57 protein-coding genes and 1 pseudogene (1 of these 58 cut by a window edge) are annotated in these 56008 nt (G+C 62.6%); 27 read left to right on the plus strand and 31 right to left on the minus strand.

Going from position 1 to position 56008, the window contains the following annotated elements:
- Positions 1-492 precede the first annotated feature (492 nt).
- Positions 493-627 carry a hypothetical protein gene (locus tag NKH16_RS14210; RefSeq protein WP_352899906.1) on the minus strand — a complete coding sequence of 45 codons (135 nt, stop codon included), beginning with the start codon at positions 625-627 and terminating at the stop codon, positions 493-495.
- On the opposite strand from NKH16_RS14210, the pseudogene NKH16_RS14215 reads away from it, so the two are divergent.
- From NKH16_RS14215 to NKH16_RS14235, 5 genes and pseudogenes are all read left to right on the plus strand, one after another.
- Positions 585-3686 (plus strand): annotated as a pseudogene (locus NKH16_RS14215) (strawberry notch family protein); the annotation flags it as partial. The gene NKH16_RS14210 and the pseudogene NKH16_RS14215 sit on opposite strands and share 43 nt — an antisense overlap.
- Positions 3686-4732 (plus strand): DUF7146 domain-containing protein, encoded by a 1047-nt coding sequence (locus NKH16_RS14220; RefSeq protein WP_352899908.1) that lies wholly within the window; start codon positions 3686-3688, stop codon positions 4730-4732. The pseudogene NKH16_RS14215 and the gene NKH16_RS14220, both read left to right, overlap by 1 nt.
- Positions 4733-5046: 314 nt before the next feature.
- Positions 5047-5982 carry an SLOG family protein gene (locus tag NKH16_RS14225; RefSeq protein ID WP_352452161.1) on the plus strand — a complete coding sequence of 312 codons (936 nt, stop codon included), beginning with the start codon at positions 5047-5049 and terminating at the stop codon, positions 5980-5982.
- 418 nt (positions 5983-6400) lie between these two features.
- Positions 6401-6640 (plus strand): hypothetical protein, encoded by a 240-nt coding sequence (locus tag NKH16_RS14230; RefSeq protein WP_352745687.1) that lies wholly within the window; start codon positions 6401-6403, stop codon positions 6638-6640.
- Positions 6641-6835: 195 nt separating this feature from the next.
- Complete coding sequence (locus NKH16_RS14235) at positions 6836-7165, plus strand: DUF736 domain-containing protein (RefSeq protein ID WP_352452159.1); 330 nt, start codon at positions 6836-6838, stop codon at positions 7163-7165.
- Between the two features lie 192 nt (positions 7166-7357).
- Here NKH16_RS14235 and NKH16_RS14240 read toward each other — a convergent pair whose 3' ends face one another.
- The gene (locus NKH16_RS14240; RefSeq protein ID WP_023674290.1) at positions 7358-7573 is read right to left on the minus strand and encodes a helix-turn-helix domain-containing protein; all 216 of its coding nucleotides are present in this window, start codon (positions 7571-7573) and stop codon (positions 7358-7360) included.
- 126 nt (positions 7574-7699) lie between these two features.
- Between NKH16_RS14240 and NKH16_RS14245 the strand changes: the two genes are divergently transcribed.
- From NKH16_RS14245 to NKH16_RS14300, 12 genes are all read left to right on the plus strand, one after another.
- The gene (locus tag NKH16_RS14245; protein WP_352899912.1) at positions 7700-7978 is read left to right on the plus strand and encodes a DNA -binding domain-containing protein; all 279 of its coding nucleotides are present in this window, start codon (positions 7700-7702) and stop codon (positions 7976-7978) included.
- A 169-nt stretch (positions 7979-8147) separates the two neighbouring features.
- Positions 8148-8333 (plus strand): transcriptional regulator domain-containing protein, encoded by a 186-nt coding sequence (locus tag NKH16_RS14250; protein ID WP_352452199.1) that lies wholly within the window; start codon positions 8148-8150, stop codon positions 8331-8333.
- 46 nt (positions 8334-8379) lie between these two features.
- Positions 8380-8904 (plus strand): DUF2285 domain-containing protein, encoded by a 525-nt coding sequence (locus tag NKH16_RS14255; RefSeq protein WP_352821393.1) that lies wholly within the window; start codon positions 8380-8382, stop codon positions 8902-8904.
- Positions 8905-9018: 114 nt separating this feature from the next.
- Positions 9019-9309: a helix-turn-helix transcriptional regulator gene (locus NKH16_RS14260; protein WP_023674287.1), complete on the plus strand. Its 291-nt coding sequence runs from the start codon at positions 9019-9021 to the stop codon at positions 9307-9309.
- Between the two features lie 17 nt (positions 9310-9326).
- Complete coding sequence (locus NKH16_RS14265; RefSeq protein WP_352745685.1) at positions 9327-9758, plus strand: replication initiator protein A; 432 nt, start codon at positions 9327-9329, stop codon at positions 9756-9758.
- Positions 9755-10315, plus strand: a complete 561-nt coding sequence (locus tag NKH16_RS14270) for a S26 family signal peptidase (RefSeq protein ID WP_352452156.1) — start codon at positions 9755-9757, stop codon at positions 10313-10315. The genes NKH16_RS14265 and NKH16_RS14270 overlap by 4 nt, the downstream gene beginning before the upstream one ends.
- 45 nt (positions 10316-10360) lie before the next feature.
- Positions 10361-10687: a DUF736 domain-containing protein gene (locus NKH16_RS14275; protein ID WP_023674284.1), complete on the plus strand. Its 327-nt coding sequence runs from the start codon at positions 10361-10363 to the stop codon at positions 10685-10687.
- A 262-nt stretch (positions 10688-10949) separates the two neighbouring features.
- Entirely contained in the window at positions 10950-11738 is a 789-nt protein-coding gene (locus NKH16_RS14280) for a lytic transglycosylase domain-containing protein (protein ID WP_352452155.1), read from the plus strand.
- Positions 11735-11986, plus strand: coding sequence for a hypothetical protein (locus NKH16_RS14285; protein ID WP_156937256.1), 252 nt, complete (start codon positions 11735-11737; stop codon positions 11984-11986). The genes NKH16_RS14280 and NKH16_RS14285 overlap by 4 nt, the downstream gene beginning before the upstream one ends.
- Positions 11983-13725 (plus strand): relaxase/mobilization nuclease domain-containing protein, encoded by a 1743-nt coding sequence (locus NKH16_RS14290; protein ID WP_352821396.1) that lies wholly within the window; start codon positions 11983-11985, stop codon positions 13723-13725. Before NKH16_RS14285 ends, NKH16_RS14290 begins: the two co-directional genes overlap by 4 nt.
- 448 nt (positions 13726-14173) lie before the next feature.
- Positions 14174-14434 carry a CopG family ribbon-helix-helix protein gene (locus NKH16_RS14295; protein ID WP_352452153.1) on the plus strand — a complete coding sequence of 87 codons (261 nt, stop codon included), beginning with the start codon at positions 14174-14176 and terminating at the stop codon, positions 14432-14434.
- The gene (locus tag NKH16_RS14300; RefSeq protein WP_352452152.1) at positions 14431-14739 is read left to right on the plus strand and encodes a type II toxin-antitoxin system RelE/ParE family toxin; all 309 of its coding nucleotides are present in this window, start codon (positions 14431-14433) and stop codon (positions 14737-14739) included. The genes NKH16_RS14295 and NKH16_RS14300 overlap by 4 nt, the downstream gene beginning before the upstream one ends.
- Positions 14740-14927: 188 nt before the next feature.
- On the opposite strand, the gene NKH16_RS14305 is transcribed toward NKH16_RS14300, so the two are convergent.
- The 10 genes from NKH16_RS14305 to NKH16_RS14350 form a co-directional block, all read right to left on the minus strand.
- Positions 14928-15977, minus strand: coding sequence for an L-idonate 5-dehydrogenase (locus NKH16_RS14305; RefSeq protein WP_352452151.1), 1050 nt, complete (start codon positions 15975-15977; stop codon positions 14928-14930).
- A complete protein-coding gene (locus tag NKH16_RS14310) occupies positions 15974-17380 on the minus strand; it encodes a TRAP transporter large permease (RefSeq protein WP_352455844.1) in 1407 nt (468 codons plus the stop codon). Before NKH16_RS14310 ends, NKH16_RS14305 begins: the two co-directional genes overlap by 4 nt.
- Positions 17381-17383: 3 nt before the next feature.
- Positions 17384-17956 (minus strand): TRAP transporter small permease, encoded by a 573-nt coding sequence (locus NKH16_RS14315; protein WP_352899918.1) that lies wholly within the window; start codon positions 17954-17956, stop codon positions 17384-17386.
- 144 nt (positions 17957-18100) lie between these two features.
- Positions 18101-19075 (minus strand): sialic acid TRAP transporter substrate-binding protein SiaP, encoded by a 975-nt coding sequence (locus NKH16_RS14320; protein ID WP_023674274.1) that lies wholly within the window; start codon positions 19073-19075, stop codon positions 18101-18103.
- 51 nt (positions 19076-19126) lie between these two features.
- Positions 19127-19846 (minus strand): FadR/GntR family transcriptional regulator, encoded by a 720-nt coding sequence (locus NKH16_RS14325; protein ID WP_352899920.1) that lies wholly within the window; start codon positions 19844-19846, stop codon positions 19127-19129.
- A gap of 147 nt (positions 19847-19993) precedes the next feature.
- Complete coding sequence (locus NKH16_RS14330; RefSeq protein ID WP_352899922.1) at positions 19994-20899, minus strand: DMT family transporter; 906 nt, start codon at positions 20897-20899, stop codon at positions 19994-19996.
- An 88-nt stretch (positions 20900-20987) separates the two neighbouring features.
- The gene (locus tag NKH16_RS14335; RefSeq protein WP_352899925.1) at positions 20988-23588 is read right to left on the minus strand and encodes a TRAP transporter permease; all 2601 of its coding nucleotides are present in this window, start codon (positions 23586-23588) and stop codon (positions 20988-20990) included.
- Positions 23589-23644: 56 nt separating this feature from the next.
- Positions 23645-24598, minus strand: a complete 954-nt coding sequence (locus tag NKH16_RS14340; RefSeq protein ID WP_023674270.1) for a TAXI family TRAP transporter solute-binding subunit — start codon at positions 24596-24598, stop codon at positions 23645-23647.
- Positions 24599-24691: 93 nt separating this feature from the next.
- Complete coding sequence (locus NKH16_RS14345) at positions 24692-26023, minus strand: aspartate aminotransferase family protein (protein WP_352899927.1); 1332 nt, start codon at positions 26021-26023, stop codon at positions 24692-24694.
- Positions 26020-26925, minus strand: a complete 906-nt coding sequence (locus NKH16_RS14350; RefSeq protein WP_352899929.1) for a MurR/RpiR family transcriptional regulator — start codon at positions 26923-26925, stop codon at positions 26020-26022. Before NKH16_RS14350 ends, NKH16_RS14345 begins: the two co-directional genes overlap by 4 nt.
- A gap of 96 nt (positions 26926-27021) precedes the next feature.
- Between NKH16_RS14350 and NKH16_RS14355 the strand changes: the two genes are divergently transcribed.
- Positions 27022-27870, plus strand: a complete 849-nt coding sequence (locus NKH16_RS14355) for a beta-keto acid cleavage family enzyme (protein WP_352899932.1) — start codon at positions 27022-27024, stop codon at positions 27868-27870.
- 167 nt (positions 27871-28037) lie between these two features.
- Complete coding sequence (locus NKH16_RS14360; RefSeq protein ID WP_352899935.1) at positions 28038-28430, plus strand: GFA family protein; 393 nt, start codon at positions 28038-28040, stop codon at positions 28428-28430.
- A gap of 305 nt (positions 28431-28735) precedes the next feature.
- Here NKH16_RS14360 and NKH16_RS14365 read toward each other — a convergent pair whose 3' ends face one another.
- Both NKH16_RS14365 and NKH16_RS14370 read right to left on the minus strand, forming a co-directional pair.
- A complete protein-coding gene (locus NKH16_RS14365) occupies positions 28736-29101 on the minus strand; it encodes a DoxX family protein (protein WP_352470562.1) in 366 nt (121 codons plus the stop codon).
- Complete coding sequence (locus NKH16_RS14370) at positions 29098-29463, minus strand: VOC family protein (RefSeq protein WP_352745818.1); 366 nt, start codon at positions 29461-29463, stop codon at positions 29098-29100. Before NKH16_RS14370 ends, NKH16_RS14365 begins: the two co-directional genes overlap by 4 nt.
- A gap of 383 nt (positions 29464-29846) precedes the next feature.
- Between NKH16_RS14370 and NKH16_RS14375 the strand changes: the two genes are divergently transcribed.
- Positions 29847-30518, plus strand: coding sequence for an AraC family transcriptional regulator (locus NKH16_RS14375; protein WP_352899938.1), 672 nt, complete (start codon positions 29847-29849; stop codon positions 30516-30518).
- A gap of 92 nt (positions 30519-30610) precedes the next feature.
- Positions 30611-31042, plus strand: a complete 432-nt coding sequence (locus NKH16_RS14380) for a VOC family protein (RefSeq protein WP_352449792.1) — start codon at positions 30611-30613, stop codon at positions 31040-31042.
- A 144-nt stretch (positions 31043-31186) separates the two neighbouring features.
- Here NKH16_RS14380 and NKH16_RS14385 read toward each other — a convergent pair whose 3' ends face one another.
- From NKH16_RS14385 to ehuB, 5 genes are read right to left on the minus strand one after another with little or no spacing between them, the layout of a single operon-like run.
- Positions 31187-31918, minus strand: a complete 732-nt coding sequence (locus NKH16_RS14385) for a GntR family transcriptional regulator (protein WP_023674261.1) — start codon at positions 31916-31918, stop codon at positions 31187-31189.
- Entirely contained in the window at positions 31915-32694 is a 780-nt protein-coding gene (gene ehuA / locus NKH16_RS14390; protein WP_023717024.1) for an ectoine/hydroxyectoine ABC transporter ATP-binding protein EhuA, read from the minus strand. The genes NKH16_RS14385 and ehuA overlap by 4 nt, the downstream gene beginning before the upstream one ends.
- A complete protein-coding gene (ehuD, locus tag NKH16_RS14395) occupies positions 32691-33350 on the minus strand; it encodes an ectoine/hydroxyectoine ABC transporter permease subunit EhuD (protein ID WP_352875207.1) in 660 nt (219 codons plus the stop codon). Before ehuD ends, ehuA begins: the two co-directional genes overlap by 4 nt.
- Positions 33347-34075, minus strand: a complete 729-nt coding sequence (ehuC, locus tag NKH16_RS14400; RefSeq protein ID WP_023674258.1) for an ectoine/hydroxyectoine ABC transporter permease subunit EhuC — start codon at positions 34073-34075, stop codon at positions 33347-33349. The genes ehuD and ehuC overlap by 4 nt, the downstream gene beginning before the upstream one ends.
- A 54-nt stretch (positions 34076-34129) precedes the next feature.
- Complete coding sequence (ehuB, locus tag NKH16_RS14405; RefSeq protein ID WP_352899942.1) at positions 34130-34999, minus strand: ectoine/hydroxyectoine ABC transporter substrate-binding protein EhuB; 870 nt, start codon at positions 34997-34999, stop codon at positions 34130-34132.
- 237 nt (positions 35000-35236) lie between these two features.
- On the opposite strand from ehuB, the gene NKH16_RS14410 reads away from it, so the two are divergent.
- From NKH16_RS14410 to NKH16_RS14435, 6 genes are all read left to right on the plus strand, one after another.
- Positions 35237-36427 (plus strand): M24 family metallopeptidase, encoded by a 1191-nt coding sequence (locus NKH16_RS14410; RefSeq protein ID WP_352899944.1) that lies wholly within the window; start codon positions 35237-35239, stop codon positions 36425-36427.
- Between the two features lie 73 nt (positions 36428-36500).
- Entirely contained in the window at positions 36501-37649 is a 1149-nt protein-coding gene (locus NKH16_RS14415; protein ID WP_352899947.1) for a M24 family metallopeptidase, read from the plus strand.
- Positions 37650-37659: 10 nt separating this feature from the next.
- Positions 37660-38916: a sarcosine oxidase subunit beta family protein gene (locus tag NKH16_RS14420; protein WP_352899949.1), complete on the plus strand. Its 1257-nt coding sequence runs from the start codon at positions 37660-37662 to the stop codon at positions 38914-38916.
- Between the two features lie 13 nt (positions 38917-38929).
- Positions 38930-39211 carry a sarcosine oxidase subunit delta gene (locus NKH16_RS14425; protein ID WP_352899951.1) on the plus strand — a complete coding sequence of 94 codons (282 nt, stop codon included), beginning with the start codon at positions 38930-38932 and terminating at the stop codon, positions 39209-39211.
- A complete protein-coding gene (locus NKH16_RS14430) occupies positions 39208-42162 on the plus strand; it encodes a sarcosine oxidase subunit alpha family protein (RefSeq protein ID WP_352899954.1) in 2955 nt (984 codons plus the stop codon). Before NKH16_RS14425 ends, NKH16_RS14430 begins: the two co-directional genes overlap by 4 nt.
- Positions 42155-42658: a sarcosine oxidase subunit gamma family protein gene (locus tag NKH16_RS14435; protein ID WP_352745637.1), complete on the plus strand. Its 504-nt coding sequence runs from the start codon at positions 42155-42157 to the stop codon at positions 42656-42658. Before NKH16_RS14430 ends, NKH16_RS14435 begins: the two co-directional genes overlap by 8 nt.
- Before the next feature lie 67 nt (positions 42659-42725).
- On the opposite strand, the gene NKH16_RS14440 is transcribed toward NKH16_RS14435, so the two are convergent.
- The 12 genes from NKH16_RS14440 to NKH16_RS14495 all read right to left on the minus strand — a co-directional run.
- Positions 42726-43190 carry a cupin domain-containing protein gene (locus NKH16_RS14440; protein WP_352745635.1) on the minus strand — a complete coding sequence of 155 codons (465 nt, stop codon included), beginning with the start codon at positions 43188-43190 and terminating at the stop codon, positions 42726-42728.
- 179 nt (positions 43191-43369) lie between these two features.
- Entirely contained in the window at positions 43370-44245 is an 876-nt protein-coding gene (locus NKH16_RS14445) for an aldose 1-epimerase (protein ID WP_352899958.1), read from the minus strand.
- Positions 44246-44250: 5 nt separating this feature from the next.
- Positions 44251-45051 (minus strand): FadR/GntR family transcriptional regulator, encoded by an 801-nt coding sequence (locus NKH16_RS14450; RefSeq protein WP_245274602.1) that lies wholly within the window; start codon positions 45049-45051, stop codon positions 44251-44253.
- Between the two features lie 2 nt (positions 45052-45053).
- On the minus strand, positions 45054-46055 hold the full coding sequence (locus NKH16_RS14455; RefSeq protein ID WP_023674247.1) for an ABC transporter permease: 1002 nt from the start codon (positions 46053-46055) through the stop codon (positions 45054-45056).
- Positions 46052-47572: a sugar ABC transporter ATP-binding protein gene (locus NKH16_RS14460; protein WP_352899961.1), complete on the minus strand. Its 1521-nt coding sequence runs from the start codon at positions 47570-47572 to the stop codon at positions 46052-46054. The genes NKH16_RS14455 and NKH16_RS14460 overlap by 4 nt, the downstream gene beginning before the upstream one ends.
- 97 nt (positions 47573-47669) lie before the next feature.
- Positions 47670-48653 carry a substrate-binding domain-containing protein gene (locus NKH16_RS14465; protein WP_352899963.1) on the minus strand — a complete coding sequence of 328 codons (984 nt, stop codon included), beginning with the start codon at positions 48651-48653 and terminating at the stop codon, positions 47670-47672.
- Positions 48654-48685: 32 nt separating this feature from the next.
- Entirely contained in the window at positions 48686-49462 is a 777-nt protein-coding gene (locus NKH16_RS14470; protein WP_352571181.1) for an SDR family oxidoreductase, read from the minus strand.
- Between the two features lie 5 nt (positions 49463-49467).
- Positions 49468-50640 carry a galactonate dehydratase gene (dgoD, locus tag NKH16_RS14475; RefSeq protein ID WP_352899965.1) on the minus strand — a complete coding sequence of 391 codons (1173 nt, stop codon included), beginning with the start codon at positions 50638-50640 and terminating at the stop codon, positions 49468-49470.
- Between the two features lie 189 nt (positions 50641-50829).
- Positions 50830-52335, minus strand: a complete 1506-nt coding sequence (locus tag NKH16_RS14480) for an aldehyde dehydrogenase family protein (RefSeq protein WP_352899968.1) — start codon at positions 52333-52335, stop codon at positions 50830-50832.
- The gene (locus NKH16_RS14485) at positions 52332-52820 is read right to left on the minus strand and encodes a (2Fe-2S)-binding protein (protein ID WP_352756900.1); all 489 of its coding nucleotides are present in this window, start codon (positions 52818-52820) and stop codon (positions 52332-52334) included. The genes NKH16_RS14480 and NKH16_RS14485 overlap by 4 nt, the downstream gene beginning before the upstream one ends.
- Positions 52817-55966, minus strand: coding sequence for a molybdopterin cofactor-binding domain-containing protein (locus NKH16_RS14490; protein WP_352899971.1), 3150 nt, complete (start codon positions 55964-55966; stop codon positions 52817-52819). The genes NKH16_RS14485 and NKH16_RS14490 overlap by 4 nt, the downstream gene beginning before the upstream one ends.
- Positions 55963-56008 carry the 3' portion of an aromatic ring-hydroxylating dioxygenase subunit alpha gene (locus NKH16_RS14495; protein ID WP_352900132.1) on the minus strand. It continues 821 nt past the right edge of the window, so the window shows 46 of its 867 coding nt (coding positions 822-867); the start codon falls outside the window, past its right edge; its stop codon occupies positions 55963-55965. Before NKH16_RS14495 ends, NKH16_RS14490 begins: the two co-directional genes overlap by 4 nt.

Below are 56008 nucleotides of genomic sequence, written 5' to 3' on the forward strand. Positions count from 1 at the left end.
AAACCCACCCCCACAATCCCTCTACCACCACTAGGGCATTATTAAACACCCCAACCCCCACATGGCCGCTTAATACTCCTCCTCGGGCTGAGGGTCTCCGCCCGCCCCGCGCCCTTTCCTACCCCTGCCGGGCGCTCACTTTCTCGCACACGGGCAAAGCCAATTGGCCGCTTCTGCCGCGTCCTTCTCGGTCGGCGGCTGCTGCCCCGCCGTCCCCACTGCCTGCCAAGATATCGCCCCCGGGCTGCCAACCGCGTTGCCGCTGTCGTCGTTGGGCTGACACCGGGTAGCGGCGCAGCGCCTGGATCGAAGAAGGATCGTTATCGGCAAGACCGCAGTCCAGAGGGGAGAGGCCGGCCAAGGCGGATTTGAGCCGGATTGGTCGAGAGAGAGGGCCGCCCGGTTCATTCCCGTTCCGCTCTCCTCGAGGTTTTCTCCATGCTTGATGTTTCTTCGAAGACTGCCGCTCCGGCAGTGCCGCTTCCGCTTGTCTCATCCCCGGCTGTCGAACCAGCTGCCGCCATCCACAGCGCGGCGCAGTTTCTTCTGCCCCATCTCGAACGCGGTCAGCGCGTCGACGCCTCGAGCCGCATCCGACCAAGCTGGTTCAATCGGCGGCGATGGCATCCGTTGCTCCGCCGAAGCCGAGCTACCGGCCGATTCTTCCTGCCAAGGTTGTCAGCGACGGCCTCTTGTCCGACGCGCAGCTAGAAACAGTCATCTATGCCGGCGAGGCCCATTCGGAGTTCCTCGCCGGTTCCTGGATGGTGGACGAGACCTTCGATCTTGTCTCTGCCGCGCGCGACGATGCCGCGCACGCCGTGCGATTCCGCCGGGGCTTCATGCTCGGCGACGGGACGGGCGCCGGCAAGGGCCGCCAGTCGGCCGGCATCATCCTGGATAGTTGGATGCAGGGCCGCCGCAAGGCGGTGTGGATCTCCAAATCCGACAAGCTGATCGAAGACGCCCAGCGCGACTGGTCTGCTCTCGGCATGGAGCGCCTGCTGGTCACGCCGCTGTCGCGGTTCCCGCAGGGCAAGGCCATCCGCCTCGATCAAGGGGTCCTATTCACCACCTACGCCACGCTGCGCTCCGACGAACGCGGTGAGAAGGTCTCGCGCGTGCGGCAGATCGTCGAATGGTTGGGCACCGAATTCGACGGAGTGATCATTTTCGACGAGAGCCACGCCATGCAGAACGCCGCAGGCGGCAAGGGAGAACGCGGCGACGTCGCCGCCTCACAGCAGGGACGCGCCGGGCTCCGCCTCCAAAACGCCCTGCCGAACGCCCGCGTCGTCTATGTCTCGGCGACGGGCGCAACCACCGTCCACAACCTCGCCTACGCGCAGCGTTTGGGCCTGTGGGGTGGTGAGGATTTGCCCTTCGCGACCAGGGCCGAATTTGTCGAGACGATCGAGGCCGGCGGCGTTGCCGCCATGGAAGTGCTGGCCCGAGACCTTCGCGCACTCGGTCTCTACACGGCCCGATCGCTCTCGTACGATGGTGTCGAATACGAGCTGGTCGAGCACCAGCTTACCTCCGAGCAGACCCGCATCTACGACGCCTATGCCGGAGCGTTTAGCGTCATTCATAACAATCTCGACGCCGCAATGCGGGCCGCCAACGTCACAGGCGAGACCGGGACACTGAACCGTCAGGCAAAGTCGGCTGCACGTTCGGCTTTCGAGAGCACGAAACAGCGCTTCTTCGGGCATTTGCTCACCGGCATGAAGACGCCGACCCTGATACGCTCGATCGAGCGCGATCTCCATCAAGGCCATGCCGCCGTCATCCAGATCGTCTCGACCGGCGAGGCACTGATGGAACGGCGCCTCGCGGAAATTCCAACCGAGGAATGGAACGACGTTCGCGTCGACATCACGCCGCGCGAATATGTCCTCTCGTATCTGCAGCATTCCTTCCCCGTGCAACTCTACGAGCCGTTCACCGACAGCGAAGGCAATTTGTCGTCACGTCCGGTCTATCGCGACGGCCAGCCCGTCGAGAGCCGCGAAGCGGTCGCCCGCCGCGATCGCCTCATCGAGCAACTCGCTTCACTGGCCCCCGTCCCGGGGGCACTCGATCAGATCGTACAGCGCTTCGGCACCGACCTCGTAGCGGAAGTGACAGGCCGGTCGCGCCGCGTCGTTCGCAAGACCAGCACTCGAGGCATCGATCGCCTTGTCGTCGAAAACCGCGCCGGATCGGCCAATTTCGCCGAGGCACAGGCATTCATGGATGACTGTAAGCGCATATTGGTGTTTTCCGACGCCGGTGGCACTGGCCGCAGCTATCACGCTGATCTCACTGCGAAGAACCGCCGCCTTCGAGTTCACTATCTGCTTGAGCCGGGCTGGAGGGCCGATGCCGCCATCCAGGGCTTGGGGCGCACCAACCGCACGAACCAGGCGCAGCCGCCGCTGTTCCGGCCGGTTGCGACCGATGTGAAGGCTGAGAAGCGCTTTCTCTCGACGATAGCCCGGCGGCTCGACACATTGGGCGCCATTACGCGCGGCCAGCGCCAGACCGGCGGTCAGGGCCTATTTCGCCCTGAGGACAATCTGGAGTCGCACTATGCCCGCGACGCGCTGCGGCAGCTTTACCTGCTGCTGGTTCGCGGCAAGGTGGACGGCTGCTCACTCCAGATGTTCGAGGAAGCGACCGGCCTCACACTGACGGAGTCCACCGGCATCAAGGACGAGCTGCCACCGATCACGACCTTCCTCAATCGGCTGCTGGCGCTTACCATCGCACTTCAAACCGTCCTGTTTACAGCCTTCGAACAATTGCTAAATGCGAAAATCGAGGGCGCCATTGCCTCCGGTGCCTACGACATCGGCTTGGAAACACTGCGTGCCGAGAGCTTCGTCGTCACCGAGCGACGCGTCATCCATGTCCATGCGGCCACCGGTGCGGAAACGCGACTGCTGACCATCGCCCAGCGCAAGCGCAATCGACCCGTTTCACTTGCCGATGCCCTTGCCCAGCTTCACGATCCCCGCGCGAAGCTCCTGGTCAACAACCGATCCGGCCGCGCCGCCGTACAGGTGCCAGCGCCCGCACTCATGCTCGACAACGGCGAGATCGAATGGCGCGTCCGGCTGATCCGGCCGATGGAGCACCATCAGGCCTCATTGAAGATGATGGCGGAGAGCCACTGGGTTGAGGCTGAGCAGGCTGCGTTCGCTGACGCCTGGAGTGCCGAGACGGCTGACGTGCCCGAGTTCACGGACAGCACTATCCATGTCGTTGCCGGCATGCTGCTGCCGATCTGGAAGCGTCTGCCTAGGGAATTCTCACGTGTGTACCGGCTCCAGACTGACGATGGCGAGCGCATCATCGGTCGTCAGGTCCCGCCAGCATGGATCGCGGGCGCACTGGCAACAAGCTCGCCTTCGATCACAGCCAGTGATGCTTTCGTTGCGCTACTGGGCGGTCGAACGATCCTCGACCTCGCTGATGGTCTGCAGCTTCGGCGCAGCCGCCTCATGGGCGTTAGCCGAATCGAGCTGACGGGCTTCAACGACACAATGCGCGACCGTCTTTCGGCTTACGGCCTCTTCCGAGAGATCATCTCCTGGAAGCTGCGCATGTTCGTGCCCGCCGACGCATCTGGACCCGCAATTCTGGGCAAGTTGCTGAAGGGCTATCCAGTCCAGCGCATCGACACGCGGGAGGGTGCGTGATGGCCCGCCACGATGCGTCAGAACTGGCGCACCGCCTCGGCCAGCAGGCTGAGGCGGTTTGTCGCTACTATCTTTCGAACGGGCATCGCGAGGGCCGCTACTGGCTTGTCGGCGATGTGCAAAACACGCCGGGCCGCTCAATGTTCGTGCGTCTCGTCGGGTCAGCGAACGGAAAAGGAGCAGTCGGCAAGTGGGCCGATGCGGCGACTGGCGAGCATGGCGACCTTCTAGACGTCATCCGCGAAAGCCGCGGCTTCAGCAACTTCAAGGACGTTGCGAATGAAGCAATGACATTTCTCGGCTTGCCGCATCCCGAACCAGAGCAGATTTCTCCCCGGCCGAAATCGGTAGACACGCCATCCGGATCATCGGAGGCAGCGCGTCGGCTGTTTGCGATGTCGCAGCCGATTGCGGGTACGGTCGTAGAGGCGTATCTGCGCAACCGCAGTATTACCGCTTTGCACGGGACCGGAAGCCTGCGTTTTCACCCGCGCTGCTACTACCGGCCCGACGAACACGCGCCGACTGAGACCTGGCCGGCGATGATCGCTTCCGTCACCGATCTCGACGGCCATTTGACTGGCGCACATCGCACCTGGCTTGATCCTTCCGGCAGGGGCAAGGCATCGGTCGGTACGCCGAGGCGCGCGATGGGCGATCTTCTCGGTCACGCGGTTCGCTTTGGCCTGCCGGGCGACGTCATGGCGGGCGGCGAAGGCATCGAGACCGTCTTGTCGCTTCGGTGCATCCTGCCCGATATGGCTATGGCAGCGGCACTTTCGGCCGCCCATCTTGCTGCCATGCTGTTCCCCCTCACGCTGAGACGGCTCTACATCGTGCGCGACGCCGATCCAGCCGGTAACGGCGCGCGTGACACCTTGATCGAAAGAGCGAATGCTGCCGGGATCGAGCCGGTCGTGCTCTCGCCGGCACTTGGGGACCTCAACGAAGATCTCTGTACGCTAGGCGTGGATGCCGTTCGAGCAGCAGTCCGTGTTCAGCTCGCCCCGCAGGACATCACCCGTTTCATGGCAGTGGCGGGATAACTCGGAACGAAACAATCTGTCCGCTGTCGCTTGCATCGCTTGGATGCTCCTGAAGTCGGAGAGAACCGCGCCTGCGGGCCTTCGAGAGGGCGATCGGCCAGCAAACGACCCGGACCCGCAATGTCTTCGGCCGACTATTTTCCGGCGCGCTCCCCAAGGGAGCGCTTTCCATCGCGAAGCAAAATAGCCGGCCTTCACCCTCCTCCGCTGACACTCCGGCCCTTCGCTTCGCTGCGGGTGCAGGTCCGTCCCGTCCGCCGGCTTCCGTCGCCATGAAGGCCGCGAGGGTCGCGGTCCAACCGGCGGAGCATCCAATGAGCGAGCATGACGACTACGAACCACAGCACTCGTCTTCACCCATCGACCACGTCCTCACCGAACTCCAGCTCTATGGCTACCGACCCTTCGCGGATGAGCCTGATCCTCGACCGCTTCCAGAGGGCCACTGCGTCGCCGGCGCGATCGCCGACATCTTCGACGCCCTCATCGTGGCACTGCAAGACACTCGCCTCGAGCCCGATCTCGACGATCTTCTGTGGTCGACCGTCAACATCTTTCACCGCGCCGCAGATCGGATCGAGCGCGAACTCGACCACAACGAGCAGGCGCAACGCCGCAGCCAGCGTGAGCAGGACGGCAGCGAAGTGAAATCCGTCGAGCTGGAACGCCTGACGGCCGAAGGGCAGACGCTGATCGAACGCCAAAGCGCCTTCGAACTGATGCGTGATCAGGCCGCGGATCACTACGAGCGCCACACCGGATCGAGTTGGCGACCGCGCAGCGGATCGATGGTCAACCACCGCAACATGACCTCTGCGCTGATCGACAGCCGCGACTTTCTCAGCGCCAAGAAACGCGCCTCGCAGGAAGTCCTTCTGCCACCTGGCCCGAAAATCGCCTTCACCGCTGGGCTCGACTTCAATGACCACCAGCTGATCTGGGCCAAGCTCGACCAGGTCCACGCCAGGCATCCCGACATGGTCTTGATGCATGGGAAATCGCCGAAGGGTGGCGAAAAGATCGCCTCCTGTTGGGCAGACCACCGCAAGGTACCCCAAATCGGCTTTGCCCCTGATTGGACAAAGCATGCCAAAGCCGCCCCGTTCAAGCGCAATGACGCAATGCTGGAGGTACTGCCGATAGGCGTCATCGTCTTTCCCGGGACCGGAATTCAGGACAATCTTGCAGACAAGGCAAAGAAGCTCGGCATCCCAGTCCTCGACTTCCGCCCCAAGGGAGGCGGCGCGTAAGCGCTGCCCGCCCCTACCTTTTTTCGATTGTACGATACGGCCGCGGTCGGGCAGCGCATACTGTATTTGCAGCTCGCTGGAGTGCTTGGCCCGGGATGCCGTATCTCCGGCTCCCGGCGCCGCCCGTCTTTTGCGATACTCAAGTCCGCGCGCTCTAGCAAAGGCGCGCGACGCCGTCACGCTTGCCGTCAACGTTTCAGCTGCGTCGCAGCTGGCATCACAGCTGCGAATAACGACGCCCGTTCAACCGAACAGGGCTGGATCTGGGCGAACTCACAGAACAACCGGCGTGGGCAGGATGCTTTTTTCTGACCGGCCGTCACATTGTTAGCGTTGTCGCTGACACGGCATCGCGCGACGCACAGTTCGAATCCACCACGGCGTGCCGTCTCGTTCCAAAGATAGCGGATATCCGGTGATGCACGTCAGCCGTGACTTTGACCATCACGTGCGTGTCTTAAGCGCGGTGCCGACAACAGCTTGCGACTTCGCGATGCCTGTACAGAGGAGCATCGACGCCGGTGATCGTCGTAGCCGGGATTTCGCCAGCGACGGTATCGCCAGGTTCTCCGTTGATGTCTCTATCTGGTGGGCCGCTCCAAACGGCCTCTTTAATGGGCTGATCTGGCCGAAGGTCGGCTGCGCCTCGATCGCCTAAGCCGCAATGGCGCCGATCGACTTTCTTCCCCTGCCGGCTGCGCCGTCATTCCTCGCCAAACAACAAAGTCGCTTGGCTGCCATCCTCCGCTGGCGCTGCGGTCGCAAGCGATGCGGCGTCGATCGCCTCCGGCCCGCCGATCGCCATCGAGGCCGCAATGGTGCGGGCTCGAAACAGAGTTCAAGGAGAAAACTCATGGCGATAATCGGAACCTTCAAGAGGACCGGCAACAACGAGTTCACCGGCGAAATCGTCACTCTCTCGCTCCAGACCAAGAACGTCCGGGTCGTGCCCGAGACCAACCGCTCTGGCGACAGCGCCCCCAGCCACCGTGTCTTCGTCGGGCGGGTCGAGATCGGCGCCGCATGGTCCAAGCGCTCCAATGACGGCCGCGACTATCTCGGCGTGAAGCTGGACGATCCGAGCTTCGCTGCTCCGATCTACGCCAACCTCTTCAACGATGAAGAAGGCGAAGGCTACAGCCTCATCTGGTCGCGCCCCAACGGCCGCCGCAACGCGGAGTAAGGCCCCGACCAAGGCTCCGCCCGGACGAACAGGGCGGGGCCGTCCTCCTTTTCACGACAAGATGAGCGCAGTCGCTGCGCAACCAGCTCCGTCGGACTTGGGGCGACTACCTGTCGTGTTCGCGACTGGAGACTTCATTCCTGCATGTTGCCTCGCCGATCATCGAAAATTCGCGGTGTTTCCCGCGTCAACTCACGGTGCCGATTTTCTGATCAACTCGCATGGGTCCACATTCAGCGCAGTTGCGATCCTCCCAAGAACACTGATGCTGGCCGAGACCCGAGCGCGCTCGATCGATCCGACGTAACGCATGCTCAGTCCAGAGCGGGCGGCCAGTTCCTCCTGCGTCACGTTCTGGTCATGGCGCAGACGACGCATGTTGGCCGCCATGATCTCCTTGAGATTCATGAAGGATTAGGGACCAGAAAGGGAACTATCGTTCTAGGAATGATCGTTCCTATTCGCTATGATTGGTGCTCGATCTAAAGGACGGCTCCTTCGAGATCGCGATCAAAATATGAACGGTCAAATACCATGCTTAAACCGCTGCTCGATCCTGATGCCGCCGACATTGCGCCGGATGCCCCGGTCCTGACCGGCTATGACGAGGAGCGTCTGCTCACCTACATTCGCCTCCTTGACGCGGCAGCGGAAGATGCCGATTGGCGAGAGGTGGCCAGGATCGTCTTGCATATAGACCCGGAGCAGGAGCCGGAACGAGCGTTCCGGTCCTGGGAGACCCATCTTGCCCGCGCGCGATGGATGACGACCAGCGGCTACCGATATCTTCTCGCTGGCGGCGCTCCGCACTGACGCGGGCCGGCGCTCCACTTTGCTGAGTCAGCATAATGGTTTGCCGACTCTCCAACTATTCAACTTCCTTATCCGCCGGGAATGTTGATGCCGACGCCTCACATCCGGGTACGCGGAGAGGACAGGAACAGTGCAAGGCGATTGGACCGATCCGGCGGCGTATGCACACATGTGCAGCTACCAGGCTACGGAGTTCGCTGCCGAGTATCTGATCCGGAATGACGAATTCGTGGCAGAGTGCAGCCAGCTTGCATCGCAACTCGCTGGTTCTGGAGAACCTGCCGGTCAGCCCGATCTCGCCGCCCGTTGGGGCGCGCGATTTCAAAACTGCCGGTGCCGGACTTCCGAAAGCTGACAATATCATCTGGACGGAACAGGCCTCGCCGCGCGTGCTCCGGGTCATGCGGGTATCTGCATCCCATCAAACAGTTCGACCTTCCAGCCTTGCCGGAGCCAGCGTTTGGCCGCAGGACGAAGGCCTTCACATTATTTGGTCTACCTTAATTGGGAAAAGTCATCTCGTCGCTGATGACCGCGCAGGTGAATTCAACGCTATCCTTCTGCCGCTCGATGCTGCATTCGATACGCGGCTCGATGCAGCGCGCCGGTTCTGGCGCGCACTGAACGGCCGGGCAGCCAGTCCATCTTACGGCGCGCTGCCGCAACAGACCAAGACCAGGCATATCCTCAATTTACGCGCACATGATGGTCACCGCACGGGTGCAACCTATCGTCAGCTCGCGGAGGTGCTGTTTTCGCAAGAGCCGATTGTGCCGCGAGATTGGCGTGATCATCACCTCCGCCACAAGGTCCGAGCTATCTTACGCCGTGCAGCTTTTTTAGTCGCCGGCGGCTATCGCGATCTTCTCTTCTACCCCCACAACCGCAGCGAAAAGTCCGGCCGCCGAAGTCCTTCTTCGGGGTAGCAAAAACGCGCCCCCCAATCTTTGCCCTCCCTCGCCTTTCCTCATTTCGATCATGGTCCACTTCGCGCGTCCCGGCAGGCCAGGACGACAGCAGAACCGAATGGAGATCGAGCGATGTCGAAGGGTCCCGCGGACGCGCCCCAAAAGTATTTGCGCACGAAGGAGGCAGCACCCATCGTCGGGCTCTGCGCCCGCACACTCGAAAAGCACCGGACCTACGGCACCGGCCCAAAATACCGAAAGGTCGGCGGGCGCGTTCTCTACGACATCAACGACCTGCACGCCTGGATAGAGCTGGGCGCACGCACCTCCACCAGCGATGCCAACGCGACCTATGTTCCGCCGGCAAAACCCCATGCAGCCCGCGCGCCCGCCTATGTCGGCAGGCGCGACCGCAGCTCCTGATCTGTGGCGCACCGAAAATGCAGTATCGCGAGACCGTTCAGCAGCAATTTGCGCTGCCTCATGTCCCCTCATCCGGCTTCCCTCCACCCGGCACGCGGGACGTCGTGGCGTGGCAGCTCGTCTTGTTGGTGAAATCCCGCCACCTGACACCGATCCACTCTCATGCGCGCGAAGAATCGACCTGCGTTGAGGCGGCAGGTGTGCACGGCATGGCAACGATTTGGAACGCTGCCATCCTGGTCTGGGCTGCGTCGCAAACCATCCACGCGCAAGCCAGGAGATTGCAACCGCGCCGCCTGGTAGCGGCGAAACAGCAGCAAACGCTGACCTTCATGTCGCCGCGTAAACGGCGGCACGTCCACAGCCGGATAGCCGCACGCGAGCAGCCGAGTCCATACACGGCCAAGCGTCGTAAAACTTGCCTGCTGCGCCCCGGGATCGGGTCATGAGCAAGCGCACAAAGATCATCGCCACGATGGTTGGCGGCGTAGTGCTCGCCGCGGCGCCGGCATGGATTAGCCATCCGCCGCTGTCCATCTGGAATGCATCGGCGAGCATCCCCGTCGGGCTCTATCGCGTCCAGCCGGCCGACAAAATCGGTATTGCCAATATCGCCGTCATCATGCCGCCCGAGCCATTGGCGGCCTTCATGGCAAGACGCGGGTATCTGCCGAAAAATGTGCCGCTCCTGAAGCGTATTTTGGCACTCGGGGGCGCAACCGTCTGTCGCCAAGGCACAACCATCATCGTCAACGGCAAGACGTATGGACATGCGCGCGAGCGTGACAGGCGCGGTCGAGCCCTGCCCATCTGGCAGGGCTGCCGCGACATTGCCGAGGCCGACGTCTTCCTTATGAACCCGGGTGCAGCCGACAGTTTTGACAGCCGCTATTTCGGCCCGCTCCCGCTCTCATCGATCGTTGGCCGTGCGGTTCCCGTCTGGACCACGGAGCGCACCACTCCGGTGCTGGATATCACCAACGATCCCCTTGCTAGCGAGCCGTGACGGCTCGGCTCGGCGCGCACTAACACCCATGAAAGGAGCACTGCAATGACCCAGATCGGAACCTTCACGCGCAATGATGACGGCTTCTTCGGCAATCTCTCCACGCTAACAATCGAGGCGAAGATTGCCATTCTGCCTGCCGAGAAATCCAAAACCGAAAACGCGCCCGACCATCTGATCTATTGCGAAGGGATGGCGGTCGGTGCGGCTTGGGACCGCGCCGGAGACAAGGCTGGGGATTACCTCTCCGTCTCAATTGACGACCCGTCCTTTACGCAGCCGATCCGCGCCAAGCTGTTCCGGTCCGATGCAGAGAACAGCGTCTGGAGCCTGCACTGGAACCGATCATCGAAGCGCGACGGGCGAGGCTGAACAGATGCTTCTGGAGCCCTTCGACGAATCTTTCTCGGCAACCCTTTTGATCCATTGCGCGCCGGTCAAACCCTTCGACCCGACCGCCCGCGACGCAGCCCAGAGGGGGCCTGACACTTGCTTGTGGTTGCGGACGCCGATTTCATCACAGTTTTGGCAAAGCCGGTTCGATCGGCGAGCCCCTGCCCTTAACGGAAGCGAACACCGTCGCAGGCTGGCGGCGCATCGGTTCTGCGGTCTGCGGGATGCAGCCCACAGAGGCATGACGACGTTTGCCGCATGTGTCATGCTTGGCTTCGTGGCGCCCGAAACTGGTGCAGCGGCTTCCTCTCATGGTGAACGGCCGGCGCACTCCGAGTCGACGATCTTGTCGGCTGGCCCGTGGTCGCGGCATATTCGAGAAGCGTCAAAACGCTTCGCCATTCCAGAGCGGTTGCTGCGCGGCGTCATGCATGTTGAGAGCGTCGGCGATGTTCGTGCGCTTTCAAGCAAGGGCGCAATGGGCTTGATGCAGATCATGCCGGCGACGTGGGAAGAACTGCGCATCAAATACCGTCTCGGTGACGATCCCTATCAACCGCGTGACAACATTCTTGCAGGTGCAGCATATCTTCGCGAAATGCTCGACAGCTTCGGGCGCAGCGGCTTTCTTGCCGCTTACAATGCCGGTCCTGGTCGGTACACGGAACATCTCTTAACCGGCCGTCCGCTGCCACGCGAGACGGTCGACTACGTCAGGAAACTCGCGCCGCTGCTCGATGGTGCAGTTCTCAGTCCGCGGCGCGCGCGGCAAGGAAGGGGCAGAGCCAGCTCGCTCCGTGCAACGATCTTTGCGCATCCCCATGACATTCGGAACGCCACTGCATCGGATGGCAATGGTTATGGCGAGACGATCTTTGCGGCGATTCATTCGTCCGCAATGGGGTCGCCAATGGGCAATCCTGTTGCGGACCTGACCGCGATCGAGCCACGGCCGAGTGAAACCGATTTCCAATCGAACCACGCTGTTTCCGGCCTATTCGCTCAACCCTCTTTAGCCATATCGCGATGATCGCCACGTTCCTCCTCAATTGCATTCCGGCCTGTTCCGTCGCGGAAATTGCGGCGGAAGGGTTGGCTGTGGATGAGAACAGAGAGATTGGCAGGATAAAGGGCCGCGAGGTGCGGCTCGGTTCGGCCGATTGTTTTCCTTACGATTTTCGTCTCATTTCGCAATGTGCTGGCACAATCAGCGATGTGCGCTATTCCCAATTTTTCAGTCTTTCAATGGAAACCGCACCTCGTGGCCGTCTAGCATGAAGCGTGACGATAGCTTTCGCGTCCGCCCCGGTCGCATCCGCTCCCGCGCCGGCCAGCGCGCACGACCCTTCATCTTCCAGGCTCTTGCGGCCACACAGCGCGCCGGCGGGCACCTTACACGCGAGGGTCGGATCACCTCCCCGCGAGCTTCAACGTTTGGCCGCGGCAGGTCAGCGAGCATCCGCGCCAGTCGCCTCATCTCTGACAGCTCACGCGGCGCCGTCGTCAAGACCCGTGTGGTACGGCAGTTCAGAGGGTCTGCGCCACTCGCCACCCATCTCAAATATCTTCGCCGCGAAGGTGTTACACGTGACGGTGAGAAGGCGAGGATGTTCGGTCCCGACACCAAAGATGCAGATCATGACGCCTTCTGCGACCGCTGCAAGGATGATCGGCATCACTTCCGTTTCATCGTTTCGCCGGAGGATGCAATGGAGCTCGGCGACCTCAAGAACTTCGCTTGTGACCTGATGGTCGACATGGAGCGCGACCTCGGCACGAAGCTCGACTGGATAGCCGTCGATCACTGGAACACCGAACATCCGCACGTTCACATCCTCGTTCGCGGCGTTGCCGACGATGGCGAGAGCCTTGTCATCTCGCGCGACTACATCCGCCAGGGCATGCGCGATCGGGCGAGCGACATTCTCACCCAGACGCTTGGGCTCCGCACGGACCTCGACATCCGCCAGGCCATCGAGCACCAGGTCGACACTGAGCGCTGGACGCAGCTCGATCGCCAGCTTGTTCGTGACGCCGACCGTCATGGTATCATTGATCTCGCGCCACACCCTGATCGCCGGCCCGACGAGTTCCTGGGGCTAAAAGTCGGCCGGCTGCGGCAACTGGAAAGCCTGGGCCTCGCGAACGAGATCCGTCCCGGCCAGTGGATGGTGGTCGAAGAGGCCGAGGCCACTTTGCGCACCCTCGGTGAACGCGGCGACATCATCAAGCGCATGCACCGCAGCCTCACTGTGCATGGGCTAGAAAAAGGGACGGCCGACTATGTGCTGGCCGCCGAAAAGATTGATGCGCCCGTGATCGGCCGACTGCTCGAACGCGGCCTTGATGACGAACGGCGCGGCGCGGCCTATGCCATCGTCGATGGCATTGATGGACGCACGCACCACATTCGCTTCCATGACCCTGATGTGGCCGGAGACTCCGACCCGGGCTCGGTCGTGGAGTTGTGCCGCGATGCGAGTGCAAATGGCGGTGGCCGGGTCACGCTCGCGGTCCGCTCCGACCTCTCAATCGAACAGCAGGTCCATGCTTCCGGCGCGACTTGGCTCGATCGCCAACTCGTTGCACGCGAGCCTGCCGAATTCGGTGACGGCGGCTTTGGCAGGGACGTAAGACAGGCACTGCAAGATCGGGTCGACCACCTTGTCAGCCGCGATCTGGCCAGGCGCGAGGGACAGCGCGTCATTCTTGTGCGCAATCTGATCGATACTCTACACGATCATGAGGTGGAATCGCTCGGTGCCCGCCTCGCCGCCGAGACGGGCCTCTCATTCACGAAGGCTGCCAACGGCGATCATGTGGCTGGGATTTACCGGCGGCGTTTCTCGCTGGCTTCAGGCCGGCTCGCGATGATCGACAATGGGCTCGAATTCAAGCTCGTGCCCTGGTCGCCGTCGCTCGAAAAGCGATTGGGTAATCAAGTCATCGGGGTCGTGTGCTCGGATACGGGGGGCGTGGATTGGAACCTGGGAAAGAAGCGCGGCATCGGGCTATGAAGGTTACAGGCGTATGCTCTGATGCTGGGAAGCCAGCACGGTCGCACATTCTATTTGTACCCGCACAGTGAAGCGCCGATTGCCTGGCAAAAAACAGGGACTTTGCGCATCCTCGATTCAGTCTGGCGCCCGCGATCGCGGCACTGGCGCTGTTTGCCTTCGTCTATCATTGGAACAGCTATCTGTGGCCGCTGACAGTTTTGCAAGGCAATGCAGAGGATTATCCGATCGTCATTAGCCTCAGCCGCTTGCTCAGCTACAACAGAGGCGCCCTCAATACAGGACTTGTCATGGCCGGCGCCACGCTCGCCGTGCTGCCGCCATTGATGCTCTTCGCCTTCCTGCAGCGCTTCTTCGTGGATTCGATCGTCGGCTCGGCGGTCAAGGGATAATGGACCAGCGCGGCGCTCTGTGCTAAGGTGTACACAGATCAACACAGGACACCGCTATGGCCGCTAGCACCACTATGACAATTCGCGTCAGTCCCGATGTAAAGGAAAAGCTCGACCGGATCGCAACCGACACCCGGCGTAGCAAGTCGTTCCTCGCAGGTGAAGCCGTCGCAGCGTATGTCGATCGCGAGCTTGAAATCATTGAAGGTATCAAGCGCGGCCTTGCTGATGTCGAAGCTGGGCGCATCGTGTCTCATGATAAGGCTATGGCAGAAATTTATGCTGCGATTGATGCCGGCACGGGCCGCAAGGTGTGACGCGAGCCGTTCAGTGGTCTCGCGGTGAGCTGGACGACATCAAGGAACAGATCGCCTATATCTCGCAGGATAATCCGCGCGCTGCGCGCCTGGTAGCAGACCGGATTCTGGACGCAGGGGCCGCGCTTGGGGAAATGGCAACCGGGCGACCCGGCCGTGTATCCGGCACCTATGAAAAGCCTGTGAGTCGCCTGCCCTACATCATCGCTTATGCCGTGACCGCCAAGGGCGGCCGGGAAAGCATTTCAATTTTGGGGGGGATCCACGCAGCGCGCGGTTGGCAGGACGAGGAATGGCCGAACTGAGCGAAATCTCGCGACGAAAGGGCTTTAATCGCGAGCGGATTTGCTGCCACCAATTTTGACAGCAAGCTGCCGGGTATTGCTCCCGAGTTTAACCGGAGACCTGGGTGGGAGCATATACGTCGAGCACGTTCTGAGTTTCGTCCGTTCGCAATGAGTTATGGCTACTAACGATCTGGCAAAACCACGATTCAGTCGGCGGTCAGCACGACCTTGACACTCTGTGAACGGTCGGCGGCAAGACGGAACGCGTCTGGGGCGGCGGAAAGCGTGCGCTCCGCCGTCACCAGCTTGAGGACATCCACCTCCCCCGAAACGATGAGATCGACCGCCCGGCCGAACTCCGTGCCGAAGCGGAAGGTGCCTTTGAGGTCGATCTCCTTGGCCATCACCGCATTGGCAGGCAGCGGGATCTGGCCACCGGGAAGATTGCCGACCTGGACCACCGTGCCGCCGCGCCGGACACTGGCGATCGCCGCGGCAAGGCCGGCGGCAGTGCCTGAAATCTCGAACGCCACATCAAGCGAACCGCCGGCAGCAAGCGCCTGGAGCTCGGCGTCGCCGCTGGAAAGGTCGATCGTCCTGTCGGCGCCAAGCCGGCGGGCGAAGGCGAGCGGAGCGGCGGCGATATCGGCGACCGTAAGCTCAGCGCAGCCGGCAAGCCTGGCCGCGAGCATGGCCAAGAGACCGATGGGGCCGGCACCGAACAGGATGACGTTGCGGCCCCTGATGTCGCCCGCCCGCGCGATGGCGTGCAGGCTGACCGCCAGCGGCTCGGCAAGTGCGGCCGCCTGGTAGGCCACATCAAATGGAACCTTGAAACATTGCGCGGGCGTGGCGTCGAACAGGCTGGCGAAGCCGCCCTGCATATGCGGCGTCTTCGATGCCGAACCCATGAAATAGATGTTTTCGCAGAGATTGGCGCGGCCTTCCAGGCATCGCGCGCAATGCCCGCACCAGCGCGACGGATTGACCGCGACGTGGTCGCCGACGCCCAGACCGGGCGCGGCGCCGTTGATCTCGACGATTTCGCCTGAGATTTCGTGGCCGAGGACAAGCGGCGAAGTGACGACGAAGTCGCCGGTACGGGCATGGCGGAAATAATGCAGGTCGGAGCCGCAGATGCCCCCTGCCCCAAAGCGCACCCGCACCATACCTGGTGCCAGCGGTTCAAGCGGACGCTCCACGACGCGCAGGTCCTGCGGGCCGAACAGCGTCGCGGCAATCACCTGGCCGCTCACCGGATCAAGCCCATCTCGGTCGGCAGCCAAAGCGTGATGGCGGGTATGAAGGTGATCAGAAGCAGTGCCACGATAAGCGGCACCAGCCACGGCAGGATCGCCATGGTGGTGCGTTCGACCGAGAGTTTGGCGACGCGCGACAGCACAAAGAGCACCATGCCGAGCGGCGGGTGCAAAAGCCCAATCATCAGGTTGAGCGTCATGATCAGACCGAAATGCACCGGGTTGATGCCGTAGACGGCGGCGACCGGCAGCAGGATCGGCACCAGAATGGTGATCGCGGCGATCGTATCGAGGAAGCAGCCGACCACCAGCATCAGGATGTTGACCAGGATCAGGAAGACCCACTTGTTTTCGGTGAGCGCGAAAATGAAGTTCGAAAACAGCTGTGCTGCCTGGCTGACGGTGAGCAGCCAGGCGAAGATCGATGCGGCGGTAACGATGAACAGCACCGACGCGGTCGTTTCGATCGTGTCGAAGCTGGCCTTGGCAAGCAAACGCAGCGTCATCGTGCGGTAGCGCACCAGCCCGAGGAAAAGCGACCAGATCACGGCCGCCATCGCCGCTTCGGTCGGCGTGAACCAGCCCATCGTCATGCCGCCGATCAGGATGACCGGCGTCATCAGCGCCATGACCGCAGAGAAATCGAAATACCAGTCCGCCACGATCAGCACCAGCAGCGCTATGCCGACCGCGATATTGATCGACAGGCCAAGCTGCACCAGCACATAGCAGCCAATCGGAAAGGCAGCCACCACCAGCACCTCGCCCGCCGCTTCGGCCAGCCGCCGAAGCTCGAAGGACGTGTCGGAGCCCCAGCCGCGCCTGTAGGCGAAGATGGCGACCGTGATCATCATCAGCACGGTCATGACCACGCCGGGCAGGATGCCGGCCATGAACAGCGCACCGATCGAGACATTGGCCATCATGCCATAGATAACGAAGGGCAGCGAGGGCGGAAAGATCGGCCCGAGCGTGGCGGAAGCGGCGGTGACGCCAACCGCGGCGTCGATAGGATAGCCGTGGTCCTTCATCGCCTTGATCTCGATGGTGCCGATGCCGGCGGCGTCGGCGAGCGCGGTGCCCGACATGCCGGAAAAGATCACCGATCCGATGATGTTGACCTGCGCCAGGCCGCCTTTCATCCAGCCGACCAGGGCAAGGGCGAACGAATAGATGCGCCCGGTGACGCCGGCGATGTTCATGAGGTTGCCGGCCAGGATGAAGAACGGAACGGCGAGCAGCGGAAAGCTCTCCACCCCGGCGATCATGCGCTGGGCCGCGATGATATCGGGCGCGACGCCATAGATGACGAGGTAAAGGATCGACGCGGCCGCCATCGAAACGGCGACCGGCACGCCGATGAGCATCAGGACAAGAAAGCCCCCGACCAGAAGCAGCATCGCTCAGACCCCCGCCGTCTCGAACGCACCAGGACGCTCGAGCACCGAATAGCCGCGCCGGTAATTGCCGATGAAGACCTGGATCGAGCGCAGAAACATCAGCACGAACCCGGCCAGTACGGCGTAGAAGAACCAGCGGCGCGGCAGGTTGACGGTGACCATGCGCTCATGCGCCACGATCGTGACGTAGCGCCACATCAGCCAGGATCCGTAGGCGAAGAATGCGATGCGGATAACATCGACGGCGAGCGCCAGCCAGCGGCCGACGCGCTCCGGCAGATAGTGGTAAAGCACGTCGACATGGATATGACGCGAAAGGCGCACGCACATGGCGGCGCCCAGAAAAACGACGACGACGAGCGCGTTGATGGCGATCTCCTCGGTCCAGGCAAGGCTGTTGTTCAGCGCATAACGGGTGAAGAACTGCAGGAAGACACAGACGACCATGCCCCAGAAAACGGCAAGCGTAATCCAGTCCTCGACGCCGTGGTCCGACAGGTCGACGTGTACCGGCACCTCCTCGAAGGCGTGCGCTATCTCTTCGACGGTGATCTCGGTGTGGTGTTCCTCGGCCATCGGCGCGGGCTCCCGAAGCTGGTGGGTCGTCAAGGATTGAAAAGGCCGTCCGGCGCAATTTGGAGCCGGACGGAACGGCAGGTTAAAGCAGCAAATCCGATTGCCGCTCTGTCTTCTTGATTAAGCACCCGATTTACCGGTGCCCTACTTGATGGCGCGGATCGCTTCCCAATCGGACTTGTTGTAGCCGAACTCCTCGAAGGTGACCTTCTCCAGGACATTCTTCTCGAAATCGGCGCGGTCGACATCCGTTACGGTGATGCCGCGGTCCTTAAATACCTGCACCAGTTCCTTTTCGCGGGCGACGATCTTTGCGGTGGCGCGGGCGGCAGCCTCCTGCATCACCTCGGTGAAGATCTTCTTGTCCTCATCGGAAAGCGAGGCCCAGCGCGACGCCGATATGATGGTGTTTAGATGATCGACGATATGGCCAGTGAGCACGATGTTCTTCTGCACCTCGTAGAATTTCTTCGCCTCGATGGTGGTCAGCGGGTTCTCCTGGGCCTCGACCGTGCCGTTCTGCAGGGCCAGGTAGACCTCAGCGAAGGCAATCGGCGCGGTGTTGGCGCCGCAGGCACGCGGCATGGCCAGATAGGCGGGCACGTCGGGAACGCGCATCTTCAAGCCCTGCATGTCGGAGCATTTGGCGATCGGACGGTTCGAGGTGGTCTGCCGCGTCCCGTAATAGGTGGTGGCGGCGATATGATTGCCGGTCTTGTCCTCATAGCCCTTGGTCAGGGCCTTGTAGACGTCGCTCTTGGTGTATTTCAGCAGATGGTCGGCATCGCGGAAAGTGTATGGGAAATAGGTGACGCCGATCGGTGGGTATTCGCGCGCCGCGAAGCTCGATCCGGAAATGATGATGTCGACGGTGCCGAGCATCAGGCCCTGGTTGATGTCCGCTTCCTTGCCAAGCTGCGAGGCCGGATAGACGTCGATGGCGTAGCGGCCCTGGGTGCGCTTCTTGATTTCGTCGGCCGCCCACACGGATTCGGTGTGGAAGGGCTCCGTCGTCTCGTAGACATGTGCCCATTTCAGGACCGTTTCCGCCGAGGCCGACGCCATGGGTATGGCAATTGCGGCGATCGCACCGAGCAGAACTGCGTATTTTCTCAGCATCTAATTCCTCCCTGGTTGAACTTGACGGCCGGATCTCCCCCCGGCCAACTGCTATTCCGCAACCTCCTTGGCAGCGGCTCTCTCATCGAAATTGCGTGAGAATCTGATTTGCGACTGGCGCAGATGCTGCTGCATGGCGGCCTTGGCCCGCTTGGGGTCGCGCGCGGCAATTGCATCGCGCACGGCACGATGTTCCTTTGCCGCGACCTGCCAGGAATCGCTGGTCTCGAAATAGATCGACAGGCGTTCGAAGTACGGGTTCATGCGCTGGTCGAAAAGCTCGCCGATGAAGCGCACCAGCACCGCGTTCTCGAGAATGCCGGCGACAGCGGTGTGGAATTCCCGGTCGAGCGCAATGGTCATCTTGTTGGGGTGACGCATGGCCTCCATCCGGCGCAGCACGTCGTCGAGCCGTTCGATATCTGCAGGCCGGACATGGAGGGCCGCTTCGGCGGCGATCGCGCCTTCGACGAATTCGCGCGCGCGCAACAGCTCGAACGGGCCTTCCTCGACTTCGGGTTCGGAGGCGGCGGCGCTCGGCGGATCGGTGACGTAGATACCCGAGCCGACGCGGATGCGTATGCGGCCTTCGACCTCCAGCGCTATCAGCGCTTCACGGACTGTCGGGCGGGAAATTCCGAGCTGATCGGCCAGATCCCGCTCGGTTGGCAGGCGGTCGCCGACGGAAAACTCGCCGGCATCGATCAGCTGCCTGAGCTGATCGGCGACCTGTCGGTAAAGCCGGCGTGGTTCAACGGCCTGGATCGGCATGCGCGTTTAGTTCCCTCCCGGGCCAACCCTGGTACATTGGTCTGACCCATTGACCGCAGCTTAGACAGAGCATGCGGAGAGTCAAGCTCGATAGAACCGCGGCCCGCACAACCGGAACGCGGCGGCATTGCGCAAGCATTCCATGCGTCAGCGCCGTCCTCCGCGAATGACCAGGACGTTCCCGGCGGCGACGAGGACGAGCCCGATGATCGCGTACGCAGTCCAGGCATAGCCTTCCAGCGCCGTGGAGATCAAAAGCGCAAAGACGGGAAATATGACGGTCGCATAGCCGGCGCGGGCGCCGCCAATGCGTCCGAGCAGCGTCAGGTAGGCGGCGAAAGCCACGACGGTCGATATGACGGCGAGGAAGACCAGCGAGCCGATATAAGAGGCCGTCGTCGCGAACACGAACGGCTCACCAAGCAGGAAGGCCAGGAAAGTCGACCACAGAGTGCCATAAAGCATGCCCCAGGCGCTCGTTGAAACGAGCGGCAGGCCGCGGCGCTGGTTTGCGACGGAGACGAGATTGCCGACGCAGAAGCTCAGCGTGCCGCAGAGGCACAGAAGAAGGCCCACCAACGTGCCGCCGGAAAGCCCGTTGGCGGCGATTTCGGGAAAGAACATCAGCGCTATTCCGGCGAAGCCGATGAGGCCGCCGGCGAGAATGCGCGGCGCCGGGCGCTCGCCGATGACCAAGGCACCGAGCAGCATGTTGATTACCGAGGCGAGCGAGAAGACGACCGAGAGCAAGCCGCTGACGAGATAGCCGGCGCCATAATAGAAAAACAGGAAGTTCGACGAGAAGATGAGGATGCCGAGCACTGCAAAGCGCAGATGATCGGTGATCGAAAAGCGGAGACGCCGGCCGGAAAAACCTGCCCAGGCAAACATCAGCAGCGTGGCGATGGCGAAGCGCCAAACCAGATTGACCTCGTTCGACACGCCGCTGCCGACCTGAAGCTCGATCGCGAACCACGATGCGCTCCAGGCAATGACCGTCAGCGCGTAAAGCCCGTAGTCGACGGGTTCGAAGGGGCGGTCGCGCGTCGGCATGCGCATTTCCGCGTTAGCCGGCTCCGGGGCGTCGTTTGGTTCTCTGGTTACCGACATGCTGGCCAAGACGCTTCCGCTCACAAGACGTTTACAGACCAACCGTCCGCCTTCGCCGCTTCTGGCCCCAGACGACGAGACCGAGCAACAGCAGAGCCGGAATGGCGAACCAATAGCGCGACGTCCGTTCCGCCGGGACTAGCACCTGGTTGATTTCGTCGCCGGGCTGCAGGCCGAATTTGGCCGCCTGGCTGCCCAGTCGCACGACGCCGACCGTCACGCTATCGCCAAGCGCACTGACGTCCAGGCCCGCAGCCTTCAGGCGTTCGGCCGATGAATTTGCAGGCCCGAGCTGCAGCCGAACCAGCTTCGATATCTCATCGCCGTTGAGGTTCAGTGTCGTCAGGCGCAAGCGAACCGCGCCTCCCTCGGCCGTCTCGTCGACGATACGGCTGAGTTCGGTGGCGGGTACTGCCCGATACGGTTCACTCACCTGATCGAGCAACAATCCTGGCCTGAACAAGATGAAACAGGCCACAAGCAACGCAATCGTCTCGTACCAGCGGTTGCGCACGAGCATCCAATTCTGCGTCGCTGCTACAAACGAGACCATGGCCAGCGTCGATGTCACCACCATCGCGACGAAATCGAACGGACCTTCGAGATCGATCATCAGCAGTCCGGTGTTGAAGATGAAGATGAACGGCAGCAGGCCGGTACGGATCTCGTACTTGAAGCCCTGAATGCCGGTCTTCACCGGATCGGCGCCGGAAATTGCCGCAGCAGCATAAGCCGCCAGGCCCACTGGCGGCGTCACATCCGCCATCAGCCCGAAATAGAAAACGAACATGTGGACGGCGACCAGCGGCACGGCAAGATCGTTCTGCGCCGCCAAATCGACGATGACCGGCGCCATCAAGGTGGCGACGACGACATAGCTTGCAGTGGTCGGCATGCCCATGCCGAGAATGATGCAGATCACCGCGGTGAACAAAAGCATGACGATGAAGCTGCCGCCCGAGATGAATTCGACCAGTTCGGTCATCACCAGCCCGATGCCGGTGAGCAGAACCGTGCCGACGATGATGCCGGCCGTCGCAGTGGCGATGCCGACCGTCGTCATGTTGCGTGCGGCGGCGGACAGGCCACCGACCAGATCGTCGAAACCGTGAAGCCAATGCTGCGCCAGCGCGCGGTCCTTGCGGAAAAAGGCGGTGAGCGGCCGCTGCGTGACGATCAGCGCCATAAGGGCGACAGCGCCCCAGAATGCCGACAGGCCGGGCGACAACTCCTCCACCATCAGGCACCAGATCAGCAGGATCACAGGCAGCAGAAAATGCAGGCCGGTGCGCGCCGTCTCGCCGAAGTGGGGAATCCTGACGATCTCGCCCTCCAGATCCTCCAGCGGCAGGTCGGGATAACGCGCCCGGTAGGCGACAAGGCCGATGTAGACGGCGATGAGCGCAGCAGTGATCATCCAGGTCGCGGCCGCGCCGAAAACGATCTTCGTCCAGCCAATGCCGTAATAGACAAGCCCTGCGAGGACGATGAAGCCGCATATGCCCATCAGCCCGCGCAGCGCACCCTGAAATGCGGAGTGCGTGCTGCGTGACGGCAGGCCCTTCATCCCCGTCTTCATCGCCTCGATATCGACGATGTAGAACAACGAGCCGTAGGTCAGCAGCGCCGGATAGAAGGCGTGCTTGACCACCTCGGCATAGGAGATGCCGACATATTCCGCGATCAAGAACGCGGCGGCGCCCATCACCGGAGGCATCAGCTGACCATTGACGCCGGCCGCGCATTCGATGGCGCCCGCCTTCACCGCAGAATATCCGACCCGTCGCATCAACGGGATGGTGAAGGTTCCGGTGGTCACGACATTGGCGATCGACGACCCGGAAATCATGCCGGTCAGGCCGGAAGCCACGACACCGGCCTTGGCCGGACCGCCGCGGTATTTGCCGAGCAGCGAGAAGGCAAGCTGGATGAAAAAGCCGCCAGCGCCGGCGCGCTCCAGCAATGTTCCGAACAGAACGAACATGAAGACGACGTTGGTGGACACACCGAGGGCAACACCGAAGACCCCCTCCGACGTCAGCCACATCTGCGAGGCTGCGCGCGATAACGTCGCGCCCTTGTGGCCGAGCAGGCCAGGTAGGTGAGGCCCGGCGAAGATATAGATCAGCATGATCGCCGCGATGACGGTGATGGCAGGCCCGACCGCGCGACGCGCGGCCTCGAGCAGGATGAGGACGCCGGCGATCGAGACGACCAGGTCAGCCGTAGTAGGAAGGCCCGGCCGATGGGCGATATCGCTGTAAAAGACCAACAGATACAGGGCGGACGCCGCCCCGGCGATGCCTAGCACCCAGTCGGGCAGCGGCACCCGGCTGCGCGACGAGGTCTTGAAGGCCGGAAACGTCAGCATCGCCAGAAACAGGGCGAAGGCCAGATGGATGGAGCGGGCGATGCCGTCGCTGACGACACCAAAATTGAGCATGAACGGAAGGGGCGAGGCATACCAGAGCTGGAACAGCGACCATGCCAGCGATACGCCGAGGATCAGCTTCGCGGTGCGGCCGGTCGGCTTGCGCCCACCGGTGTCGGCCTCGGCGACGATCTCGCTAAGCTTGTCAATGTCGATAACGGGTTGGTCAGGCCCTGCCGCCCGCTGGCTTTGATCTGTCATCGTTCCCCACAATTATTTGCGATGCGAGGCGCCTGTGGCGCCTGGCATTGAAGGCCTCAGAGCCAGCCCTTCTCCTTGTAATAGCGCTCCGCGCCCGGATGCATTGGCGCCGACAGACCGGTCTTGATCATCTCCTTGGGATCGAGATTGGCGAAAGCCGGATGCAGTTTCTTGAAGTCGTCGAAATTTTCGAAGACCGACTTCACCAGTTCATAGACCACCTCATCGGGCGTGCTGGCATTCGTCACCACTGTCGCGCGGACGCCGAATGTCGTCACGTCGTCCGGATTGTTGGCGTACATGCCGCCCTTGATGGTGGCGACTGAATAGTACGGATGAGCTGCCAACAGCGCGTCCACTGCCGGACCGGTCAGCGGGATGAGTTTGGCGCCACAGGCCGTGGTCGGATCCTGGATCGCGGCGGAAGGATGACCAACGCCGTAGAAGAAACCGTCGATCTTGTTGTCGCACAGCGCGCTGCCCTGCTCGTCCGCCTTCAGCTCCGCGGCAAGCGAGAAATCGCCGAGCGTCCAGCCCATCTGCTTGAGCAACTCTTCCATGGACGAGCGGGTGCCTGACCCGGGATTGCCGACGTTGAAGCGTTTGCCTTTGAAGTCCTCGAATTTGGTGACGCCGGCATCCGGCCGCGCTAGCACGGTAAACGGCTCGGGATGGACGGAGAACACGGCCCGCAGATCCTTGAACGGCTTGCCGTCGAAATTTCCGGTCCCCTCATAGGCCTGGTACTGGACGTCCGATTGGGTCAAGCCGAAATCGAGGTCGCCGGTCTGGATGGAGTTGACGTTGAAGACCGAACCGCCGGTCGACTCCGTCGAGCATCGGATGCCGGTTTTCTGCCGGTCCTTGTTCATCAGTCGGCAAATGGCGCCGCCGACGGCGTAGTAGACGCCGGTGACCCCGCCGGTGCCGACCGTGACGAAGCGCTGCTCGGCTCCGACGGATGGCAGCGCCAGCAGCATGCAGGCCGCCGCGCCGATCAGGGTTTTCATTGAACTGTACATGGTTGCTACCTCTCTGGTGGGTGTCCCGGCCCGTCGCCGATGACGCGTTGGAACTGGTTGGGGCGGTCCGCGTCGTGCGGGTCAGGCCGCTGAAGCGATCGCAGCGTCGATCGCCTCACCGAGCCGTTCGACGATCCGATCGATATCCTGTTTGGAAATGATGAATGGCGGCGCAACAAGCACATGAACGCCCCGCACACCATCAATCGTCCCGGCCATCGGATAAATCATCAGGCCGCGGGCCATTGCTTCGCGCTTGATGCGGGCGTTGAGTTCAAGCCTCTGGTCGAATGGTTCCTTGCTGGCGCGATCAACCACCAGCTCGATTCCCCTAAATAGACCCCGCCCGCGAATGTCGCCGACGTGATGGTGGTTATCGAAGCGTTGGTGCAGGCGTTCGACCAGCTGCGCGCCCATTGCGCTGACGTTGTCGAGCAGACCGTCACGCCGGATGACCTCCTGCACGGCAAGGCCGGCCGCCGCTGCCATTGGATGGCCCATATAGGTATGCCCATGCTGGAAGAAGCCCGAGCCTTGGGCAAAGGCATCGAAGATATGCCGGCCGAGCAGCACCGCGCCAATCGGCTGGTAGCCACCGCCGAGTCCCTTGGCGATGGTCAGCAGGTCGGGAGCGATGCCGTCCTGCTCGCACGCATGCAGCGTGCCGGTACGGCCCATGCCGCACATCACCTCGTCGAGAATGAGCAGCACGCCGTAGCGGTCGCAAATCGCGCGAATGTGCTTGAAGTAGTCCGCGACCGGCGGCACCGCGCCGAGCGTGGCACCCACCACCGGCTCGGCGACAAAGGCGATGACCTCGTCCGGGCCGAGTTCGAGGATCTTGTCTTCGAGCTGCTGGGCGGCGCGCGCCGCATAGGCTTCGTCGCTTTCGCCATGCTTTTGATAGCGATAGGCGTAACAGGGGTCGATATGGTGGGTCTCGATCAGCAACGGGCTGAACTGGGCGCGCCGCCATTCGTTGCCGCCGGTGGCGAGAGCGCCGAGCGTATTGCCGTGATAGCTCTGCCGGCGTGCGATGAGATGGCGCCGTTGCGGCTCGCCTTTCTCGACAAAATATTGCCTGGCCATCTTGAGCGCGGCCTCGACCGCCTCCGAGCCGCCGCTGACTAGATAGACGTGGTCCAAGCCTTTCGGCGCGTCCTCGACCAGCCGATCCGCCAAGCGCTCCGCCACCTCGGTGGTGAAGAAGCTGGTGTGGGCGTAGGCGATGCGGTCAAGCTGGGTGTGCAGTGCAGCGATCACGTCGGGATGGCCGTGGCCGAGACAGGACACGGCCGCGCCGCCCGACGCGTCGATATAGGACTTGCCCTCGGCATCGAACAGTTCGATGCCTTGGCCGCGAATGGCGACCGGCAGCGTCGAGTGGATGGTTCGATGAAGAATGTGTGTCATCGACGGTCCCTCATGGGCATTTTCTTCGGCGGACGTTGGTTCAGATGGGTCTTGAGAGCGGCGCCCTGCTCATCGAAACGTCGCAGCGACTCAACAGCGCCCTCGCCTGCCTGCCCTGCGACAAGAGCACCGAGGATCTCAGCAACGATGAAAGCTGGCGTCATGGTGTGGAAAAAGGACGCGCTGCCGGTCGGCACGACAACCAGGTGATCGGCAAGCAGCGCCAAGGGGGCTACCCCGCTGTCGGTGATCGCAATGACCGGTACGCCGCGGCCGGCAGCGTACTCGACAAGCTCGATGGTGAAGCGCGTGTAGGGCAGGACGCTGGCGGCGATTAGCACGTCGTCCTTGGTCGCATGGGCCAGAGCGTCGCCATCGGTTCCGCCGATGCCGTGCAGCAACACCGACTTCTCGCCGATCAGCGACAGGATGTAATGCAGATGCCAGGCGACTGCGTGGCTCGAGCGCAGGCCGAGGCAATAGACGCGCCTTGCCGCACTCAGCGCCCTGGCCGTCTCGACCAGACGGTCGATCGACCTGCCTTCGGCGAGATGGGAAAGCTGGCTGGAAATCGAATCCAGAATATCGGCCGCCAGCGCGTGGTCGCCCTTGAGCTTTTGGCTGGCCACCTGAAGCCCCGCCTTGCCGGCGAAACCGATTTCGCCGTCCCGGATCGCGGCGGCGTAAATATCGCGTACGGTCTCGTAGCCATCAAGGCCGAGATGCTGGGCCAGCCGCGTCATCGTCGCCGGCTGCACGCCTGCGTGCCGGGCCTGCTCGCGCATGGACAACAGCGCGACGTCATACGGTTTATCAAGGACATAGCGCGCGGCGGACCGAAGCTGCGCCGACATGCCGTCGAAGGCACTGACGATCTGTCCAGCAAGCTCTCCCTGGTCCATGGATATTGCTAGCTCGCCAGACCAGCGATTGCAACGTCTGTTTCAGTGTGATCAAAGATTGATTCATATGAATCTTGTCACTCACAGAACGTCCCCATGAAGCCGGCCCATGGTCTCGACCGCATCGCCATAGCCGTCGCCCCGAATGGGGGACGTCGCAGCAAGGCCGACCATCCGGCGATTCCACTGACACCAGCCGAACTTGCGAGGACGGCCGCGGAATGCGCCGATGCCGGTGCGGCTATGATCCACGTCCATGTCCGCGACAGAAGCGGCAATCATCTGCTCGACGCCGACGCCTACCGCCAGACGATCGCCGCCATCCGCGGTGCTGCCGGCGACCGCTTGATAATTCAGATCACTTCCGAAGCACTCGGCATCTATTCGCCGGCCGACCAGATGGCCATCGTACAAGATGTGAAGCCGCAAGCTGTCTCCCTGGCGCTTCGCGAAATCGTTCCGGATGCCGGATCGGAACTCGCCTTTGTGCGCTTCATGGCCTGGCTGCATAAGGAGCGTGTGGCGCCGCAGATCATCCTCTATTCGCCCGAGGAGGCTGTCAGGCTTTCGGATATGCAGCGACGCGGACTGATCCCCTGGGCAAGCATACCGGTTCTCTACGTGCTGGGCCGCTACACGCCAGGACAGACGTCCGTTCCTGCCGATCTCTTGCCATTCCTTGCGGCGAACATGCCGCGCTTCGACCATTGGAGCGTCTGCGCCTTCGGCCGCAACGAAGCGGCGTGCGTGACCGCCGCCGCGTTGCTTGGCGGCCATGTCCGGGTCGGCTTCGAAAACAATCTTTTCCTTCCGGACGGCAGCATAGCCTCGTCCAACGCCGAACTGGTAGCGACCGTCGCACGCATACTCGCCGACTGCGGCGTCAAGATCGCCTCGGCCGCCGAGTTGGCGGTTCAATGGAACGCGCCGTTTCGTTCCATATGACAAACCAAAGCCTATTTTCGGCGGCAAGCTCGCGCAAGGCATAGAGAGGCGGCTGCAATGTCATTGCCACGGAAGAACGACGTGTCCCCGCCCGCGGCGCGGCGATTGCAACAACAGTGCCGGTCGTTGTAACCATTCCGGCCGTTTGATTTTGGAGGAGGTGCAGCATGGACCTATTCACCGGCGGTTGCCTGTGCGGCAACGTCCGAATTATCGCGTCGGGGCGCCCATACCGGGTCGGCCTTTGTCACTGTCTTGACTGCCGTAAGCATCATGGCGCCCTTTTTCACGCTTCCGCGATTTTTCCTGAGGATGCGGTGACGATCGACGGCGAAACACGCGACTACGCCGGGCGGTTTTTCTGTCCCCGCTGCGGCTCCTCCATTTTCGGACGCACCGCAGACGAAATCGAAGTAAACCTGGGGTCCCTGGATGCGCCTGACCAACTGATGCCAACCTACGAAAGCTGGATCATCCGACGCGAGTCCTGGTTGCCGCCGTTTCCGCTCACCAGACGATACGAGCGCGATCGTGACGCCACGGGTCGCTTTGAGGAATAGGTCGCACCAACCGTGCCGAGGAGGCAACGACATCAGAACACGGAGTTTCAGAGGCGCATTCGTGAGCGCCTAAGGCGACCCATGACAGCCAAGGCGCCGTACCTTAGAGGAGGATCGCAGGGGATGGGATTCATCGTCGCGATCCTGACGCAGGCTTTGTACAGAGCGCCGCGTTCAATGCTGGCCGTTTAGGAGGTCACGCTGGAAGATCGGCCTTGCGGAAGCCATCAACGAAATGCCCAGGCAGCGCAGCGTCGTGGAATGGCTCTGTCGTGGTCCAGTGGCCCGCCGCCTCGAAACGATGATCACAGGCTAGTGGTCGCGGCGACAATCAACCCGCCCAAGACGGCGACATTGATGGTGAAGCCGGTACGAAGCGCTTCGCGTTCATCGCCGCTGTAGCGCCAGAAGTTGAGCGCCATGAACGACGCCGCAATGGTGAATACGGCCAAGGTCGCGGCGGGAAAGGGTCCACCAAGGCCCGCTGCTAGGCAAAAGCCGCCTGCGATCTCCAGCACCGATCCGGCCGCGAGAAGAGGCCTGGGAGCAGGAAAGCCCCGCTCGGCCAGGGACGCTGTAACTGCCCGGAACCTGAGGAAATGCTCGGCGCCCGCCCAGATAAAGACGCCGCCGAGCAAAACCAATCCAAGGTGGTGGAGGAACGCGATCATTCCTTGCTGCCGTCCTCGGTGTAAACCGCTAGCTCGTAACCATCCGGATCCGCGAAATGAAAGCGCCGGCCGCCGGGGAACCCATAAATCGGCCTGACGATCGTGCCTCCCGCTTCCTCGACCCGCTTGACCGTTGCCGGCAAATCATCGGCATAGAGAATGACGAGCGGGCCTCCTCCGGACCTCGCTGGCCCAGCGGCGAAGCCACCTGACAAGCGCCCGTCGTTGAACTCGCAATATTGCGGGCCGTAGTCAGTGAAGGTCCAGCCGAAGGCCTTTCCGTAGAAGTCGCGTGACCGCTGAATGTCTTTCACGTTGAATTCGACGTAGTCGATCCGTTGATCGTTGTTGTTGCTCATCATGCATACCTCTCGTGTGATGTACGACGGCGAAAGATAAGCACGCATCTCGCCTGCCGGATTGAACAAAACGGCCATCGACCTATGGCTTCACACGGCGCTGCCGAGGCGATGCATCTGACATGATTGTTCACCTGCCCTCTTCCTTCCTGCCGGAAGAAACAACCGATTCTTGCAACCGTTCTCGATTGGCAGACGTTGTCGGTCGTGCAGATTGTTGTCTCGAGCGACGGCGGGCGCAGCCACTGCGTCGTAGGTTCACCGCCGGTAATCCGAAGAGGAGCGAGATGAGCGATCCCGTCCCAGCGCAGGCAACGGGTTCATTTCAGCAACGTCCAGCGTCGGCGCGGCTTCACGGGAGCTTTGCTTCGGTGTGGGCGCATCGAATGGACCCGGCGGGCGCACCGCCAATCGTCGTCATGCCCGATGCAACGATCGACCTGCAATGGATCGGAGGCAGCTTCCGAATTGCCGGCCCCGACAAGGAGCCGCAGACCGAGGTCCTGGCGTCAGACGAGATCGTGATCGGCTTGCGCTTTCATCCTGCCACGGCGGCGGCATGGCTCGGCGTGCCACAAATCGAGCTTGTCGGCCAGAGGCTGTTGCTCGACGATTTATGGGGAGCGCGAGCCCGGCGCCTCGCCAGCCGCGTGCGCGCTGGCGACAATTTCGAAGATCTGGCCTGTTCGCTCGAACAGGTCGTCGCCGAGGAGGCGGCCTCCCGCGCGCCAGACGCTCCCATGCAGGCGGCATATCGATTGATCGAGCGCGGGCCGCCACCCGACGCGCCGCTCGTCCCTTGGTTGATGCGCGCACTCGAGATGAGCGAAAGGACGTTGCGCCGGCGCTTCGACGAGAGCTTCGGCTATGGCCCCAAAACGCTTGACCGTATCCTCCGCTACCAGCGCTTTCTGCGGCTTTGGAGCCAATCGAACAGCGCTACGGCCATCCTGGCAGCCGAGGCGGGCTATTCCGACCAGGCGCATCTTGTCCGCGAGAGCCGACGCCTGACAGGAAGCACCCCGCGACAGATTCATCACCTGCTGCAGAACGGATGAAACGACGTCGCGCTCTTCATTGGCCGTTTTGTTCAAGTCTTCACTATCGCCCGACTTTATCCTGGTATCTCCGACAACCAGAGGAGACTGCCATGAAACCGCGCATTTCGGTTTTTACCATCGCTGTCGCCGACCTTGAGAGTTCTCTCGCGTTCTACCGCGACGGTCTCGGCTTGCCGACGGAAGGGATCATCGGCCGCGAGTTCGAGCATGGCGCCGTCGCGTTCTTCACGCTGTCCGGCGGGTTGAAGCTCGCGATCTGGGCGCAGGACGACCTCGCCTACGACACCGGCCTGCCCAAGGCGCCGATCAGCTCGACCTCGTTCACAGTCGGACACAATGTTGTGCGCCGCGAAGAAGTCGATCAAGTGATGGATGAGGCCGCCCGCGCCGGAGCCGAGATCATCAAGCCTGCCCGGGACACATTCTTTGGCGGGTACGCCGGATATTTCCGCGACCCGAACGGACACCTGTGGGAGGTCGTCTGGAATCCCGCCAACATACCGAGTGAGAATCCTCTTTAAGGGCGGCGCGGGCCTGTAGTATCGGGCCGTTCTAGTCATTCCCGGTCCTGGCAAATTCTGTCGGGATCGGGGCGGGCAGCCTGCTTTCCCTGGCAAACGAAGCCAGTTCGACGGCAGTCCACCAGCACAATCTTAGGGGGCTGATTATGTAGCTCTATCCAGATTCGCCTCGCCTGCATGGCGCATCATGCGGCGGAAGCTCATTGAGATATGCGCCCGCCTTATGTGCCCGATGGACTCCCAGTCGCCGATTTCGGCGGCGGCAAGGACCTCTTCCATTTCGCGGCGGAATGCGGTGAATTCCTCGACGAGGCCCAATTGCGGCATCAGCTTCAGGACGACGCGCGCGACCTGAAAATACAGGCGCTCGCTGATCTCGCGCAGTGGCTGGTTGCCGGTCATCGCCGTGAGCTCGTAGAAAAAATCCATGTTGAGGCGCAGGAAAGCGCGCTGGTCGGGATTGAGTATGTCGGAGTCGCAGCGCGCGATGAGCGCCCGTATCCGGTCAAGATCGTCCGCCGTGCGCGGAATCGGCGAAAGCTTGCCGACGAGGAGCGCCAGCTCGAGGCGCAGATGATAGACCTGCTGCAATTCCTCGATGTCGACGTCGGTGACGATCGTGCCGACGCCGTGGACGGATTGAACCAGACCCTCGGATTCAAGGCGCGCCAGCACGCGCCGGACCGGCGTGCGGCTGATCTCGAATTCCTGGGCAAGTTCTTCCTCGGAAAGGTGGCTTCCCGGCGCATAATCGAGCAGGCAGATGCGGTCGCGCAATATCCGGTAGATGCGCTCGAACCGCTCCCGCGCGGAGAGCGGGCGCGGCGGCGCGGCGGTCACCGTCGTGGGCGGCTTGGCCTCTGTCTCGATCGTCACCCAGCCTCCAGGACAGCGTGCAGGAATTGCCGTGTCCGCTCGTTCTTGGGAGCACCAAACAGTTCGCTTGGCGGCCCCTGCTCGCAGATCTTGCCTTGATAGAAGAAACAAACGCGGTCGGAAAACTCCTTGGCGAAGCCCATCTGATGGGTGACCATCAGCATGGTGAGATCATGCTCGCGCCCGATCTGCCTTATCACCTGTAGCACTTCGCCGACAAGCTCCGGGTCGAGCGCCGACGTTACCTCGTCGAACAGCATGATCTTGGGCCGCATTGCCAGCGCCCTGGCGATGGCGACGCGCTGCTGTTGGCCACCAGAAAGCTGTGACGGATAGTGGTCCTTCTTCTGGGCCAGACCGACCAGCTCCAGCAGCTCGGCCGCTCGTGCCTCGGCGTCCGCCCGCTTCATTCCGAGCACCGTTATCGGCGCCTCGATGCAGTTCTGCATCGCCGTCATATGCGGAAACAGGTTGAACGACTGGAACACCATGCCGATCTTGGCGCGGATCTTGCGGATGTGGGCGAGATCGGCGGGAACAAGCTTGCCGTTCCTCTCCATATGGGTCAGCGGCTCGCCTTCGACCCAGATGACGCCGTCATTGATCGTCTCCAGCGTCATCAGCATGCGCAGCACCGTCGTCTTGCCCGAACCCGACGGACCGATGACCGAGACTTTTTCGCCGCGCGCTATTTCGAGATTGAGCCCGTCGAGAACGGTTAACGTGCCGTAGCGTTTCGATACATTGTCGAAGCGGACCATCGGTTGTTCAGTCATCGGGTGGTCCTCCGGTTGAGCAGCCCTTCGAGGGAGCGGATGAGCGCCGCCGAAACCAGGCTCATGGCAAGGAAAAACAGGCCGACCAGCGTGATCGGCTCGGTGTAGCGGAACGTTTCGGAGCCGATGATCTTGGCGGTCTGCATCAGTTCCATCACGGCGATTGCGGAAAGCAACGGCGTTTCCTTGAACAAGGCCACCAGATAATTGCCGAGCGCCGGAACGATCGGCGGGATCGCCTGCGGAATGATGATGTCGCGGAACGTCGTCCAGGACGAGAGATTGAGCGCTATCGAGGCTTCCCACTGGCCGCGATGGATGTTGTCGAATCCGGCGCGATAGACCTCGGAGCAATAGGCGGCGTAGTGGATGCCGATGGCCAGCACCCCGGCGGTGAAAGCGTCGAGCACGACACCGAATTTCGGAAAGACGAAATAGAGAAAGAATATCTGGATGAGCAGCGGGGTCGAGCGGATCAGCTCGACCAGCACCGAAATCGTCCAGCTGGTCCATGGCACGGCGATGCGGACAACGGCCAGCACCAGGCCGAGCGAGGCGGCAAGCGCAAAGCCGATCAGCGTCGCTTCGATGGAAATGACGGCGGCGCGGGCGAGCACCGGCAGGATTTCCAGGGCAAATTCCCAATCCCAGATCATGCCGCCTTCCCCCGCGCCAGTCCGAGCGACGCCCGCCTTTCAAGAAGCCGCATGCCGATGGTCACAACCAGCGACATTGCCAGGTACATCAAAAGAACGAGGGTGAAGATCGGAATGGTCTTGAACGTGTTCTGGTTCATTTGCTGCGCCTTGAAGGCGAGATCCGAAAGCGTGATCAGCGAGACCAGCGCCGTCGATTTCAGAAGCTCGATGAACAGATTGCCCCAGGGCGGGATCATCGCGACAAAGGCCTGCGGCAGAATGATCCGGCGCAGCATCTGCGGGCGGCTCATGTTCAATGCCGTACACGCTTCCCACTGCCCGCGGGCGACGGACAGGATCGCGCCGCGCACGCACTCCGATCCGTAGGCGCCGACATTCAGGCCGAGCGCGAGCACCGCCACAACGAATGCGTTGATCGTGACGCCGAATTGCGGGAGCACGAAAAACAGCCAGAACAATTGCACCAGTGCCGACGTTCCGCGGAAGATCTCGACGTAAACCGTGGCCAGCCATCTGAGCGGCGTCGGGCCATACATCCTTGCAAGTGCCGCAAGCACGCCCATGACAATTGCCAGCAGGCTGCCGAGGACGGCGATCTCGATTGTCAGGACCGCGCCTTGCAGCAGCCCCGGCATAAACACTTGATATGATTCCTGTGTTGCCAAGGCACCGATCACGACAAGCGCGATGACCAGCATGGCAACGAGCGTACGGATACCCATGCGATTCCCCCAAGGAAAAAGGGCGGCGCTTTCGCGCCGCCAGCAGTTGGGAACCTATTTGCCAGCGCAGAGCTCTGCGGTGGTCTTGTTGGGCAGATAATCCTTGCCGAAGCCGAGTGGCTCGACCAGCGCGATATGCTCCGGCGAACCGAGGAACTTCTTCAGTTCGGCGTTGAAGGCCTCCTGCAGGTCGGTGTCTTCCTTGCGGAAGCCGAAGCCGCCATGACCTTTCACCGACTTGCCGGCGACCTCGCCGAAGGGCTTGGTCGAATCGACACCGTCGGCCTTCTTGGCCATGTCGGCGATCGAAAGGGCGGTAAGCGCGGCTGCATCGGCGCGGCCCGACTGGACGGCGGCGACCAGGCTTGACTGGTCAGGCAAGGAGACGATCTGCCCATCGGCAACGCCCGCTTCCTTGGCGAAGCCGCCTTCGACAGCGCCGGCCATCACGGCAAGCTTGAGATCCGGATTCTCCTTGATGCTGGAAAAATCCTTGATGCCTTTCGGATTGCCTTTTGCCACCAGCATAGCCTCGCCGATGCCGTAGGACGGCTCGGAGTAGTTGATCTCGGCGCAGCGCTTCGGAGTGATGAACATGCCGGCGGCGATGATGTCGAAGCGGCCGGCCTTGAGACCTGGAATGAGCGAGCCGAATTCGGTCAAAACACCGTCGACCTGCGGTATGCCCATCTTGGCGAGCACCGCCTTGGCGACTTCAGGGGCCTCGCCGGTCAGCTTGCCGTCTGGCGTGGCGTAACCGAACGGCGCCTCGTTGGCGAAACCGACGCGGATGTAGCCGTCCTTCTTGGCCCGTTCGAGGGTGGTTTCCGCGTGAGCGGACAACGACGTCAATGACGTCGCGGCGAGCGCGATGCAGGCAGCCGCTTTCACGACCATGCGGCGCGATATCGATGAATTGAACATGCTTTTCTCCCATTGGACAACTGTGGATGGTTCCCAGGGCGCGGCCTTCTTCGAGATCGACGCCTGCTTGATCAGACGTATACAACTGCCCTAGACATTTCGCAAGCAGAGATATAGAAACCATGAAAATTCGACGATAGTTCGCAGTTAGCCAGCAAATTGACGTCGAGTTGTGCACAATTTGGCCTAGTTGCCACTTACAAAAGGCAAACGGCGTACCTGGAAGGCAGGATTTCGGTGGCGACCGCGAACGGCTTCGGGACATTCACGCAAGCGGAGTATGGGCAGCGCCTCGCCGGCGTGAAGACACGCATGCAAAAAGCCGGCTTCGATCTCATCGTTTGTCAGGATCCCGCCAACATGTGCTGGCTGACCGGCTATGACGGATGGTCGTTCTATGTTCCGCAGTGCGTGCTCGTCCATCTGGAGGAGGACCGACCGATCTGGTTCGGCAGGGCGCAGGATGCCAAGAGCGCACGCCTAACCACCGGCCTGCCCGAGAAAAATATCGTGCCGTTCTCGGAACGGCTGGTGCAGCAGCCGGTCGAACACCCTTATGACGAACTCGCCCAACTGATCCGGTCGCGCGGCTGGGGAAAGGCCCGTATCGGCGTCGAGATGGACGCGCATTATTACACTGCGCGCTGCCACGCCCACCTTGTCGAGGGGCTGCCCGACGCGCATTTCGCCAACAACCACGATCTCGTCAACTGGGCGCGGCTGGTCAAATCCGAAGCCGAGCTGGTGCTGATCCGCGAGGCGGGTGCGATCTGCACGCATGCCATGAACCGCGCCATCGGGATAATGCGGCCCGGTGTGCCTCAGAACCATGTCATTGCGGAAATCTATCACGCACAGATCATGGGGGTCCCCGGAGCGGGCGGCGACTATGCCGCGATCTGTCCACTGATGCCCGTTGGCGAGGGCACGAGCACGCCGCATCTGACGTGGTCCGACGCGCCGCTGCCGGACAGCGGCCCCGCCATTCTGGAGATTGCCGGCGTGCGGCGCCGCTATCACGCGGCGCTGACGCGGACCATACATTTCGGCAAGCCGCCGCTAGCCATCCTCGACATGGCCAAGGCAATCGTCGAGGGTGTCGACGCCGGCCTCGAGAAGGCGCGCCCCGGCTACACCGCCGAGGAGGTGGAAGCCGCCTGGCAGGCAGTGTTGAGGAAGAACGGGCTGAAGAAGGAAAGCCGGGTCGGCTATCCGGTCGGGCTCGCATATCCGCCCGATTGGGGTGAACGCACCGCAAGCCTTCGTCCCGGCGACACCACCGAGATGCAGCCCGGGATGTGCTTCCATTTCATGGCCGGCGTTTGGCTCGACGATTTCGGCATCGCCATCTCGGAATCCTTCGTCGTCACGGATCGCGGCGGCGAACGCCTCTGCGACGTGGCGCGCGAACTCGTCGTCATCGACTGACATGGCGGCCGGGAAACCGGCTGCCGAAAGACCATGCCCACCAGCAAGCCGGCAACAAGCACGAGGACGCCCGATGGACCGCAATCCGTTTTCCGAAGCCGAAATTGCCGGCCGCCTTGCCAAGGTCCGTGCTGCACTGGCCGAGCGCGACCTCGACGCGGCGGTCTTCGCCTCGCCGGAGAACGTCTTCTATCTCACCGGGCTCGATCACTGGGGGTATTTTGCCCCTCACCTGCTGATCGTCCCGCTCCAGGGAAAACCTGTCCTGGTCACCCGCTCGATGGAAATGGTGACGATCGAGAAGCAGGTAAAGGCAGCGGAATTCCGTGGTCACTCCGACAGCGAAACGGCGGCCGACCTTGCCGCGCGGGTGCTTGCGGAGCTCGGCCTGTCCGGCAAGCGGATCGGTCTCGAATACTGGACGGCCGGCCTTAGCCATGGACTTGCCATGGCACTCCAGATGCAAGCCGATGCCAAGTGGAGCGACGTCTCCGGTCTGATCGACAAGATGCGGCGGGTGAAGAGCGCCGAGGAACAGGTGCTGATGCGGCGCGCCGCAAAGGTGACGGACGCCGCCGCCGGTGCTGCGATCGCCGCGATCTCGGATGGCGCTTCCGAACAGGAGGTCGCCGCCCAATGTGTTGCGGCAATGATCCGCGCCGGCGGTCATGCGCCGGGCTTCGGGCCGTTCATCCGCCCGGCCGCGCGCCTGGGTGAAGAACACACGACCTGGGGCGACGGTATCTACCGCAAGGGTGAGCCGGTCTTCGTCGAACTGTCCGGCTGCATCTCGCGCTACCACGCCCCGCTCGGCCGGCTCGTTCGCATCGGCCACATCAGCGACGAAGACGCTGCAATGGCGGAAGTGACCGCCAAGGCGTTCAACGCTGTCGTCGAGGCGCTGCGGCCCGGTGCCAAGGCGCGCGATGTCTACGCCGCCTGGCAGGCTGTCGCCGACGCGGCCGGTCTTTCCCACTATCGCCGCCATCACTGCGGCTACCTTGTCGGTGCCGGCCAGCCACCATCATGGACCGGCGGCAATTCGGTGACGGGCTTGAGGCACGATTCCGACCTCGAGATCGAGACCGGGATGAGCTTCCACATCCTGTCGTGGCTGATGGGAACCGGTCGCGGCGATGACTTCGTCTCCAACACGGTGCTTTTGACCGATGCGGGTGCTGAAGTGCTCACCCGCACGCCGGCCGGCCCGATCGTTCGATAGGCCCGCACGCATGGCGCGCTACTCGGCACTCTCGATTTTCCGCAACGCGCTGTCCGGCCAGAAGAATTGGCAGCGCGCCTGGCGTGCGGCGGAGCCAAAACCGTCCTATGATGTGATCGTCATCGGCGGCGGTGGACACGGGCTCGCCACCGCCTTCTACCTTGCCGAGAACCACGGCATCCGCAACGTCGCGGTGCTCGAAAAGGGCTATGTCGGCGGCGGCAATGTCGGCCGCAACACTACCGTCATCCGCTCCAACTACCTGCTCGACGGCAACACCCAGTTCTACGAATTCTCGATGAAGCTTTGGGAGGGCATGTCGCGGGCGCTGAATTTCAACGTCATGTTCTCGCAGCGCGGCCAGCTCGTCACGGCGCATTCGGCCGATCAGCTCGACGGCTTCAGCCACCGCGCCAATGTCATGCGGCTGAACGGCATCGATGCCGATATCCTCGACCGCGACGAGGTGCGCCGTCTCGTGCCCTATCTCGATTTTTCCGACACCGCCCGCTTTCCGATCCATGGCGCTATCTTCCAGGGCCGGGCGGGCACGGCGCGCCACGACGCCGTCGCCTGGGGCTATGCGCGCGCCGCCGACGGCCATGGCGTCGACATCATCCAGAACTGCGAAGTGACCGGCTTCCTCCGCGACCGCGACAGTATCGTCGGCGTCGAAACGACGAAAGGCCGGATCGGTGCCGGCAAGGTCGGCCTCGCTGTTGCCGGTCATACATCCGTGCTCGGTGCCAAGGCCGGCCTTGAACTGCCGATCGAAAGCCACGTCCTGCAAGCCTTTGTCACCGAACCGCTGAAGCCGCTGGTAGATCACGTCGTCGCTTACGGCGCCGACCATTTCTACGTCAGCCAGTCCGACAAGGGCGGGTTGGTCTTCGGCGGCAATCTCGACGGCTACAATTCATACGCCCAGCGCGGCAATCTCGGCGTCGTTCGCGAGGTGGCGGAGGCGGCGATTGCATTGATGCCGTGCATTTCGCGCGTCCGCCTGCTGCGCCACTGGGGCGGCGTCATGGACATGACTCCCGATGCCAGCCCGATCATCTGCCCGACGCCGATCGACGGCCTCTATCTCAGTGGCGGCTGGTGCTATGGCGGCTTCAAGGCGACGCCGGCTTCCGGCTGGTGCTTCGCCCACACGATCGCCACCGGCAAGCCGCATCCCTTGATCGCGGCCTACGGGCTCGATCGTTTCCGCACCGGCCACACGCTCGATGAGGCCGGCGTCGGCCCTTCCGCCTGGCTGCAATAGGAGGCGGGACAAAATGCTGCGCATCGAATGCCCCTGCTGCGGCCCGCGCGACCATGACGAGTTCCGCTATGGCGGCGATGCCTCGGTCACGCGTCCGGCCCATGACGACCCCGATCCGGAGGCCTGGTACCGATATGTCTATGTCAGGACAAACCCGGCCGGCCTGCACCGCGAATTCTGGCAGCACGTGACCGGTTGCCGGCAATGGCTGGTGGTCGAACGCGACACCCGCAACCACGCTGTCGCATCCGTCGACTTCGCCAGGAAATCGACTGTCAGGAAACCACCGGCATGAGTTCGAACCGCAATCGCCTGCCGGTGGGTGGCCGTATCAGTCGCGCGGTGCCGGTCGATTTCACCTTCGACGGCCGCAAGCTGATTGGATATCGCGGCGACACCCTTGCCTCGGCGCTGCTCGCCAACGGCGTTACCCTGGTCGGGCGCAGCTTCAAATATCATCGCCCGCGCGGCATTTTTTCCGCCGGGCCCGAAGAGCCGAATGCGCTGGTTACGCTCGGGAGCGCCGGCAGGCGCGAGCCGAACCTGCCGGCGGCGACACTGGAACTCGCCCACGGCATGGTCGTGGAGAGTCAGAACCGCTGGCCATCGCTTGCCTTCGACGTGCAAAGCGTCAACGGGCTGTTGGCACCGTTTCTGTCCGCCGGCTTCTACTACAAGACCTTCATGGGTCCGACGCGCCGCGCCTGGATGTTCTACGAACATTTCATCCGCAAGGCGGCCGGTCTGGGCAGAGCCGGCACCGGCCCCGATCCCGACCGCTACGAGGTTCATCATGACTTCGCCGATGTCGCCATCGTCGGCGGCGGCCCGGCGGGATTGTCGGCGGCGCGGGCAGCGGCCGCGGCCGGGGCGCGGGTCGCGCTGATCGAGCAGGATTTCCTACTTGGCGGCCAGCTTCTGGCGGAACCGTCCGACAGCGCAGCGGCCGCATGGCTGAGGCAGGCCGAGGCCGAGTTGGAGGACTTCGAAACCGTCGCGCTGATGAAGCGGACGACCGCTTTCGGCAGCTATGACGGCAATGTCCTTGGACTGGTCAAACAGCGCGATCCAACCGATCCGAAGCCGGCCGCCGAGGCCCGGCAAACGGTCACCATGCTGCGCGCCCGCTCGATTGTTTTCGCCACCGGCGCCATCGAGCGGCCGATGGTGTTCTCGAACAATGACCGGCCCGGCGTGATGCTTGCCTCGGCCGCCCGGACCTATCTCAATCGCTTCGCGGTCCTGCCGGGCAAGAGAATCATCGTCGCCACCACCAATGACGGTGCCTGGCGCACCGCCTTCGACCACGCCGCAGCCGGCGCGGAGGTGACGGTTGCCGATCTGCGCCCCGTCCCGCCCGCAGCACTTGCCGCAGAAGCCGCACGGCTCGGCGTCGTGGTGCGGGCCGCAACGCGCATCGTCGACCTGCACGGCGGCCATGCCGTCAGGCGCGTAACGCTCAATGGACCGGAGGGACAATCCTCGGCCGCCTGTGACCTGGTCTGCATCTCCGGCGGCTGGTCGCCAACCGTGCATCTCACCTCACACCTCGGTGTCAAACCTGTGTATCGCAACGACATTGACGGCTTCGTGCCGGGCGTCTTTTCAGCCAGCCAGTTCGGCGCCGGCGCAATGATAGGAGCCTATGTGACCGCCGCTGCCGTCGAGGACGGCCATCGCGCCGGCATCGAAGCGGCAGCCTCCTGCGGCAAGTCGGCGCCGGTGCCCGCTCCGTCGAAACTCGATCTGGACGAGACCGCCACGAGTTCACTTCGCGAGATCCCTTCCGTTGGACGTGGAAAGGCTTTCGTCGATTTCCAGATGGACGTGACGACCGGGGATATCGAGCTCGCCCATCGTGAGGGCTATGAATCAGTCGAGCACCTGAAGCGCTACACCACGCTCGGCATGGGCACCGACCAGGGCAAGACCAGCAATTTTGCCGCACTTGCCGCGATGGCCGCCCTGCGCAAGGCAACAATCCCCGAGACCGGCGCCACGACCTTCCGCCCGCCCTATACGCCCGTGGCGATCGGGGCGCTTGCTGGACGCGCCATCGGCCATCATTTCAAGCCGATCCGCCGCACGCCGATGCACGACTGGCACATGGCAAACGGCGCCGAGATGCTCGAGGTCGGGCTCTGGATGCGGCCCTATTTCTACTGGCAGTCGGGGCGTAACGTGAACGAGGCCTACGTCGCCGAAATGCGGACCGTACGTCAGGCGGCGGGCCTGATGGACATCTCCACGCTCGGCAAGATCGATGTCCAGGGCCCGGATGCGGCAATCTTCCTCGACCGCGTCTATGCCAACGGCTTTGCCAAACTGGCGATAGGCCGCGCCCGCTACGGCGTCATGCTGCGCGACGACGGCATCGTCTTCGACGACGGCACCACGACGCGGCTAGCGGAAAACCGGTTCTTCATGACCACTTCGACCGCCAAGGCCGCCGATGTGCTGTCGCGTCTCGAATTCCTGCTCGACACGGCCTGGCCGGATTTGCGCGTGGCCGTTACCTCGGTCAGCGATGAATGGGCGGCGATGTCGGTTGCCGGGCCTAACAGCCGCGCGATCCTGAATGCAGCGTTTCCCGCTCTCGACGTTTCCGAGGAGGCGCTTTCGCATATGGGACTACTCGAAAGCGAATGGGAGGCCCGTGCGCTCCGCATCCTGCGTCTCAGTTATTCCGGCGAGCGCGCTTACGAAGTCTATGTCGGCGCCACTGCCGGTGAACAGCTCTGGAGCCGCTTGCTCGAAGCCGGCAGACCCTTCGACCTGAAGCCTTACGGTGTCGAGGCGCTTGGCGCGCTGCGGGTCGAAAAGGGCCATGTCGCCGGACCGGAGATCGAAGGGCGCACGACGCTTGACGATCTCGGCCTCGGCCGCATGGCCGGCAAGCGCAGCGGCTTCGTCGGCGACGTCCTGCGACGGCGCCCTGCCCTCCGGGCGCCCAACCGGCAGCGTCTGGTCGGGCTGGAATGCATCGAAGAGGGAAAACGCCTGCGCGGCGGCGCCATCCTGTTCCTGCCGGATGAGAAACCCCATGGCCATGGGCGCGGTCGTGTCACCTCCGTCACTTTCAGCCCCGAACGCGGCCATTATGTCGGGTTGGCCTTGCTTGCCGGTGATGTCGCGGCAGAAGGAAGCGAGGTCGTGGCTGTCTATCCGATGAAGGGCGAAACGGTTCGCGCCCGCGTTGTCTCGCCGGTATTCATCGATCCGCAGGGAGAACGGCTGCATGGCTAGCTTGACCTCTTCTCGGGATTTCAGCCTGTCCGTGGCGGATTGTCCGCTTATCCAGATCGAGGGCTGGGACGCGACACTGAGACAATTCGAAAAGAGCGTCTCGGCGTCGCTCAACACGAAACTTCCCGCTTCGGTCGGAGAGACGGTTCGCCACAAGGGCCTTTTAACCATCCGCGTTGCACCTCGCCGCCTTTGGCTGGCTCTCGACGAAGGCACAGAAGCGCCAGCCCTTGTCGTCGACCCCGATCTCGGCTGTTCCGTGCCCCTCGGCGAAGGTCGTGTTCGTTTGAAAATGGCCGGCCCTGGTATTGCAAGGCTTCTGTCCGGCTGCATTGCCGTCGACTGGCACGCGCCGGCCGCCGCTCCGGGACGAGCCGTGCAAACGTCCTTCCATCATGTCTCCGTGCTCTTCCTGCGCACCGGCGAGGCCGCGTGCGAACTCATCGTGCCGCGAAGTTTTTCGCGAAGCCTCTCGGATTGGATTGCCGACGGCTAGCCAATGGCGGTTTCGCAGGCAAGGATCCGCTTTAGCGCCCGATCCAAAGCCGCTATCATGAGACCATTTACTCTCTTGCCGGCCAGTCTTGGAGAAGCGTAATCCCAAATTTCGGCGCGGCTGCTTTGAGCCGCTCGATATCGGCAGGCGTCGGCGGCCCAACCACCTCTCCCTTGCGGAGCTCATGACCACCTTCGGCGAGGAACTGCTCGAACACACTTGGCGTGTCTATCAGGATGTAGCGAACGGGCTGGTTGCCGGGATTCATAAGCTGGTGCGGGATGCCCCGCTTCAAAAACGTGCTCTCGCCGGGCGAGAGCGTTCGGACCACACCGTCCACAATTGCGGTCAAATGCCCTTCGATGACGTAGACCGTCTCGTCGTCATTCGCATGAACATGGATTGGCGTTTTCGTGTGCCCGTCGCTTCTGTTTTCGAAGAGACTCAACAAGCCTCCCGTCTGTTCGCCGGAGACCAGTCGCTTCATGACGATGCCTGCGAGCACGAATTCTTTTGGTTCAACATCCGTCATTGATCCAATCCTGCCAGGCATATTTGGTGGGCCGTCAAGCAGACGAGCTGCGCAGCGACATCCGGCAAACGTCGAACTGGCTCACGGGTTCCCGGTCGCGTTTGGACGAAAAGCCGGCTTCGTTCTCACCGGACATGCTGGCCGACATTCGCCAATTCGAGGGCGCCGCAGAGGTCCGCCTAACTGACGGCAAAGCTGCAACGGGCTGCCAGGCTCTCGCCGGGCCCAAGCACCGACAGTCCATTCCATTTGTCGATCGAACCACGATTGTGAGCATCGACAGGATGACTGACCGGTTCAAAACAGAAGAAGTCGCTCTCGTCCGATGGCGAATAGACCAGGTAGAAGTTCAAGGACGATGAAGCTTCAATCCGCAGGCTGCAACTGTGCTCCGGCCACGATATGGTAGCGACGGCGTCCCAACCGGCAAACAGATTGTTTATCCATCCGTTCGGCAATACGGCCGGGGCGCCGAAATCCCAATCGGGACGAGTTTTGATATCGACAAACCGTTCAGGGAGATGGCTGGGCAGTTCGAGACAAACCTGCGAGGCCGGCGCATGAAGCGTGGTCCGTGCCGTTCTTGGGAACCACGGATGGATGCCAAGCCCAAACGGGAGCCTGACCGGCGCCTGATTGACGATGCGAAGCTTCAGGTCGAGCCCCTGCCCGGCCAGGGCGTAGCTCACCTCGGCGCGATATCGGTATGGGCCGGGCCCGTTGCTGATGAGCGACAGCTTTGCGTTGTCCTGCGTTACGCTGTCGACGTCCCACTCGCTCGAAAATCCATTGCCGTGAATGGGAAATGGCTCGCCTGCAACATTGGCAGGCAGTTCGTGGAATTTGGAGTCGAATGTGAAGCCGCCGCCGGAGATGCGATTTGACCAGGGCAAAAGCAGGTTGCAGGCAAGGTCGAACGGGTTGCTGCTCCCGCCGTTTGGCCAAGGCCTGAAGATCGGCACGCGCCCGTGGTCCAGTCTCGCAAGACCTGCCCCAAGCGACGGGACGATTTCAGCGGACAGGTCTCCGCTTCCGATCTTGATCGTCCCGACCATCAGCTTCAGACGGTATCGGCCTTGGCAGCGGCGATCGGCTGTTGATGGCGGCCTTTGCGAGCCACTGCAAGAAGGTCGTTCGACGCGATCCCGATGAGCGCCTTCATCTGATCGTGTGCATCGTCGGCCCTCCGCATCCTGATTGCCTCCAGCACGTCGCCATGCGCGCTCAGCGTCTGCTGGTAATTAGCGGTGGCCGATGTGGTCAAGCGGAAGGAGAAGCTGAGGGCGGCCGCAAGCATATTGCCGAGATTGGCGAACACCGGGTTGCGGCTGGCACGAAGTATGGCGGTATGAAACCTGACGTCGGCATCGAGACACGCAGCGAGATCGTCCTGCGGAGCAATGCGCATGGCTTCATAGGCCGCTTCGATGACTGCGAGATCGCCTGACGTCGCCATCTTGGCCGCAAGTTGGGCGGCAGCGGGTTCAATGACCAGCCGCGCCTCGATCAATCCGCGGACGAAATCGAGATCGGGCTCGATATCGCGCATCCATTCCAGAACCTGTGCATCCAGCCTGTTCCATTCGCTCGACACGCGCACACGCGTCCCGGCCCGCTTGCGCGCCTCGATCAATCCTTTCGCCGAAAGCGTCAGAAGAGCATCGCGAAGCGCGGTGCGGCTCGCCCCGTAGATGACGCAAAGCTCGGCTTCCGTCGGCAGGACGGAGTGCTGGGCGTAGGAGCCGGCGAGGATGCGCTGTCCGAGATCGCGTGCGATGCGATCCTTGAGCGATGACGTGGTGCCATCTGCGGCAGGAATGTCCTGCTTGCCTTGGCCAGTCGAAGCGATCGCCGCGTCCATCGTCATGTCCTGTTCAAGTGGTACTCGGCAATTACCACAGCAAGTATCAGCAGCGAGCCCTTGGCAAGCAACTGATAGAAGGTTGGCACGGACGTCAGTATCATTCCGTTGTTGAGGACGCCAATGATGGCGACGCCCAGCAGTGCGCCGACGATCGTGCCCTTGCCGCCCTGCAAGGCGCAGCCACCAAGAACGGCCGCTGTGATGGCCTCGAGTTCCAGGCCTTGGGATCCGGATACGGGCTGCCCGGAGCCGGTACGGGCAGCCAACAGAATCCCGGCCAATCCGGCCGCCACTCCACTCATGATGTAGATGCCGACGCGGTAGCGGTTGATGTTGATGCCGGAGAAGCGTGCGACAACGGGATTGCCGCCCAGGGCATAGATGTTGCGGCCAACGATCGAGCGGGCAAGGAAGAGATGGAACACGATCGCGGTCAGCAAGAGAATCCAGATCAGCAGAGGCAGGCCGAGGATTCGTCCGATCCCGATGAAGCGGAAAGTGTCGCTGAAAATCGCGATCGATTGCCCATCGGACATGATGAACGCGATGCCGCGGAAGATCGCCATCGTACCGAGAGTCGCGATGACAGCGTTGACCCGCCCATAGGTGATGATGATGCCGTTCACGAGGCCGGCAAGACCGCCCAGGACCAGGCCGGCAAGAATGCCCGCGGCGGGTGATCCGGTGGCCTGGATGGCCATTGCCGTCGATACTGTGGTCAGACCGACAATTGCGCCGACGGCAATATCGAGCCCTCCGGCGACAATAACCACGGTCTGGCTCATCGCCAGAACGCCCAGGATGGTAATGCCTAGACCGATGTTCAGCAGGTTTCGGCTGGAGAAGAACACGTCGCCTCTCAGGGTGCCGAAAATGAGCACGAGAATGGCGAGAGCAACAAGAAGGCTTATGTTGTGAATGCCGATGCGCTCTGCGATGCGCAAGGAAGCGCGCCTTTTGCCGGTCTGCGTTGTTGCTGTCCTGAGCTCAAGGCTGTTCACTGAATTTGTCCTCCAAGCGATGCTGCAGATTGAGGCATGGCATGTCTGAGGATCGTGGCCTCGTCGATGTCAGGGCGGGAAAGTTCGGCCGTGATCCGGCCTCCAGCCATAACAAGCACCCTGTCGGCCAGCCCGATCAGTTCCGGCATTTCCGAGGAAATCAGGATTATGCCGATGCCGCTGGCGGCGAGTTCGTCGATCAGGCGATAGATTTCCGCCTTGGCGCCGATGTCGATGCCGCGGGTCGGCTCGTCGAGGATGAGAAGCATCGGCTGCCGCGCAAGCCAGCGCGCGAGAACGACCTTCTGTTGGTTGCCACCCGATAATTTCGAAACCTGTTCGTCGAGGTTGGGCGCCTTGATCGACATCTTTGCTGCAAGCGGTGAGACGATCTCCAGTGCCTTGCGCCGGTTGAAGAAGCCGAAGGTCGACGTTCTGTCGGGCACGCAAAGCGAGGCGTTATCAAGAATGCTTCGGAACAACAGCAGCGCCTCGTGCTTGCGGTCTTCCGGGGCAAAGCCGATGCCCGCCACGATCGCTGCATGCGGGCTGTTAGGGCCAACGGGCACACCATTCATCGTTATGGTTCCGTCGACGCGCCTATCATAGCCGACAATCGCCTTTGCCAGTTCGGATCGACCCGCACCCATAAGGCCGGCAATGCCTAGCACCTCGCCACGGCGGACCTTGAGGCCCACATCGGTGACGTGGTCGGTGGTCAGGCCCGTCACCTCCAGCAACGGTTGCCCCGATTGCCACGTCTCGCGCGTAAACAGATCGGCTATGTCGCGGCCCACCATGAGCTTGGCTATGGTCTGCTCGCTGGCACCGGCAGCGGGGGAATCATCGACCAGCCGGCCGTCCCGCAAGACGACAATGCGATCCGCAAGGTCGATGACCTCGTTCAGCCTGTGAGAGATGTAGACGATCGAAGTGCCCTCGCCGCGCAGCCGGCGAATTACTGAAAACAGACGGCGCGCTTCGTCGTCGGTCAGTGACGAGGTCGGCTCATCGAATGCGATCAGCCGGCCGCCGGCACGTATGGCGCGCATGATTTCGATCATCTGGCGCTGTGCCGGACCGAGTGTGCTGCAGAGTTGACGCGGCAGCATATCCTGCTGCATGCCGAAGGTCGCAAGCACCTTATCGGTCTGGTCCTCGAGCCTGTGCCAGTCGAGCAGGACGCCTGCCAGCCGCGGCAGTTCGCCGACGAAAATGTTCTCGGCCACGGTCAGGTTCGGAACGATCTCCGGCTCCTGATGGATGACGCGTATTCCAGCTCTGTGGCTGTCGCGCGGTTCGCTGAAGACGATCGGCGTGGAGCCATGCAGCACGGTGCCGGTGTCCGGTGCGAACACGCCCTCGAGAATTCGCATCATTGTCGACTTGCCGGCGCCATTCTCGCCAACCAGGGCAAGCACCTCTCCTGGCCGAAAGGCAATCGAGACATTGTCGAGCGCCTGCACGACGCCGAAGCGCTTCGATATCCTATCGAGCGAGAAGAAATCCGATTGCATCAAAAGCTCACTCCCGAGGATCGATCCCGTGTGCCCGCCGACGAACTGCCGGCCCAAAGAGCGTCATGCGCCCTGCGGCGCATGACGCATATCTGGTTCAGTGGCAGAGCTTGGCTTTGTAGTCCGACGCAAAATTGTCGGCGGTGATGTATTCCGGGTCAGTGAAGGATTGAACGGGAAGCTTGGTTCCGTCCTTGATGGAGGCCAAGAGAATCTTCACCGCCAGCGCGCCATGATTTTCCGAATTGAGCCACATCGTACCACGGAACGCCGAGGGCTTTCCGGATCCGAAGGCGTCACAAGCGCGGCTCCCGTCGATGCCGATCCCCATGCCCTGGTCTGCGGAATAGCCGGCATTCTCCAGTGCTCGCGCACCACCCAGCACGCCGTCATCGTTGCATGAAGAGAATATCCAGTTCGTGACGCTGGGATTGGCCGTCAATGTGGTGGTCATCACATCGATGGCGTTGACCATCGTATTGTCGTAGGGGACGCGAACGATGCTGCCCGGCTTGAAATCGGGCACCGCCTTCAGGAACGCTTCTTCCGCGCCCTTGTTGCGCTGCATGCAGGTATCGGCCTTGCGGTCCTCGATCGAGGCGATGCGCACCTCTTTGCCCGCCCAGCCTTCAGCCTTGTAGAGCTTGGCAAGCTCTTCGCCCACCCGCGCACCGATATTGTAAGCATTCATGCCGACATAGGGGACCTGGGTGCCATCCTGGTAGTAGATATCGTCGTCCACCGCCACCAAGGGAATTTTTGCGGCCTTTGCTTTCTCCGCGATGACAGGTCCCAGCGCCTTGTCGGGGACAACGATGGCGATGCCTTTCACGCCATCGCCGACCATCGTATCGAAGGTCGTGATCGTCAAATTGGCGTCGAACTGAACGTCCTGCGACACGAACGCGGCCCCTGCCGCCTCAGCCGCTTTCTTGGCGCCGCCGACTTCGGCGACGAACCATGGGTGGTCTCCCATCTTGTTGATGTAGCCGATCTTGATGTCGTCTGCGCTTGCTGTGCCACTCATCAGTCCGGCAGCCAATACCGCAAATGTCGCCAAAGCCTTTGTTGTGGTTTTCATGAATATCCTCCCTGAGAGCTCTATGGTGGTTGCTAGTCGTGGTAGAGAACCGAGCGCCCACCATCGATGGTGATCGTCTCGGCATTTATGAACGGCGCTTCGTCCGAAGCGAGGAAAACCGCCGTCATTGCAACCTCGTCCGGCCGGCCAATACGCTTGGGCGGATGGAGGTCGTAGGCTCGCCGCTTCTCCTCGGCGGGGTTCGGGAATGTGTTCCAGTAGGCTTCCGCGATCGGCGTCTCGATGTAGCCGGGTGCTATCGCGTTCACCCGGATACCGCGTGCGGCATATTCGATGGCCAGCGAACGGGTCAGGCCCAAAAGTGCATGCTTGGCGACCGGATACGGGAACGTATGGGGAATGATCTGGAAGGCGTGACAGCTCGCTATGTTGACGATGGAGCCCGAGCCCTTCGCCAGCATCGTCGGCAAAACCGCCTTGGCGCAGAACCACGCGGCCTGGAGGTCGAGCTTGAGGCAGCGCTCCCATTCCTCATCCGGCATCATCAATGGTTCGTAGAAGACGTTGGCGCCTGCATTGTTGACGAGAACGTCGACGCCGCCATAGCTCGTGATCGTGCGGGCGACCATGTCCGCGACCGCGGATGCGTCCGTGACATCCGTCTCGACGAACAATACGTCGGCGCCTCCGGCACGCAGTTCGTCGGCGATCGCTTTGCCGCTTGCCGCATTCAGTTCGGCAATGACGGTCTTTGCCCCATGCATCGCAAAAGCCCGGGCGGTGGCGGCACCTATGCCTTGGCCGGCGCCCGTGACGATTGCGATCTTTCCTTGCAGCCGACCTGCCATTGCATTCACCAGTCGACCACGGTGCCGTCCGGCATGACGGCATTGCGGGCATGCAGCACTTCCTGCTTGAAGGGGTGGCGCGCGATGACGTCCTCATTGACGGTGACGCCAAGGCCCGGCAGTTCGGGCAGGTCCCAGCGGCCTGGTTTACGCCGAATTGGCCAGGTAACGACCTCGTCGTACCAGGCGACGGCACCGGACATCTCCTCCTGAATGACGACGTTTGGCGTCGATATGCCGAAGTGAAGAGCAGCGACGCCAGCGATCGGACCGAGCGGGTTGTGCGGGGCAAGGCCGATGCCTGCCGTTTCCGCCATGGCCGCGATCTTCTTTGTCTCCAGCAGACCGCCAGTGTGGCAAATATCAGGCTGGGCAATGTTGAAGGCGCGGGCTGCGATCGAGTGCGTAAATTCGCGGCGCCCGATCAGCCGTTCGCCGGACGCGATCGGCACGGCCGATCGCGCCGTGATATGCGCCAGTCCGGCAACATCTTCGGGCGGCACGGGTTCTTCCGCGAACATGATGCGGGCCGGCTCGATTGCTCTGAGGTAATCCATCGCAGCGTTAACGGATGCAGGGCGTCCATGGAAATCGACCATGATGTCGATGTCCGGGCCAACCGCCTCGCGAAGTGAGCCAACCATGTTGGCAACAGAATCGACCGCCTTCGCAGGAGACACGTAGTGGGTGTAGGGAATGCAGACGACCTTGACAGCGTCGTAGCCTGCCTGCGTCACGATGCGTCCGCGTTCCACGATCGCGTCCGCGGATCCGGTCTCATAGACCGCCTTCATGTCTCCGAGGCCGAGATGCGTGTAGGTGCGCAGATAGTCGCGGACCCGACCGCCCAGAAGGCGCCAGACGGGGACTCCCAATGATTTGCCCAGGATGTCCCAGAGCGCGATCTCAATGCCGCTGACGGCGGACATTCCCTCGACGCCGAGACGCCAAAAGCCGTGCCGCGTAAGTATCTGGTAGCACTGCTCTACATTGCGCGGATCTTGCCCGATGAGCAGGGCCTCAAGGTCCTGAAGCGCCCCAACGACGGCTCTGGTCTTCCATTCCAGCGTTGCCTCACCCCAGCCAAACAGCCCGGGCTCGTCGGTTTCGACCCGGACGAAGACCCAGTTGCGCATTTCCGCATTGCAGACGCGCGCCTTGATGGCCGTGATTTTCATTGGTCCTCCCAGACCTGCCGCCTTTTTTCGATGGCAATATGTATGATTTATTATGGATAATATGGACGAGTCAAGCGCAACGTCGTCAAGGAACTGGTCCTCAGGAGGATCCGAGCAATTTTCGACCAATCCTTGTTCGCGGATGGAAGGGCTGTCAGCCGATCCGCGAACATCGCGGGAAAGGCGCGGCTAAATCACCGCGCAGACCGTTTTCGTCTCGAGATAGTTCTCCAGGCCCGGTGCGCCGTTCTCATAGCCCCAACCGGATTGCTTGTGGCCGCCCTTCGGCAGTTCCGGTGAGAAGTAGGAATGGCAATTGATCCAGACGGTGCCCGACCGGATACTTGCGGCAAGGCGATGCGCAGTGGATAGGTCGCGGGTCCAGACGCTTGCGGCGAGGCCGTAGGGCGAGTCGTTCGCAAGGCTTATCGCCTCCGCGACATCGTCGAACGGTGTCACGGCAACGACCGGGCCGAAGATTTCCTCGCGCATCATGCGCATGTCCGGGCGCACGCCGGTAACCACGGTCGGCTCGAAGAAGTTGTCGAAGCGCCGGCCGCCGGCGATGATCTCGGCGCCGCTGGAAGCACCATCGCCGACGTAGAAGGCGACGCGCGCAGCCTGGGTTCCGTTGACCAGCGGACCAAGGTCGGCATCCGGGTCAAGCCCGTGTCCGAGACGCAGCTTTCGCGCCTCCCCTGCCAGGCCCTCCACCAGACGGTCGTAGATCGAGCGATGCGCATACACACGCGAGCCGGCGACGCAGACCTGGCCGGCATTGGCGAAGATCCCCCGAGCCACTCCGGGGATTGCGAGCCCCATGTCCGCATCGGGCATGATGATGGCCGGCGACTTGCCACCCAGCTCGAGCGTCAGCTTCTTCAGATTGCCGCGCGCTGCGGAGACGATCATCTTTCCGACTTCCGTCGAGCCGGTGAAGGCGACCTTATCGACATCGGGATCTGCAGCCAATGCTGCGCCCACAGTTTCACCGAGACCGGTCACGATATTGACGACGCCGTCCGGCAAGCCGGCTTCGATCATCAGTTCGCCGAGCCTGAGCGCGGTGAGCGACGTTTCCTCAGCTGGCTTGAGCACGATCGTACAGCCGGCGGCAAGCGCCGGGGCGAGCTTCATCGAGGCCATGAGCAGCGGCGAATTCCATGGCGTTATGGCTGCCACGACACCGATCGGCTCGCGCACCGTGTAGGCGAAAATCTTGCTGCCCACCGGTTGGTACCTGATGGAGGTGGGGATGGTCGTGCCGAGGATTTTCGTCGCAAAACCGGCAAAATAGCGGAACTGCTCGGCCGAGGCGGGAATCTCGGCGAAGCGCGAGGTCTTCAGCGACTTTCCTTGGTCAAGCGTCTCGAGTTCTGCAAGCTCATCGGCATGGCGTTCAATCAGGTCGGCGATGCGCCATAGCAGCTTGCCGCGTGCCGACGGTGTCATGTCGCGCCAGCTCTCGCCTTCGAAAGCAGCACGCGCCGCAGCAACGGCGCGCCCGGCGTCATCGGCTGTGCCTTGCGCCAGCAGCGCGAGCGTGTCGCCATTCGCAGGATCGGTCGCGGGCAAGGTTGCGCCATCGCTGGCGTCGCACCAGCCGCCGCCGATCAGGTGCCGCATTCTGGGTTTGGCCAGGAACGCCTTGACGCCTGCATGCCTGGCTGCACCGTTTCGAATGATGACCGTCATGTCCGTACCCCGCAAGCGAGCGCCTCGACCGCCGCGAGAGCACCGCGGATGATGGAATGATAGCCGGTACAGCGGCAGATATTGCCTTCGAGCGCAGTGCGGATCTGAGACTCGTCTGGAGCCGGATTCTCCAGCAGCAGAGCGGTCAGCGCAACAGTGATGCCGGGTGCGCAGTAGCCGCACTGGAAGGCGTTTTCGGCCGCCAGGGCCTGGCGCAGGACAATAGCTTCGGGAAGGTCGTCGAAACCCTCCGGCGTGATGATGGTGGCCCGGTCGAGTTGCCACGACATGAGCAGACAGCCATTGACCGCGCGATCGTCCATCAGCACGGAACAAGCGCCGCAGCGGCCGATGCCGCAAGCCATCTTGGCGGCAGTCATGCCGAAATGATCGCGCAGCAGGTCGATCAGGCGCAACTCGGCGGGCACAGCCAGCGCCTGGCGGCAGCCGTTGAGGTTAAAGGTAATCGCGATCTCGGCACTCACGCTGCACTCCTCTGCAGGGCGTCGAGTACCCATTCAGGATCGACCGGGATGCGCTCGGGCCAAGCCCCTGTGGCGTCCGCAATCGCGTTGACGATGGCTGGCGTCACGGCGCCAATGCCAAGCTCACCAACTCCGCGCGGACCGAACGGGTCGTCCTCGTCCAGATCCTCCAACGCGAAGGTCGCGAGGCTTTCCGGCGTGTCGGCAATGCCTGGCAGCATGTAGAAATCGAGGTTGCCGGCAAGATACCGGCCATCCCGCATCGCCGCGTCCTCAGTGAGGGTGAAGCCCAGCCCCTGGACGCCGCCGCCTTCGATCTGGCCAAGATAGGCGGCAGCATCGAGCATCGGTCCGGCCGCGGTGTGCTGATGGAGCTCGAGCACGCGTACCTGCCCAGTGATGCGGCTCACGGCAACGCGCGCCAGTGTCGCGCCGAAGGCGAAGATCAGGCGTGCATTGCCTTCCAGATAGTCCGATTTCGGAAACTCGAAGCTGACGGCAGCAGCTGGCAGCCGGTCGGGAGGCAACGCCTCGGCAAGCTCGGCGAAACTCATGAGCAGTGAGCCGCTGTTGGAATGTCGCTCGACGATACCGCCGGGCGCCAGCGCCAGCGTCCCGGCTTCGCGGCAAAGCAGCTGGCCCGCTGCGGCCAGCAGGTCGCGCGCAAAAGCTGGTGCGGCGACTGCCGCGACCCGCCAGACCACGTGAGTGCCGCGCGAGGCGGTAGAGGAACCGGATTCGGGCGTCGCCGCCGTATCGCCGGTGACCGGCCGGACATCGTCGCGACCGCAGCCGAGCGCTCCGGCTACGGCGGCCTTGACCGAGGTGAGCAGGCCCTGTCCCATCTCGTCCAGGCCGTAGAGAGCTTCGATCATGCCATCCGCAGCCAAGCGCAACGCGCCTCCGGCCGGGTCCGGCGGCAGCGTGCCTAGTCCGTTGCCTTGATAGTTCATCGCCATCCCGACGCCGATCGTCTCACAGCCGTCGAACGACGGACCACGCGGCTTGGCCCAGATCGGGTCAGCAGCGGCGGCTTGCAGCATCTCGGCCAAACGTTCGGACGGCGCGACCTGCTGGCCGAGATGGCCTCGCGTGCCAGGCTCGCGCAAATTGCGGCGCCGTATCTCGATAATGTCGATGCCGGCGGCTTCGGCTAGCCGGTCCAGCTGGCACTCTACCGCGAAGGCCATCTGGTTGGCACCGAAGCCACGAAACGCGCCGCAGACGCCGTTATTGGTGTAGGCGAGCCTGCCCGAGCTGAGGACGTTGGGAACGACATATGGCCCGCAGGCGTGTTCGAGGGCCGTCTCAAGCACGCCCGGACCGAGCGACGCGTAGGCGCCGGCATCCGCGATCACATCCACCTGCTGTGCGAGCAGCCGACCTTCGGGGTCGCAGGCGGTACGCATATGGATGCGCATGGCATTGCGCTTGGTGCCCGCGATGACGGATTCCGCCCGGTCGAGATGCAGCCGCACGGCGCGTCCGGTCTTCAGCGCCAGCAGGGCCAGGGCCGGCTGCACGGTCAGCTCGTCCTTGCCGCCGAAAGCGCCGCCAGTCGGGCTGGTGACCACCCGTATCTGCTCTTGCGGCATACCGAGGATGCGCCAGAGCTGCATGCGGTCGCGGCGGCCATGCTGCCCACCGGCAAAGACGTTCAGGGTACCATCCGTACCGACGAAAGCGTAGCCGCCCTCCGTCTCCATAAAGCCGTGCATCTGGCTCGGCGTTTCGTAGACAGCCTCGACGATATGAGCTGCCTTGGCAAAAGTCGCGGCGGCATCGCCACGCGTGAACTCGAAACTGCACTGCAGATTGCCTGAGGCGTGGACCGGCTCGGCTCCAGCGGCGAGTGCCTGTTGGGGATCGCTCACAATTGGCAGCGGCTCGTATTCGACGCTGACGAGAGCAAGCGCGCGTTCGGCCGTCTTCATGTCAACAGCGGCAACAGCAGCAACCGCGTCGCCAACATAGCGGACCTTGTCGAAGCACAGTGCCGGCTGATCTTGCACGACAATGCCGAAGGCATTGCTGCCGGCAATGTCGCGGTGCGTGACAACCGCCGCGACGCCGGGCAGCGCCTCGGCCGCGCTCGTATCGATGGAAACGATCCTTGCATGGGGAATGCCAGCGCGCCGAATGCGCCCGACCAGCATACCGGGCTCGCGATGGTCGGTCAGGTATTCGAGCCGGCCGGCGATTTTCGGCGCGCCGTCCGGCCGCTGGTACCAGCGTGCGCCGGTTTCCGACCAGGACACAAGAACCTCGGCAGGCGGCTTTCCGGACGGCACGGTCCGCCGGCGCGGCGAATGTGCTCCTTGGGACAACTTGCCGCCGAGCCCGAAGACCAGCGCATTCGCCGCGACATTGCGCCGATAACGGCCGGACCGCCACGAATCGTCGATCGCCGGCACCTCTGCAAGAATTGCGGCGTGCAGCTCGGCCCAATCGATCTCTTGGAAGCGCCGGCCGATGAGCAGCGCTTCAGCGCGGCCAAGACGGGCTGCTTCGCCGCCGCCGCTGGCCGCGAGCCGCGCGATCGTGACAAGATCGTCCGCCGTTTCGATCAGTCCGGCGACACCAGCCACGCTTGGGGTGAAGGCGGCGCGCAGGCCGACTTTGCGATGGGTCGAGCGAGCGGCAGTTGGCTGCGGTGGAACGATGATCGTCTCAATGAGGGCCGCTGACGGTGCGTCGGCCAACCATTGCGCGAGCGGCACGACGGCGCGCCCAGCCGGTGAGACGATCTCCAGCTTCGCATCGATCGCGAGCAGGGCCGGCAGAAGGCAACCCGTGCGCCCCGCGACGTTGCCGCCCAGCGTTGCGAGATTGCGGACGGCGGGTCCCGCGGTGGCGCGGACGGCGGCTGCGAGCAGAGGCAAATTCTCGCCTATCGCCCGGTCACGCTCCAAGGCACCCAGGGTCGTCAGTGCGCCCATGCGAAAGCCGTCATCGGCCGGTTGGATGCCCTTCAGGCAGGCGATTCGGCCGATGTCGATGAGGCGCCGCGGCTTTGGCAGGCCCTTCGCCCAACCGAGCTGCAGCGCCGTGCCCCCGGCGACCAGTTGCGACGCGCCCTCGCCTGCCAATGACAGCGCCTCGGCAACGGAGGTCGGGCGAAGCACCTGGAGACCCGGCTCGGTCATGTGGCTCCGGCGGCCGTGCCGAAACGGATGCCCCTTTCCTTC

Origin of the sequence: Mesorhizobium sp. M1307, from assembly GCF_040318155.1 — a bacterium.
Classification (GTDB): Bacteria; Pseudomonadota; Alphaproteobacteria; order Rhizobiales; family Rhizobiaceae; genus Mesorhizobium.

Bases quoted from the DNA above. Each gene is read 5' to 3' on its own strand.
- NKH16_RS14415 (WP_352899947.1), top strand. From the start codon at position 36,501: ATGGACCGCAATCCGTTTTCCGAAGCCGAAATTGCCGGCCGCCTTGCC.
- NKH16_RS14335 (WP_352899925.1), bottom strand. From the start codon at position 23,588: ATGACAGATCAAAGCCAGCGGGCGGCAGGGCCTGACCAACCCGTTATC.
- NKH16_RS14250 (WP_352452199.1), top strand. From the start codon at position 8,148: ATGTGCAGCTACCAGGCTACGGAGTTCGCTGCCGAGTATCTGATCCGG.
- NKH16_RS14375 (WP_352899938.1), top strand. From the start codon at position 29,847: ATGGACCCGGCGGGCGCACCGCCAATCGTCGTCATGCCCGATGCAACG.
- NKH16_RS14255 (WP_352821393.1), top strand. From the start codon at position 8,380: ATGCGGGTATCTGCATCCCATCAAACAGTTCGACCTTCCAGCCTTGCC.
- NKH16_RS14470 (WP_352571181.1), bottom strand. From the start codon at position 49,462: ATGGCAGGTCGGCTGCAAGGAAAGATCGCAATCGTCACGGGCGCCGGC.
- NKH16_RS14325 (WP_352899920.1), bottom strand. From the start codon at position 19,846: ATGCCGATCCAGGCCGTTGAACCACGCCGGCTTTACCGACAGGTCGCC.
- NKH16_RS14310 (WP_352455844.1), bottom strand. From the start codon at position 17,380: ATGCTGCTTCTGGTCGGGGGCTTTCTTGTCCTGATGCTCATCGGCGTG.
- NKH16_RS14295 (WP_352452153.1), top strand. From the start codon at position 14,174: ATGGCCGCTAGCACCACTATGACAATTCGCGTCAGTCCCGATGTAAAG.
- ehuA (WP_023717024.1), bottom strand. From the start codon at position 32,694: ATGACTGAACAACCGATGGTCCGCTTCGACAATGTATCGAAACGCTAC.
- NKH16_RS14450 (WP_245274602.1), bottom strand. From the start codon at position 45,051: ATGGACGCGGCGATCGCTTCGACTGGCCAAGGCAAGCAGGACATTCCT.
- NKH16_RS14430 (WP_352899954.1), top strand. From the start codon at position 39,208: ATGAGTTCGAACCGCAATCGCCTGCCGGTGGGTGGCCGTATCAGTCGC.
- NKH16_RS14330 (WP_352899922.1), bottom strand. From the start codon at position 20,899: ATGCCGACGCGCGACCGCCCCTTCGAACCCGTCGACTACGGGCTTTAC.
- NKH16_RS14240 (WP_023674290.1), bottom strand. From the start codon at position 7,573: ATGAATCTCAAGGAGATCATGGCGGCCAACATGCGTCGTCTGCGCCAT.
- NKH16_RS14265 (WP_352745685.1), top strand. From the start codon at position 9,327: ATGCAGTATCGCGAGACCGTTCAGCAGCAATTTGCGCTGCCTCATGTC.
- NKH16_RS14355 (WP_352899932.1), top strand. From the start codon at position 27,022: ATGAAGCCGGCCCATGGTCTCGACCGCATCGCCATAGCCGTCGCCCCG.
- NKH16_RS14230 (WP_352745687.1), top strand. From the start codon at position 6,401: ATGCACGTCAGCCGTGACTTTGACCATCACGTGCGTGTCTTAAGCGCG.
- NKH16_RS14220 (WP_352899908.1), top strand. From the start codon at position 3,686: ATGGCCCGCCACGATGCGTCAGAACTGGCGCACCGCCTCGGCCAGCAG.
- NKH16_RS14345 (WP_352899927.1), bottom strand. From the start codon at position 26,023: ATGACACACATTCTTCATCGAACCATCCACTCGACGCTGCCGGTCGCC.
- NKH16_RS14465 (WP_352899963.1), bottom strand. From the start codon at position 48,653: ATGAAAACCACAACAAAGGCTTTGGCGACATTTGCGGTATTGGCTGCC.
- dgoD (WP_352899965.1), bottom strand. From the start codon at position 50,640: ATGAAAATCACGGCCATCAAGGCGCGCGTCTGCAATGCGGAAATGCGC.
- ehuC (WP_023674258.1), bottom strand. From the start codon at position 34,075: ATGGGTATCCGTACGCTCGTTGCCATGCTGGTCATCGCGCTTGTCGTG.
- NKH16_RS14260 (WP_023674287.1), top strand. From the start codon at position 9,019: ATGTCGAAGGGTCCCGCGGACGCGCCCCAAAAGTATTTGCGCACGAAG.
- NKH16_RS14480 (WP_352899968.1), bottom strand. From the start codon at position 52,335: ATGACGGTCATCATTCGAAACGGTGCAGCCAGGCATGCAGGCGTCAAG.
- NKH16_RS14445 (WP_352899958.1), bottom strand. From the start codon at position 44,245: ATGGTCGGGACGATCAAGATCGGAAGCGGAGACCTGTCCGCTGAAATC.
- NKH16_RS14365 (WP_352470562.1), bottom strand. From the start codon at position 29,101: ATGATCGCGTTCCTCCACCACCTTGGATTGGTTTTGCTCGGCGGCGTC.
- NKH16_RS14425 (WP_352899951.1), top strand. From the start codon at position 38,930: ATGCTGCGCATCGAATGCCCCTGCTGCGGCCCGCGCGACCATGACGAG.
- NKH16_RS14420 (WP_352899949.1), top strand. From the start codon at position 37,660: ATGGCGCGCTACTCGGCACTCTCGATTTTCCGCAACGCGCTGTCCGGC.
- NKH16_RS14460 (WP_352899961.1), bottom strand. From the start codon at position 47,572: ATGCAATCGGATTTCTTCTCGCTCGATAGGATATCGAAGCGCTTCGGC.
- NKH16_RS14210 (WP_352899906.1), bottom strand. From the start codon at position 627: ATGCCATCGCCGCCGATTGAACCAGCTTGGTCGGATGCGGCTCGAGGC.
- NKH16_RS14235 (WP_352452159.1), top strand. From the start codon at position 6,836: ATGGCGATAATCGGAACCTTCAAGAGGACCGGCAACAACGAGTTCACC.
- NKH16_RS14225 (WP_352452161.1), top strand. From the start codon at position 5,047: ATGAGCGAGCATGACGACTACGAACCACAGCACTCGTCTTCACCCATC.
- NKH16_RS14440 (WP_352745635.1), bottom strand. From the start codon at position 43,190: ATGACGGATGTTGAACCAAAAGAATTCGTGCTCGCAGGCATCGTCATG.
- NKH16_RS14320 (WP_023674274.1), bottom strand. From the start codon at position 19,075: ATGCTGAGAAAATACGCAGTTCTGCTCGGTGCGATCGCCGCAATTGCC.
- NKH16_RS14435 (WP_352745637.1), top strand. From the start codon at position 42,155: ATGGCTAGCTTGACCTCTTCTCGGGATTTCAGCCTGTCCGTGGCGGAT.
- NKH16_RS14285 (WP_156937256.1), top strand. From the start codon at position 11,735: ATGATCGCCACGTTCCTCCTCAATTGCATTCCGGCCTGTTCCGTCGCG.
- NKH16_RS14280 (WP_352452155.1), top strand. From the start codon at position 10,950: ATGACGACGTTTGCCGCATGTGTCATGCTTGGCTTCGTGGCGCCCGAA.
- NKH16_RS14360 (WP_352899935.1), top strand. From the start codon at position 28,038: ATGGACCTATTCACCGGCGGTTGCCTGTGCGGCAACGTCCGAATTATC.
- NKH16_RS14350 (WP_352899929.1), bottom strand. From the start codon at position 26,925: ATGGACCAGGGAGAGCTTGCTGGACAGATCGTCAGTGCCTTCGACGGC.
- NKH16_RS14380 (WP_352449792.1), top strand. From the start codon at position 30,611: ATGAAACCGCGCATTTCGGTTTTTACCATCGCTGTCGCCGACCTTGAG.
- NKH16_RS14315 (WP_352899918.1), bottom strand. From the start codon at position 17,956: ATGGCCGAGGAACACCACACCGAGATCACCGTCGAAGAGATAGCGCAC.
- NKH16_RS14270 (WP_352452156.1), top strand. From the start codon at position 9,755: ATGAGCAAGCGCACAAAGATCATCGCCACGATGGTTGGCGGCGTAGTG.
- ehuD (WP_352875207.1), bottom strand. From the start codon at position 33,350: ATGATCTGGGATTGGGAATTTGCCCTGGAAATCCTGCCGGTGCTCGCC.
- NKH16_RS14490 (WP_352899971.1), bottom strand. From the start codon at position 55,966: ATGACCGAGCCGGGTCTCCAGGTGCTTCGCCCGACCTCCGTTGCCGAG.
- NKH16_RS14275 (WP_023674284.1), top strand. From the start codon at position 10,361: ATGACCCAGATCGGAACCTTCACGCGCAATGATGACGGCTTCTTCGGC.
- NKH16_RS14290 (WP_352821396.1), top strand. From the start codon at position 11,983: ATGAAGCGTGACGATAGCTTTCGCGTCCGCCCCGGTCGCATCCGCTCC.
- ehuB (WP_352899942.1), bottom strand. From the start codon at position 34,999: ATGTTCAATTCATCGATATCGCGCCGCATGGTCGTGAAAGCGGCTGCC.
- NKH16_RS14245 (WP_352899912.1), top strand. From the start codon at position 7,700: ATGCTTAAACCGCTGCTCGATCCTGATGCCGCCGACATTGCGCCGGAT.
- NKH16_RS14340 (WP_023674270.1), bottom strand. From the start codon at position 24,598: ATGAAAACCCTGATCGGCGCGGCGGCCTGCATGCTGCTGGCGCTGCCA.
- NKH16_RS14370 (WP_352745818.1), bottom strand. From the start codon at position 29,463: ATGATGAGCAACAACAACGATCAACGGATCGACTACGTCGAATTCAAC.